The organism is Amycolatopsis sp. H20-H5 (genome assembly GCF_035828755.1).
In the GTDB taxonomy this organism is placed as follows: Bacteria; Actinomycetota; Actinomycetes; order Mycobacteriales; family Pseudonocardiaceae; genus Amycolatopsis.
In genome coordinates this window covers 1-57,671 of record NZ_JAYMZS010000034.1, presented here as the reverse complement: position 1 = coordinate 57,671, position 57,671 = coordinate 1, and the positions used below count along the sequence as shown (strand labels likewise).

Annotated in this window: 49 protein-coding genes and 1 riboswitch (1 of these 50 running past the window's edge); of the genes, 26 read left to right on the top strand and 23 right to left on the bottom strand. The window is 70.0% G+C overall.

Going from position 1 to position 57,671, the window contains the following annotated elements; all coding sequences use genetic code 11:
• Positions 1-1,498, top strand: the 3' portion of a protein-coding gene (locus tag QMK34_RS20290) for a S53 family peptidase (protein WP_326415705.1). Its footprint begins 464 nt before the window's first position; the window shows 1,498 of its 1,962 coding nt (coding positions 465-1,962); its start codon lies beyond the left edge, outside the window; it ends in the stop codon at positions 1,496-1,498.
• Positions 1,499-1,594: 96 nt separating this feature from the next.
• On the opposite strand, the gene QMK34_RS20285 is transcribed toward QMK34_RS20290, so the two are convergent.
• Both QMK34_RS20285 and QMK34_RS20280 read right to left on the bottom strand, forming a co-directional pair.
• Positions 1,595-3,124, bottom strand: a complete 1,530-nt coding sequence (locus tag QMK34_RS20285; protein WP_326415726.1) for a sensor histidine kinase — start codon at positions 3,122-3,124, stop codon at positions 1,595-1,597.
• A 172-nt stretch (positions 3,125-3,296) separates the two neighbouring features.
• A complete protein-coding gene (locus tag QMK34_RS20280; RefSeq protein WP_326415703.1) occupies positions 3,297-3,728 on the bottom strand; it encodes a type II toxin-antitoxin system Rv0910 family toxin in 432 nt (143 codons plus the stop codon).
• Between the two features lie 83 nt (positions 3,729-3,811).
• On the opposite strand from QMK34_RS20280, the gene QMK34_RS20275 reads away from it, so the two are divergent.
• The 5 genes from QMK34_RS20275 to QMK34_RS20255 all read left to right on the top strand — a co-directional run bounded on the left by QMK34_RS20275 (position 3,812) and on the right by QMK34_RS20255 (position 9,448).
• Positions 3,812-5,218: a purine-cytosine permease family protein gene (locus QMK34_RS20275; protein WP_326415702.1), complete on the top strand. Its 1,407-nt coding sequence runs from the start codon at positions 3,812-3,814 to the stop codon at positions 5,216-5,218.
• Between the two features lie 85 nt (positions 5,219-5,303).
• Positions 5,304-6,362 carry an ABC transporter substrate-binding protein gene (locus QMK34_RS20270; RefSeq protein ID WP_326415701.1) on the top strand — a complete coding sequence of 353 codons (1,059 nt, stop codon included), beginning with the start codon at positions 5,304-5,306 and terminating at the stop codon, positions 6,360-6,362.
• 16 nt (positions 6,363-6,378) lie between these two features.
• A complete protein-coding gene (locus tag QMK34_RS20265; protein WP_326415700.1) occupies positions 6,379-7,170 on the top strand; it encodes an ABC transporter ATP-binding protein in 792 nt (263 codons plus the stop codon).
• The gene (locus tag QMK34_RS20260) at positions 7,157-8,062 is read left to right on the top strand and encodes an ABC transporter permease (RefSeq protein WP_326415699.1); all 906 of its coding nucleotides are present in this window, start codon (positions 7,157-7,159) and stop codon (positions 8,060-8,062) included. Before QMK34_RS20265 ends, QMK34_RS20260 begins: the two co-directional genes overlap by 14 nt.
• Positions 8,063-8,506: 444 nt before the next feature.
• Positions 8,507-9,448: an acyl-ACP desaturase gene (locus QMK34_RS20255; protein WP_326415698.1), complete on the top strand. Its 942-nt coding sequence runs from the start codon at positions 8,507-8,509 to the stop codon at positions 9,446-9,448.
• 222 nt (positions 9,449-9,670) lie between these two features.
• On the opposite strand, the gene QMK34_RS20250 is transcribed toward QMK34_RS20255, so the two are convergent.
• Positions 9,671-11,380, bottom strand: coding sequence for a DEAD/DEAH box helicase (locus tag QMK34_RS20250; protein ID WP_326415696.1), 1,710 nt, complete (start codon positions 11,378-11,380; stop codon positions 9,671-9,673).
• A gap of 248 nt (positions 11,381-11,628) precedes the next feature.
• On the opposite strand from QMK34_RS20250, the gene QMK34_RS20245 reads away from it, so the two are divergent.
• The 5 genes from QMK34_RS20245 to trxA all read left to right on the top strand — a co-directional run bounded on the left by QMK34_RS20245 (position 11,629) and on the right by trxA (position 15,558).
• On the top strand, positions 11,629-13,359 hold the full coding sequence (locus QMK34_RS20245) for an acyl-CoA dehydrogenase (RefSeq protein WP_326415694.1): 1,731 nt from the start codon (positions 11,629-11,631) through the stop codon (positions 13,357-13,359).
• 88 nt (positions 13,360-13,447) lie between these two features.
• A complete protein-coding gene (locus QMK34_RS20240; protein ID WP_326415693.1) occupies positions 13,448-14,071 on the top strand; it encodes a hydratase in 624 nt (207 codons plus the stop codon).
• 30 nt (positions 14,072-14,101) lie between these two features.
• The gene (locus tag QMK34_RS20235) at positions 14,102-14,716 is read left to right on the top strand and encodes a VOC family protein (protein WP_326415692.1); all 615 of its coding nucleotides are present in this window, start codon (positions 14,102-14,104) and stop codon (positions 14,714-14,716) included.
• 81 nt (positions 14,717-14,797) lie between these two features.
• Positions 14,798-15,211, top strand: coding sequence for a MerR family transcriptional regulator (locus tag QMK34_RS20230; RefSeq protein ID WP_326415691.1), 414 nt, complete (start codon positions 14,798-14,800; stop codon positions 15,209-15,211).
• Positions 15,211-15,558 carry a thioredoxin gene (gene trxA / locus QMK34_RS20225; protein ID WP_326415690.1) on the top strand — a complete coding sequence of 116 codons (348 nt, stop codon included), beginning with the start codon at positions 15,211-15,213 and terminating at the stop codon, positions 15,556-15,558. Before QMK34_RS20230 ends, trxA begins: the two co-directional genes overlap by 1 nt.
• Before the next feature lie 146 nt (positions 15,559-15,704).
• Here trxA and QMK34_RS20220 read toward each other — a convergent pair whose 3' ends face one another.
• Positions 15,705-18,095 (bottom strand): Tex family protein, encoded by a 2,391-nt coding sequence (locus QMK34_RS20220; protein WP_326415689.1) that lies wholly within the window; start codon positions 18,093-18,095, stop codon positions 15,705-15,707.
• A 160-nt stretch (positions 18,096-18,255) separates the two neighbouring features.
• Between QMK34_RS20220 and QMK34_RS20215 the strand changes: the two genes are divergently transcribed.
• Positions 18,256-19,740 carry a chitinase gene (locus QMK34_RS20215; protein ID WP_326415688.1) on the top strand — a complete coding sequence of 495 codons (1,485 nt, stop codon included), beginning with the start codon at positions 18,256-18,258 and terminating at the stop codon, positions 19,738-19,740.
• 270 nt (positions 19,741-20,010) lie between these two features.
• Complete coding sequence (locus QMK34_RS20210) at positions 20,011-21,765, top strand: BTAD domain-containing putative transcriptional regulator (RefSeq protein WP_326415687.1); 1,755 nt, start codon at positions 20,011-20,013, stop codon at positions 21,763-21,765.
• Between the two features lie 372 nt (positions 21,766-22,137).
• Here the strand turns inward: QMK34_RS20210 and QMK34_RS20205 are convergent, their stop codons facing one another.
• The 3 genes from QMK34_RS20205 to QMK34_RS20195 form a co-directional block, all read right to left on the bottom strand.
• Positions 22,138-23,826, bottom strand: coding sequence for a GMC family oxidoreductase (locus QMK34_RS20205; protein WP_326415685.1), 1,689 nt, complete (start codon positions 23,824-23,826; stop codon positions 22,138-22,140).
• A complete protein-coding gene (locus QMK34_RS20200) occupies positions 23,823-25,295 on the bottom strand; it encodes a flavin-containing monooxygenase (protein WP_326415684.1) in 1,473 nt (490 codons plus the stop codon). The genes QMK34_RS20205 and QMK34_RS20200 overlap by 4 nt, the downstream gene beginning before the upstream one ends.
• A gap of 94 nt (positions 25,296-25,389) precedes the next feature.
• Positions 25,390-26,496, bottom strand: a complete 1,107-nt coding sequence (locus tag QMK34_RS20195) for a winged helix DNA-binding domain-containing protein (protein WP_326415682.1) — start codon at positions 26,494-26,496, stop codon at positions 25,390-25,392.
• Between the two features lie 46 nt (positions 26,497-26,542).
• Here QMK34_RS20195 and QMK34_RS20190 point away from each other — a divergent pair, with 46 nt between their 5' ends.
• Positions 26,543-27,610: an AraC family transcriptional regulator gene (locus tag QMK34_RS20190; RefSeq protein WP_326415681.1), complete on the top strand. Its 1,068-nt coding sequence runs from the start codon at positions 26,543-26,545 to the stop codon at positions 27,608-27,610.
• Between the two features lie 3 nt (positions 27,611-27,613).
• Here QMK34_RS20190 and QMK34_RS20185 read toward each other — a convergent pair whose 3' ends face one another.
• Complete coding sequence (locus QMK34_RS20185) at positions 27,614-28,273, bottom strand: TetR/AcrR family transcriptional regulator (protein ID WP_326415680.1); 660 nt, start codon at positions 28,271-28,273, stop codon at positions 27,614-27,616.
• 167 nt (positions 28,274-28,440) lie between these two features.
• On the opposite strand from QMK34_RS20185, the gene QMK34_RS20180 reads away from it, so the two are divergent.
• Positions 28,441-28,731 carry a hypothetical protein gene (locus QMK34_RS20180; protein WP_326415679.1) on the top strand — a complete coding sequence of 97 codons (291 nt, stop codon included), beginning with the start codon at positions 28,441-28,443 and terminating at the stop codon, positions 28,729-28,731.
• Between the two features lie 20 nt (positions 28,732-28,751).
• Here the strand turns inward: QMK34_RS20180 and QMK34_RS20175 are convergent, their stop codons facing one another.
• From QMK34_RS20175 to paaI, 3 genes are read right to left on the bottom strand one after another with little or no spacing between them, the layout of a single operon-like run.
• On the bottom strand, positions 28,752-29,360 hold the full coding sequence (locus QMK34_RS20175; protein ID WP_326415678.1) for a TetR/AcrR family transcriptional regulator: 609 nt from the start codon (positions 29,358-29,360) through the stop codon (positions 28,752-28,754).
• Positions 29,357-30,631: a phenylacetate--CoA ligase PaaK gene (paaK, locus tag QMK34_RS20170; protein WP_326415677.1), complete on the bottom strand. Its 1,275-nt coding sequence runs from the start codon at positions 30,629-30,631 to the stop codon at positions 29,357-29,359. The genes QMK34_RS20175 and paaK overlap by 4 nt, the downstream gene beginning before the upstream one ends.
• Complete coding sequence (gene paaI, locus QMK34_RS20165; protein WP_326415676.1) at positions 30,628-31,047, bottom strand: hydroxyphenylacetyl-CoA thioesterase PaaI; 420 nt, start codon at positions 31,045-31,047, stop codon at positions 30,628-30,630. The genes paaK and paaI overlap by 4 nt, the downstream gene beginning before the upstream one ends.
• A 193-nt stretch (positions 31,048-31,240) precedes the next feature.
• Between paaI and paaZ the strand changes: the two genes are divergently transcribed.
• Genes paaZ through paaE form a run of 6 tightly spaced genes read left to right on the top strand, consistent with a single transcriptional unit; the run spans position 31,241 to position 36,919 of the window.
• On the top strand, positions 31,241-33,271 hold the full coding sequence (gene paaZ, locus QMK34_RS20160) for a phenylacetic acid degradation bifunctional protein PaaZ (RefSeq protein WP_326415675.1): 2,031 nt from the start codon (positions 31,241-31,243) through the stop codon (positions 33,269-33,271).
• Positions 33,268-34,203 carry a 1,2-phenylacetyl-CoA epoxidase subunit PaaA gene (gene paaA / locus QMK34_RS20155; RefSeq protein ID WP_326415674.1) on the top strand — a complete coding sequence of 312 codons (936 nt, stop codon included), beginning with the start codon at positions 33,268-33,270 and terminating at the stop codon, positions 34,201-34,203. The genes paaZ and paaA overlap by 4 nt, the downstream gene beginning before the upstream one ends.
• Entirely contained in the window at positions 34,200-34,484 is a 285-nt protein-coding gene (gene paaB / locus QMK34_RS20150) for a 1,2-phenylacetyl-CoA epoxidase subunit PaaB (protein WP_326415673.1), read from the top strand. The genes paaA and paaB overlap by 4 nt, the downstream gene beginning before the upstream one ends.
• 12 nt (positions 34,485-34,496) lie before the next feature.
• A complete protein-coding gene (gene paaC, locus QMK34_RS20145) occupies positions 34,497-35,360 on the top strand; it encodes a 1,2-phenylacetyl-CoA epoxidase subunit PaaC (RefSeq protein ID WP_326415672.1) in 864 nt (287 codons plus the stop codon).
• A complete protein-coding gene (paaD, locus tag QMK34_RS20140; RefSeq protein WP_326415671.1) occupies positions 35,354-35,842 on the top strand; it encodes a 1,2-phenylacetyl-CoA epoxidase subunit PaaD in 489 nt (162 codons plus the stop codon). Before paaC ends, paaD begins: the two co-directional genes overlap by 7 nt.
• The gene (gene paaE / locus QMK34_RS20135; RefSeq protein WP_326415670.1) at positions 35,843-36,919 is read left to right on the top strand and encodes a 1,2-phenylacetyl-CoA epoxidase subunit PaaE; all 1,077 of its coding nucleotides are present in this window, start codon (positions 35,843-35,845) and stop codon (positions 36,917-36,919) included.
• A 218-nt stretch (positions 36,920-37,137) separates the two neighbouring features.
• Here the strand turns inward: paaE and QMK34_RS20130 are convergent, their stop codons facing one another.
• On the bottom strand, positions 37,138-37,518 hold the full coding sequence (locus QMK34_RS20130) for an NrtR DNA-binding winged helix domain-containing protein (protein WP_442785181.1): 381 nt from the start codon (positions 37,516-37,518) through the stop codon (positions 37,138-37,140).
• Between the two features lie 395 nt (positions 37,519-37,913).
• Between QMK34_RS20130 and QMK34_RS20125 the strand changes: the two genes are divergently transcribed.
• Positions 37,914-39,026 (top strand): dihydrofolate reductase family protein, encoded by a 1,113-nt coding sequence (locus QMK34_RS20125; protein WP_326415669.1) that lies wholly within the window; start codon positions 37,914-37,916, stop codon positions 39,024-39,026.
• A 7-nt stretch (positions 39,027-39,033) separates the two neighbouring features.
• On the opposite strand, the gene QMK34_RS20120 is transcribed toward QMK34_RS20125, so the two are convergent.
• The 8 genes from QMK34_RS20120 to QMK34_RS20085 all read right to left on the bottom strand — a co-directional run bounded on the left by QMK34_RS20120 (position 39,034) and on the right by QMK34_RS20085 (position 51,072).
• Positions 39,034-39,327, bottom strand: a complete 294-nt coding sequence (locus QMK34_RS20120) for a hypothetical protein (RefSeq protein ID WP_326415668.1) — start codon at positions 39,325-39,327, stop codon at positions 39,034-39,036.
• Positions 39,328-39,991: 664 nt separating this feature from the next.
• Positions 39,992-41,215, bottom strand: coding sequence for a chitinase (locus tag QMK34_RS20115; protein ID WP_326415667.1), 1,224 nt, complete (start codon positions 41,213-41,215; stop codon positions 39,992-39,994).
• Positions 41,216-41,329: 114 nt separating this feature from the next.
• Positions 41,330-44,920 carry a cobaltochelatase subunit CobN gene (gene cobN / locus QMK34_RS20110; protein ID WP_326415666.1) on the bottom strand — a complete coding sequence of 1,197 codons (3,591 nt, stop codon included), beginning with the start codon at positions 44,918-44,920 and terminating at the stop codon, positions 41,330-41,332.
• Positions 44,921-44,971: 51 nt separating this feature from the next.
• Positions 44,972-45,042, bottom strand: a riboswitch (cobalamin riboswitch).
• 53 nt (positions 45,043-45,095) lie between these two features.
• Entirely contained in the window at positions 45,096-45,230 is a 135-nt protein-coding gene (locus QMK34_RS20105; RefSeq protein ID WP_326415665.1) for a hypothetical protein, read from the bottom strand.
• A gap of 360 nt (positions 45,231-45,590) precedes the next feature.
• Complete coding sequence (locus QMK34_RS20100) at positions 45,591-46,619, bottom strand: NlpC/P60 family protein (RefSeq protein WP_326415664.1); 1,029 nt, start codon at positions 46,617-46,619, stop codon at positions 45,591-45,593.
• 10 nt (positions 46,620-46,629) lie between these two features.
• Positions 46,630-47,112, bottom strand: coding sequence for a poly-gamma-glutamate biosynthesis protein PgsC/CapC (locus QMK34_RS20095; RefSeq protein WP_326415663.1), 483 nt, complete (start codon positions 47,110-47,112; stop codon positions 46,630-46,632).
• Positions 47,112-48,293, bottom strand: a complete 1,182-nt coding sequence (gene pgsB, locus QMK34_RS20090) for a poly-gamma-glutamate synthase PgsB (protein ID WP_326415662.1) — start codon at positions 48,291-48,293, stop codon at positions 47,112-47,114. The genes QMK34_RS20095 and pgsB overlap by 1 nt, the downstream gene beginning before the upstream one ends.
• A 1-nt stretch (position 48,294) precedes the next feature.
• Positions 48,295-51,072 (bottom strand): HAMP domain-containing protein, encoded by a 2,778-nt coding sequence (locus tag QMK34_RS20085; RefSeq protein WP_326415661.1) that lies wholly within the window; start codon positions 51,070-51,072, stop codon positions 48,295-48,297.
• A 151-nt stretch (positions 51,073-51,223) separates the two neighbouring features.
• Between QMK34_RS20085 and QMK34_RS20080 the strand changes: the two genes are divergently transcribed.
• Positions 51,224-52,144 carry a hypothetical protein gene (locus QMK34_RS20080; RefSeq protein WP_326415660.1) on the top strand — a complete coding sequence of 307 codons (921 nt, stop codon included), beginning with the start codon at positions 51,224-51,226 and terminating at the stop codon, positions 52,142-52,144.
• Between the two features lie 13 nt (positions 52,145-52,157).
• On the opposite strand, the gene QMK34_RS20075 is transcribed toward QMK34_RS20080, so the two are convergent.
• The 3 genes from QMK34_RS20075 to QMK34_RS20065 are packed head-to-tail and all read right to left on the bottom strand — an operon-like array spanning position 52,158 to position 54,236.
• Positions 52,158-52,397, bottom strand: coding sequence for a helix-turn-helix transcriptional regulator (locus QMK34_RS20075; RefSeq protein ID WP_326415659.1), 240 nt, complete (start codon positions 52,395-52,397; stop codon positions 52,158-52,160).
• A 46-nt stretch (positions 52,398-52,443) separates the two neighbouring features.
• Entirely contained in the window at positions 52,444-53,298 is an 855-nt protein-coding gene (locus QMK34_RS20070; RefSeq protein ID WP_442785180.1) for an ABC transporter permease, read from the bottom strand.
• 8 nt (positions 53,299-53,306) lie between these two features.
• A complete protein-coding gene (locus QMK34_RS20065) occupies positions 53,307-54,236 on the bottom strand; it encodes an ABC transporter ATP-binding protein (RefSeq protein ID WP_326415657.1) in 930 nt (309 codons plus the stop codon).
• A 112-nt stretch (positions 54,237-54,348) separates the two neighbouring features.
• Between QMK34_RS20065 and cobG the strand changes: the two genes are divergently transcribed.
• The 3 genes from cobG to QMK34_RS20050 are packed head-to-tail and all read left to right on the top strand — an operon-like array spanning position 54,349 to position 57,649.
• Entirely contained in the window at positions 54,349-55,509 is a 1,161-nt protein-coding gene (gene cobG, locus QMK34_RS20060) for a precorrin-3B synthase (protein WP_326415656.1), read from the top strand.
• The gene (locus QMK34_RS20055) at positions 55,506-56,129 is read left to right on the top strand and encodes a precorrin-8X methylmutase (protein ID WP_326415655.1); all 624 of its coding nucleotides are present in this window, start codon (positions 55,506-55,508) and stop codon (positions 56,127-56,129) included. Before cobG ends, QMK34_RS20055 begins: the two co-directional genes overlap by 4 nt.
• Complete coding sequence (locus QMK34_RS20050) at positions 56,126-57,649, top strand: precorrin-2 C(20)-methyltransferase (protein WP_326415654.1); 1,524 nt, start codon at positions 56,126-56,128, stop codon at positions 57,647-57,649. Before QMK34_RS20055 ends, QMK34_RS20050 begins: the two co-directional genes overlap by 4 nt.
• Positions 57,650-57,671 lie beyond the last annotated feature (22 nt).

Below are 57,671 nucleotides of genomic sequence, written 5' to 3'. Positions count from 1 at the left end.
GCTGCGTGCCGCGGACAAGAACCTTTCGGTTCCCGCCAACCTGTCCAACGACGTGCTCGGCGTTATCGGCGTCGACCAGGCCACCAGCCTGTTCAAGCCGGACCACACCGACGGCAAGGACGCCGCGGGCGCGCAGCGCAAGTCCGCCGCACAGCCCTCGGACGTCGCGCCCGGCCCCGGCTTCCGCAACGCCCGGCCGTGCAGCGCCTACTACGGCGAGAAGACCGACACGACCGACCCGGCCTTCAACGGCAAGAACTTGCCCTACGCCCCGTGTGGTTACACCCCCGGGCAGCTTCGCTCGGCCTACGGCGTCGACAAGGTCGGTGCCGACGGCAAGGGCACGACGATCGCGATCGTCGACGCCTTCGCTTCGCCGACCATCTACGCCGACGCCAGCCAGTACGCCAGGAAGAACGACCCGGCGCACCCGCTGAAGGCTTCGCAGTTCTCGCAGAAGGTCTTCCCGCCCACCCCGGGCTCCGAGGCTCCTGACCAGTGTGACGCCGCCGGTTGGTACGGCGAAGAGACCCTCGACGTCGAGGCCGCGCACGGCCTCGCGCCGGGCGCGGACATCCTCTTCGTCGGTGGCGCCGACTGCCAGGACCTCTCGCTCGACACGGCCCTGAACTACGTCGTCGCCGGCCACAAGGCCGACATCATCTCGAACTCCTACGGCGACACCGGCGAGGACATCCCCGCCGACGAGGTCAAGGCGTTCAACCAGATCTCCATCCAGGCCGTGCTCGAGGGCATCGGCGTGTACTTCTCCTCCGGCGACAACGGCGACGAGGTGGCGCGCCTCGGCACGCCGTCGGCGGACTACTCCGCTTCGGCGCCGTGGATCACCGCGGTCGGCGGCACCAGCATCGCCATCGGCAAGGACGGCAAGCGCATCTTCGAGACCGGCTGGGAGACCGGCAAGAGCTCGCTGGCCAACGGCGTCTACGGCCCGGTCAACTACACCTCTGGTTCCGGTGGCGGCACCAGCCGCCTGTTCACCCAGCCCTTCTACCAGAAGGGCGTAGTGCCGGACGCGCTGTCGACGAAGAACCAGACCGGCAAGACCAAGGGCCGCGTCGTGCCGGACATCTCGGCGATCGGCGACCCGAACACCGGTTTCCTGGTCGGCCAGACGCAGACCTTCCCGGACGGCGCGTACTACGACCAGTACCGCATCGGCGGCACCAGCCTCGCGTCGCCGGTCTTCGCCGGCATCATGGCGGTCGCGGACAGCTTCGATCACTTCCACCACGGGTTCATCAACCCGGTGATCTACAAGCTGACCTCGCGCACCTCCGCGATCAGCGACATCAAGCACGTCGACGCCGCCGTCGAGCGGGTCGACTACGCCAACAGCGTGGACGCCTCCGCGGGTCTGCTCACCTCGGCCCGGACGCTGGACTACGGCAACCTGACCATCCACACCACCAAGGGCTACGACGACGTGACCGGTCTCGGCGCGCCGAACGGCCTGCTGTTCTTGTTGCTGGTCTAACCAGTAGCCGGTTCCTGCCCCTGAAGGCCACCTTCACAGCGTCTGACGCTGTGAAGGTGGCCTTCAGGGCGTTTTGGAGCGACTCGCGCCGAGCCGCTAGAGCGGGTGGCCGTCCAGCGGGATGACCGCGGCGACCGTCGTGCCCCAGCCCGTCTTGCTCCGCACGCTGAGCTCGCCGCCGAGCGCGCGGACCCTGTCCCGCAGCCCGTTCAGGCCGGATCCGCCGTCGATGTCGGCCGAGCCGACGCCGTCGTCCCCGATCTCGACCCGCAGCCCGGACTCCCGCACGACGATCAGCACCCGGATGTGCTCGGCCCGTGCGTGCTTGAGCGCGTTCGTGATCGCCTCGGACACCACGAAGTACGCCGTCGCCTCGACGGCCGCGTCGACGCGGGGGACCGAAGCCACCGACAGCTCGACGGTGACCGGGATCCGGTCCAACAGCGACCGCACGGCGGCGACCAGCCCCGCCTCGGTGAGGATCACCGGGCGGATCCCCCTGGCGAGCTCGCGCAGCTCGATGATCGCGGCCTGCAGCTCGTGCACCGTGGTGGTCATCAGCGCGGCGACCTCGGGCGGAAGCTCGTCGTGCAGCCGGCGTTCCGCCATGCGCAGCAGCAGGACCACGCTGACCAGCCGCTGCTGCGCGCCGTCGTGCAGGTCCCGTTCGATCCGTCTCCGCTCCTCGTCGCCGGCGGCGACGATCCGGGCCCGTGACGCGCGCACCTCGGCCAGGCGCTGCTCGAGTTCCGCGGTGAGCCGCTGGTTGTCCAGCACCAGCCCGGCGGCCGCGTTGAGCGCGTCGAGCGAACGGGAGTCCTTCCACACGCCGTCGTCCTGGACCAGCTCGGCCAGCCCGGTGCCGTCGCGTTCGAGCAGCAGCCGGGTCATCTCCGCGTTGCCGACCCGCGCGCGCAGCACGCCCACCAGGAAGGCCAGCGGCCACAGGCAGAACGAAAACCGGTAGATCTGCAGCAGTGGCTGCGCGGCCGGGCTGTTGTTGCCCAGCGCGCTGCCCACCGCCGAGGTGACCGCGCCGATCAGCGCGATGGCGACCACCGGGGACAGCAGGCGCCGCTGGGGAAGCCGCTCGCCGAGCCACCGGTAGAGCAGCAGCACCACGACGCCGGTCGAGATGATCGCGCCCGCGACCTCCAGCAGGCGGTTGGCCAGCTGGGTGGTGGCCGGGCTCGGATCGACGCTGAGCAGGTCGCGAGGCTGGACGCTGAACAGCAGGAACAGCAGGGAGGAGCCGAACACCGCGAGGTAGGCCGCCACCACGAGCAGGCGTTCCCAGCGGGAGCGCAGATAGCCGTGCGGGAAGGCGACCACCAGGTGGGCGATCACCGGCGCCGAGGCCGAGGTCACCGCGATGCCGAGGGTGAACACCACCGCGTTCGCCGAGAACTTGAGGTCCTCGGCGAACAGTGCGACCCCGGACAGCGCGATGAGCAGCCCGATCGGGTTCGACGGACGGCGGACGTGCGCGACCGCGCCCGCGACCAGGAACAGGAAGCCGGTGGTGGTGCTCAGCGCCGTGTCGAGCGCGGAGTGGGTGCCGTCGGCGATCTTCAGCGTCATGGCGGCCACGCCCATCGCGAGACCGGCGGTGAGCACGCCGACCATCGCCGTCGCGCGTGGTTGTGTCGCCGCCACGGACCCCTCCGGCGCTAGGCGGTGAATTCAGGCGGTGAATTTCCAGCACGTGCGGCGTCCAGGACGGCCGCGGATAACCATGATTCGTCCGTTCGGCGGTTTCCGTTACATCCGGCGCCGGCCCGGCGTCGCCGGGACCGCGTCAGGCGGCGAGCGCGGCGAAGCGGTCCAGCGAGGTGCGCAGGTCGCCCTTGAGCGCCCGGCCGACCGCGGAGCCGATCGGGCCGAACAGCCCCGGCGCGGAGAACTCGGCGTCGATCGACATCGCCGAGCCGTCGCCCGCGGGGTGGACGGCGAGCGCGAGGGTCACCTTGACCCCGGCCTTGCCCACCCCGGACAGCGTGATCAGCTCCGGTGGCGCGAAGGTGCCCACCGACCAGTCGATGCGGTTACGCATGCCCTTCACCGACACGACCGAGGTGAGCACGGTGCCGACGGTGATCTCGTCGGGCAGCTGCCCGCGCCAGCCGTCGTGCAGGGTCAGCCAGTCGCCGAACCGGCTCAGGTCCGACGCCGTCTCCCAGGCCCGCGCGGGGCTCACCGGCATGTTCGCGGTCACACTCACCTTGGCCACAGCCGCTCCTTCGCCGGTCGATGCTGCGCTGCACCGTAGCGGGCCCTAGGTTCATCCGCGAGACGAGTGAGCGGGAGTGCGGCATGGGCAGCGGGTCGGGACTGGACGCCGACGTTTTCGGCGGGCGGATGCCCTCGGGCACCGGGGACCTCGCGATCGAATCGCACGGCATCGCGCCGATCCCGGAGGACAACCGGTTCGGCGCCCCGTGGCGGCTGTTCACGGTCTGGTTCGCGCCGAACCTCACGATGACGGCGGTGTTCACCGGCACCCTCGGTGCCGGGCTGGGGCTGGGCTTCACCACTGGCCTGATCGTGATGCTCGCGGGGACGCTGCTCGGCTCGCTGCCGGTGGCGTACCTGAGCACCTGGGGTCCGCGGACCGGGATCGGGCAGCTCCCGCTGTCCAGGCTGCCGTTCGGGCGCGGGGTGGTGCTGCCGGGGCTGCTGCAGTGGCTCGGGTCGATCGCCTGGGACGCGCTCGTCGGGCTGTTCGGCGGCGAGGCGCTGGCCGAGCTGACCGGGCTGCCGTTCTGGCTCGCGGTGCTGGTCATCCTGGTCCTGCAGTGCGCGCTCGGGGTGTTCGGTTACGAGGTCATCCACCGGGTGCAGGCGGTGATGAGCGCGGTGCTCGGGGTCGCCTTCGTCGTGCTGGCGGTCAAGGTGGTCAGCGGGCATCCGATCGTGTTCTCCGACAGCGTCGTCGGCGGCGAGCTGGCCGGGGCGATCGTGTTGTTCTCCACGATCACGCTCAGCCTGGCCATCTCGTGGGCGCCCTACGCCTCCGACTTCAGCCGCTACCTGCCGGCGAAGACCTCGTCGGCGCGGGTGTTCTGGTTCACTCTGCTCGGCCTCACCGCGTCTTACACGATCGGGGAGGGCCTCGGGCTGGCTCTGGGCAGCGCGCTGGGCGACCAGACCGCGTCCGGGGTGCGGACGCTGATGGGCGGCGGCGTCCTCGGCGCGCTGGCGCTGCTCGTGATCGCGCTGGCCTCGGTGTCCTCCAACGCGATGAACGACTACAGCGGCTCCCTCGCGCTGCAGACCGTTGGGGTCCGGGTGCGGCGGCCGGTCTCGGCCGTGCTGGTGACCCTGGTCGCGTTCGCGCTGATCCTGTGGATGCACAGTGGCGAGTTGTCCGCGAAATTCGAGAACGTGCTGCTGTTCGTCAGCTACTGGATCCCGCCGTTCCTCGGCGTGGTGGTCCCGGACTGGCTGACCAGGACGCGCGGCGGCGGCCGGTTCGGCCCGGTCGAGCAGACGGCGCGACCGGGCCGGTGGTGGGCTGCGCTGGTGGCGTTCGTGCTGGGTTTCGCGGCCGCGGTGCCGTTCATGAACACGTCGATCTTCACCGGCCCGGTCGCCGCGGCCCTGCACGGTGCCGACCTCGCGTACTACGTCGGTTTCGTGGTCACGCTGCTGATCTACCTGCCTCTTCGTGCCCGGAGCGCCCCTATCCAGAACGAGCGTCCTGTCAAGGGCTCTCACTGATTTTCCCGCCATTCGGATGACGATGCGCTGAACCGGACACGCGTGCGACTCTCGGCGGACACCCCCGTCGAGAGGTTCCGTTCCCGTGCGCACCCACCACAGATCTCGTTCACTGGCCACGGCGTTGGCCGCGCTGACCGTGCTGGCAGGTCTGGCCGGGTGCTCACGCGCGGACAGCAACGCAGCCCCCGCGCAGAACGCTGGCGCCGCCGGTGAGGTGCGTCTCGGCTTCTTCCCGAACGTGACGCACGCGCCCGCGCTGCTCGGCGTGAAGAAGGACTTCTTCTCCAAGGAACTCGGCTCGACCAAGCTGACCACGCAGGTGTTCAACGCGGGCCCCGAGGAGGTCAACGCGCTGCTGGGGAGATCGCTGGACATCGCCTACATCGGCTCGGGACCGGCGATCAACGCCTTCACCAAGTCGAAGGGCGCCATCCAGCTCGTCTCCGGCGCGGTGTCCGGCGGCGCGCAGCTCGTGGTCAAGCCCGACATCACCAGCCCGGAGCAGCTCAAGGGCAAGACGCTGGCCACCCCGCAGCTGGCCAACACCCAGGACGTCGCGCTGAAGAAGTACCTGGCCGGGGCGAAGCTCACCGACCAGGTCAAGATCACGAACCTCGACAACCCGAAGACCCTGGACGCGTTCAAGAAGGGTGACGTCGACGGCGGCTGGCTGCCCGAGCCGTGGGCGTCCCGCCTGGTGAACGATGCCGGTGCGAAGGTCCTCGTCGACGAAAAGACCCTGTGGCCGGGCGGCCGGTTCCCCTCGACCGTCGTGATCGTGCGCAGCGAGTTCCTGCAGCAGCACCCGGACACCGTCCGCGCCGTGCTGAAGGGCGAACTCGCGGCCAACGAATGGGCCAAGGCGAACCCGGCCGACGCCAAAACGGTGATCAACGGCGCGCTCAAGGAGCTCGCGGGCAGCACGCTCACCCCCGCCGTCCTGGACAGGGCATTCTCCGGGATCGAATTGACCACCGACCCGATCGCCGCCGAGTTCCCGCAGCTCGCGCAGGACTCGGTGACCGCGGGCGTGGTCAAGCAGGTCGTGAATCTCAAGGGTTTCGCCGACTTCGGCGCGCTCAACGACGTACTCAAGGCCGCGGGCCAACCGGCCGTCGACGCGCCGGCGCTGACCAAGTAGCAGGAGGGTGATCGCGATGACCATCACACTCGAGGAAGACCCCACGGTCGCGGCCACCAGGGCCGCGGTGCGCCTGGAGGGCGTGCGCAAGGCGTTCGGCCGCACCGGCCGGGCGGTCGTCGCGCTCGACGGCATGGACCTGACCGTCGCACCGGGCGAATTCGTCTGCCTGCTCGGCGCGTCCGGCTGCGGTAAGAGCACGCTGCTCAACCTCGTCGCCGGGCTGGACCAGCCGACCGAGGGCACCATCACGCTCACCACCTCGCGCCCCGCGGTCATGTTCCAGGAGGCCGCGCTGATGCCGTGGCTGACCGCGTCCCGCAACGTGGAGCTCCCGCTCCGCCTCGCCGGCTTCGGCCGCGCCGAACGTCGTGAGAAGGCGGCCGAGCTCCTGGAGCTGGTGCGTCTCGGCGGAGCGGGCGGCAAGCGGCCGCACGAGCTGTCCGGCGGGATGCGGCAGCGGGTCGCGCTGGCCAGGGCGCTCGCCGCGACCCTGCGTGTCGGCGGAGACCAGGACCAGGCGCTGCTGCTGATGGACGAGCCGTTCGCCGCGCTCGACGCCATCACCCGCGACGTCCTGCAGGGCGAGCTCCTGCGGGTGTATCGCAGCACCGGCACGTCCGTGCTCTTCGTGACCCACGACGTCCGTGAGGCCGTCCGGCTCGGCCAGCGCGTGGTGCTGCTGTCCTCCCGTCCCGGCCGGGTGGTCCGCGAATGGACCGACGTCCCGGCCGCCGATGCCGCCGAGCTGGCCGAGGAGATCACCGGTCATCTGCGAGAAGTGATCAGCACCCATGCCGCAGCTTGACCGGATCGAACCAGGGACCAGCCCCGACGAAGACTCCCGCAGTGACGCCGTCGGGGCCGGGCTCGACACCCTCGACACCCCGACCGGGGAGCGCAGGGAAAGCGGCTGGAAGCGGTTCCTATGGGGCGTCCTCCCGCCGGTCGCGGCGCTGGCGCTGCTGATCGTCGTCTGGCAGATCCTGTGGTCCGCCGCCTTCTGGCCGGAGACGACGTTGCCCGCCCCGCTGGCGGTGTGGGACGAGTTCTGGAGCACGGTCGTCGACGGCCGGGTGTTCGGGTTCGTCTGGACCTCGGTGCACCGCGCCGCGCTCGGGTTCCTCGCCGGGGTGCTGATCGGCACGCCGCTGGGGCTCCTGGTGGCCAAGGTCCGCGTGGTGAGGGCGGCCATCGGGCCGCTGCTGTCCGGCCTGCAGAGCCTGCCGTCGGTCGCCTGGGTGCCCGCCGCGGTGATCTGGTTCGGGGTCAACGACGGCGCGATCTACTTCGTCGTGCTGCTCGGCTCCGTGCCGTCGATCGCGAACGGGCTGGTTTCGGGCATCGACCAGATCCCGCCGATCCTGCCCCGTGTCGGCCAGGTGATGGGGGCGAACCGGCTGGCGTCCGCGCGGCACATCCTGCTGCCCGCCGCGTTGCCAGGGTTCCTCGCCGGGTTGAAGCAGGGGTGGGCGTTCTCGTGGCGCTCCCTGATGGCGGCGGAGCTGATCGCGGTGTCTCCGCAGCTCGGGACCGGCCTCGGGACCTATCTGAACCAGGGGTCGTCGTTCAACAGCATGCCGGCCGTGATCGCGGCGATCTTCCTGATCCTGCTGGTCGGCGTCGGGATCGAGCTCGCGATCTTCCGGCCCGCCGAGCGTGCGGTGCTCAGGGCGCGAGGGCTGACCGGCTCGTTCTAGGGGTTGGCCGGGCACTCTCCGACGCATGCCGCCTTTCGACGCGTGTCCGTTTTGCGCTGCTCGCCGACTTGGATGATCACCCTCAGGCTGTCCCACCGGGACGCCGTACTGGCGCCTGTCCGGCGAGTGGCGGGGGACAGCTTTCGCGGTGACGGCTTTTATGGCACGGGTGAGCTATAAAAAGCCGGAGTGGGACTCGCGAAGCCCAGGTAGCACGCCGCTGACGTACCCTCGGAGCGGCTCGATCTGTTCGCCAGTCGCGAGGAGCCGCCGCTCGGCGCGTCGATCTCGGTCGGCATGGCGCAGAGCCTGCCGTAGGCGGTGGAGCGGCTGGTGCCGAAGCTCACTGCGGGAACGAACGGGTCACACCGTTCGTTCTTCAGACCTACGGTTCCGTAGGTTACGGTGCCGTAAGTAAGTCCCGCCCCGGAAGGACGAAAGCGTATGACGGTCCCCGACAGCACCCGGCTGATGTACGAGCTCGAGGGGACGGTCGAGGAGAACCTCAACCGGCACCTCGCGGTGGCCAAGGAATGGATGCCGCACGAGTACGTGCCGTGGAGTGAGGGGAAGAACTTCGCCGAGCTCGGGGGCGAGGAGTGGGACCCGGAGCAGTCGCGCGTGACGCCGATCGCGCGGACCGCGCTGGAGGTCAACCTCCTCACCGAGGACAACCTGCCCAGCTACCACCGCGAGATCGAGCGCGCCTTCGGCCGCGACGGCGCGTGGGGCACCTGGGTGCACCGGTGGACGGCCGAGGAGGGGCGCCACGGCATCTGCATCCGCGACTACCTGCTGGTCACCCGCGCGGTCGACCCGGTGGAGCTCGAGCGGATGCGCATGGAGACCATGCAGGCCGGGTATGACAGCGGTGACAAGCAGCTGCTCAACGTCATGGCGTACGTGTCGTTCCAGGAGCTCGCGACACGGCTTTCGCACCGGAACACGGGCAAGTACACGAAGGACCCGATGGCCGAGAAGCTGCTCACGCGGGTCTCGACCGACGAGAACCTCCACATGGTCTTCTACCGGAACCTGGTGACGGCGTCCCTGGAGATCGAGCCGGACGCGATGATGCGCGCGATCACCGACGAGGTCGTCCAGTTCCAGATGCCCGGCGCGGTCATCCCGAGCTTCGTCCGCAAGGCCGCCGCGATGGCGAAGGCGGGCATCTACGACCTGCGCATCCACCACGACGACGTCATCTGGCCGCTGCTGCGGTACTGGAAGGTCTTCGAGCTGGAAGGTCTCGGCGAGGTCGGCGAGAAGGCCCGCGAGGAGCTCTCGGCGTTCCTGACCAACCTCGACACCCAGGCCTCCCGCTTCGTCGAGCGCCGCGCGGCCTCCGAAGCCCGCGCCGCCGCGAAGGGCGTCCCCGCCTTCTGACGCCCGTCCCCAGCTGTCCCCAGCTTGCGGACACCTGTGCACAACCCGCGGACACGCCCGGACTCCCCACGGAGCCCGGGGCGTGTCCGCGTTTCGCGTACGTGTGCCGGTACGGCGAACTCGGGCCCCTGGAGACAGAACTCAGGCCCGTGAGCGGGGGACTCGCCGGAGGTCGGCGAGTCCCGCATTCACGGGCCTGAGTTCTACGTTCGTGCGTAAGGGCTACCGGCCCGAGCGCCGGCCGCCCGCGCGGGTGCTCGCCGAGAACGCCGCAGCGCCGCCGCTGCGCCGGGCGGGAGCCGCACCGGTCTGCGCTCCGGCACCCGAGCCGCGCTGGCCGCCACCGGAACCCCCGGTGGCACCGCCACGGCGGGGCTGACTCTCGGACGCGCCACGACGCGCCTGGCCACCGGCACCGCGTCCGCCACGGGACTGGTTACCGGCACCGCCACGACGGCCGTCACCCGAGCCGGAGCCCGAGCGGCCGCCGGACTCGGAACCGGACGTGTAGCCCGAGCCCGAGTCGGAAGACGTGTAGCGAACCGGAGCGCCTTCGCCGCGAGAGGTACGGCCGCCGTCCTTCGTGCGGTTCGCGCCGCGCGAGGGACGGGAGTCGTTGCCGCGACCGCGACCGCCGCGGGCACCCGCGCCACCCCGGTTGGCCGGGACGTCGTCGCCGGCGCCACGGGTCGGCCGGGCCTGCCCGTTCGCGGAGACCTTCTTGGGCCGGTTGTCGACGATCGGCTGACGTGGGGACGCGTCGAACGTGCGCTCGCCGGGGGCGAGCTCCGCCAGCAGCGAGTGCGCCGGGCTGACCCGCGTGGTGGTCGGCTTGATGCCGGCCTTGCGGGTCAGGTCGCGGACGTCATGGACCTGCTCATCGGTCATCAGCGTCACCACGGTGCCCGAGGCGCCCGCGCGAGCGGTGCGGCCGGAGCGGTGCAGGTACGCCTTGTGCTCGACCGGCGGGTCGGCGTGGATGACCAGCGTGACGTCGTCGACGTGGATGCCGCGCGCCGCGATGTCAGTCGCGACCAGCGTCTTCGCCGCGCCGGACGAGAACGCCTCGAGGTTGCGGGTCCGGGCGTTCTGCCCGAGGTTCCCGTGCAGCTCGACGGCCGGGACACCGGACGCGATGAGCTTGCGGGTCAGCTGCTTGGCGCGGTGCTTGGTGCGGGTGAACACCAGCGTCCGGCCGGGCGCCGCGGTCAGGTCGACCAGCACCGGCAGGCGGTGGGTCTCCTCAAGGTGCAGCACGTGGTGCGTCATGGTCGAAACCGGCGACTGGGCCGAGTCGACGCTGTGCGTGACCGGGTCGGTCATGAAGCGCTTGACCAGCACGTCGACGCCGCCGTCGAGGGTGGCGGAGAACAGCATCCGCTGGCCGCGCTCGGGGGTCTTGTCCATGATCCGGCGCACGACCGGCAGGAAGCCGAGGTCGGCCATGTGGTCGGCCTCGTCGAGCACGGTGATCTCGATCGCGTCGAGCTTCACGTGGCCGGTCTGCATGTGGTCGGCGAGCCGGCCGGGGCAGGCGACGACGATGTCGACGCCGTCACGCAGCTTGGTGATCTGCGGCTGCGGGCTGACGCCACCGAAGACGGTGATGGTGCGCAGGCCCAGTGCCTGGCCGAGCGGGGCGATGGTGGCCTCGATCTGGGTGGCCAGCTCACGCGTCGGCGCCAGGATCAGCGCGCGCGGGCGGCCGGGCTTGCGGCGCGTCGGGCCGGCGGCGAGCCGCGCGAGCACCGGCAGCACGAAGCCGTAGGTCTTGCCGGAGCCGGTGCGGCCCCGGCCGAGCACGTCGCGGCCCGCGAGTGAGTGCGGCAGCGTGGCCGACTGGATCGGGAACGGCGTGGTGATGCCCTGCGCGGTCAGCGCGGTGACAAGGTTCGCGGGCAGGCCGAGTTCAGCAAAAGTGGGTTCGCTCATCAGTTTTTCGGGCGCTGGGCGCCCTGGATCTCCGTAAGTGAGAAGGGTTGTCCTGCCCGGCGCAGACCTCGACGGCCGCGGCGCGTGGTAGTCGACAACGAAACGCGGCCCGAGGCAGAACTGGGCGGACCGCATCGTCAGTGTACTTGATGGGCGCGTCGTCGATCACGTGACCTTGCCCGCACTCGCGCTTCTGCTAAGTTACCGAACAGTAGCAAGTACGGATGTCAGTGCGAACGGGAGACCTGATGAGCAAGACCGCGACGGAGTTGCTGGTGAACCCGGCCGGCTACGACCCCCGCCAGTTCGACGCGGAGACCCGCCGTCTGCTGCGTGCCACCATCGAGTGGTTCGAACAGCGGGGCAAGCGCAAACTCACCGAGGATTACCACGCCAAGACGTTCTACGCCGACTTCCTGGAGTTCGCCGGCCAGGAGGGGCTCTTCTCGACCTTCCTGACGCCCGCCGCGAACGCCGACGGCGACGCCGACAAGCGCTGGGACACCGCCCGCGTCGCCGCGCTGTCGGAGATCCTCGGCTTCTACGGGCTGAACTACTGGTATCCCTGGCAGGTCACCATCCTCGGGCTTGGCCCGGTGTGGCAGAGCGGGAACGACGTCGCCCGCAAACGCGCCGCGGACGCGCTGGCCGCCGGGGGCGTGGCCGCGTTCGGACTATCCGAAAAGGAGCACGGCGCCGACATCTACTCCTCGGACCTGGTGCTCACCCCGGATGGCAGCGGTGGCTACCGCGCGAACGGCTCGAAGTACTACATCGGCAACGGCAACTGCGCGCAGACCGTCTCGGTGTTCGGCCGCATCGACGGCGTCGAGGGTCCTGACCAGTACGTGTTCTTCTACGCCGACTCGAACCACCCGAACTACCACGTGGTCAAGAACGTCGTGCCTTCGCAGATGTACGTCGCCGAGTTCCGGCTCGAGGACTACCCCGTGCACGCCGAGGACATGCTCCACGTCGGCGCCGACGCTTTCAGTGCCGCGCTCAACACGGTCAACATCGGCAAGTTCAACCTGTGCTTCGGCGGCATCGGTATGGCGACGCATTCGCTGTACGAATCGATCACCCACGCGCACAACCGGATCCTCTACGGCAATCCGGTCACCGGCTTCCCGCACGTGCGCCGCCAGTTCGTCGACGCGTACGCCCGGCTCATCGCGATGAAGCTGTTCTCGGACCGCGCCGTGGACTACTTCCGCTCCGCGAGCCCCGAAGACCGCCGTTACCTGCTGTTCAACCCCATCACCAAGATGAAGGTGACCACCCAGGCCCAGACGGTCATCGGCCTGGTCGCGGATGTGGTGGCGGCCAAGGGATTCGAGACCGACACCTACATCGCGATGGCCAAGACCGATGTGGACGGTCTGCCGAAGCTCGAGGGCACGGTCGCGGTCAACCTCGCGCTGATCGGCAAGTTCATGCCCGCCTACCTCTTCGCGCCGGAGGAGTACGAGGCCGTCGTGACGCGTCAGGACGCGGCCGACGACGACTTCCTGTTCCGCCAGGGCCCCGCGCGCGGGCTGTCGAAGGTGCGGTTCCACGATTGGCGCCAGGCTTACGCGCGCAACGCCGGGATCCCGAACGTCGCTCGGTTCACCGAGCAGGCCGAGGCGCTGATCCAGCTGCTCACCGAGGCCACTCCGGACGAGAAGCAGCAGGCGGACCTCGACTTCGGCCTCGCGCTGACCGAGCTGTTCACCCTCGTGGTGTACGGACAGCTGATCCTGGAGCAGGTGGAGCTGACCGATCTCGAACACGACGTCGTCGACCAGCTCTTCGCCGTGCTGGTGCAGGACTTCAGCGCCGCCGCGGTGGAGCTGCACGGCAAGTCGGGCGCGAACCAGAAGCAGCAGGAGCTGGCGCTGGCCGCCGTACGCCGCCCGGTCGTCGACGCGCAGCGGTTCGAGCGGGTGTGGGAGCAGGTGCGCGGGCTTTCCGGCGCCTACGCCATGAATCCCTGAGCGCGGGCTTCCCGCGTCGAACGCGGTGAGGGCACTTTCCTCGCGTCCCTTCGGAGGAAAGTGCCCCACCACTGACAGGATCGTGCCCATGGACGCCGACGTTCGTGCCCAGGAACTGCTCTGGTGCGCCTGGCAGACCGGCACGCGGCTGACCGCGCTGCCCGAAGACATCCGCCCGCGTGACGACTTCGCCGCGATGGCCGTGCAGGACCGGCTGGCCGAGCTCGCCGGGCCGTCGTACGGCTGGAAGATCGGGGCCACCACCGAAAACGCCAGGGCGTACCTCGGGATCGACACCCTGTTCGCGGGGCGGCTGCTGCTGGCGCTGGAGATGCCGGATTCCCGCTACGCCGACCACGTGGCCGCGGGCAAGGCACAGGTCATGGCCGACGCCGCGTGCAGCGCGCGGTTCGTCATGGGCCGCGAGGTGCTGGGCTGGCGTGAGCTGGACCTGGCCGCGCACCCGGTGATCGCCTACCTCGACGGCGCGGAGTTCGCCAGGGGCTCCGGCGGAGTGGTGTTCGGCGATCCGCGGTTCGCGCTGCGGTGGCTGGCCGGTGAACTGCCCAGGCTGGGCCATCGGCTGCGCGCGGGCGACTTCGTCACCACCGGGACGACCACCACGCCGGTGCCGATCACCACCGGGAGCCACGTGCTGGCCGATTTCGGCGATCTCGGCACCGTCGAGGCGCGGTTCGCTGGGGGAGGGTAATCCCGCGGTTCCGGGGCTAACCTCACGTCCGTGAGCGTGCGCGGCCGCCCGCGGCATCCCGACCAGCTGACCCCCGCCGAGTGGCGGGTGGTCGACGGGGTGCGCCACGGGATGTCCAACCGCGTCATCGCCGAGCGCCGGGGCATCAGCCGGGACGCGGTCAAGTTCCACGTCGCCAACGCCCTGCGCAAGCTCGGCCTGTCGAGTCGCGCGGAGCTGCGTACCTGGCGAGGCGTCCCCGTGGACAGCGCGTTGGCGCGGGCCGGACCGAGCGAAGGAGGAGGACCGATGCTGGGAGCACTCGGGCAGGTGTCGCGGACGGTCAGCGACCTCGGGCGCGCGGTCGCGTTCTACGGCGGAGTCCTCGGCCTCGATCACCTGTATACGTTCGGCGACCTCGCCTTCTTCGACTGCGACGGGACGAGGCTGTTCCTCAGCGCGGTCGAGGAGGTCGGCGTCGAATCGGTGCTGTACTTCAGGGTCGCGGACATCACCGCGGCGTACGAAGGCCTTTCGGCCAAGGGAGTCGTCTTCGCGGGTGCGCCGCACCGGATCTTCCGGCACGAGTCGGGGGTCGAGGAGTGGATGGCCTTCTTCGAAGATCCGGACGGGCACACCACCGCGCTCATGGCGCGGCTCGGCTGACGGTCGCCGTCCGCCGGGCTCCTCCGGAGCGTGGTTTCGGCGTTTGCCTTGACGCTCACGTCAACGTTTACGCTCGGGACCATGCTGATCGGCGAGCTCGCGCGGCGCACCGGGACGACCACCCGTGCCCTGCGTTTCTACGAGGCACAGGGCCTGCTGCGGGCACAGCGCTCGGCCAACGGTTACCGGGAATACGACGAGGACGACCTCCGGCTCGTCACCGAGATCCAGGCCCTGCAGACGGTCGGCTTCACCCTCGACGACACCCGGCCGTTCGTCGCCTGCCTGCGCGCCGGGCACGAGTCGGGTGACTCCTGCGTCGACTCGATCGAGGTCTACCGGCGCAAGCTCGCCGAGGTCGACGCCTTCCTTGGCCGGTTGGGGGCTGTGCGGGCCGAGTTGCACGGCAAACTCGCCGAGGCGCTGACCCGGCAGGACGAATCAGGCCACGCCGACCCGTGCGTCGTGGCGCCGTCCCCAAGTGAGGAGCATTGATGTCCACTCTCGTTTCCGGCGCGCTCGCCGAGGTCACCGACAACACCTTCACCGCCGAGGTTCTGCGGCGGGCCGAACCCGCGCTGGTGGAGTTCTGGGCCAAGTGGTGCGGCCCGTGCCGGATGATCGCCCCCGTGCTCGCCGAGATCGCGGGCGAACGCGAAGGGTCGCTCACCGTCCGCAAACTGGACGCGGACGCCAACCCGGAGACCATGCGGGCCTACCAGGTCATGTCCTTGCCGACGATGGTGCTGTTCCGCGACGGCAAGCCGTTGCGGGTTTTCGTCGGCACGCGGACGAAGGCCCGGTTGCTCGCCGAACTGGACGAGGCGCTCGCCGGGGAGTGAGGCGCTACGGGCTCTCCACTCGGAGCCGGGCAGCAACGACGTCAGGCCCACCGCGGAAGCCGCGGTGGGCCTCACGTCGTTGCTGTGTGAGCGACTCGAGCGCCGTTATAGCAGGAGTGCGCTATTTCCGATTTAGCAGGAGCGTGCTACTTCCCGAATCCCGCCCGCTTCAGCGCGTCGGCCATCGAACCGCTCGCCGAGCTGGAACCGCCCTTGTCGCGCGAGCTGCCGCGGCCCTGCTGGCCACCACGGCCCTGGCCGCCACCCTGCTGCCGGTTGCCCTGGCCGCCCTGCTGGCGACCGCCACCGCCACCGCCGCCACGGCGATCCTGCTGATCGCCGCCCGCGGCCGGGGGCTCGTCGTCCAGGCGCAGCGTCAGCGAGATCCGCTTGCGCGGGATGTCGACCTCGAGGACCTTCACCTTGACGATGTCACCCGGCTTGACGACCTCACGCGGGTCCTTGACGAAGTTCTTCGACAGCGCCGAGACGTGCGCGAGCCCATCCTGGTGCACGCCGACGTCGATGAAGGCGCCGAACGCCGCCACGTTGGTGACCACGCCCTCCAGTCGCATTCCCGGCTTCAGATCGGACAGTTTGTCGACGCCCTCGGCGAAGGTCGCGGTCTTGAACGCCGGACGCGGGTCACGGCCCGGCTTCTCGAGTTCCGCGAGGATGTCGGTGATCGTCGGCAGCCCGAAGGTCTCGTCGACGAACTGTTCCGGCCGCACCTGCTGCAGCGTCCGGCTGTTGCCGATCACGCCCCGCAGGTCCGTGCCCACCGTCGTGAGGATCCGGCGGACCACCGGGTACGCCTCGGGGTGCACGCTCGACGAGTCGAGCGGATCGTCGCCGTCCGGGATCCGCAGGAAGCCCGCGCACTGCTCGAACGCCTTCGGGCCCAGCCGCGCGACCTCCTTCAGCGCGCTGCGCGAGCGGAACGGGCCGTGCTGGTCGCGGTGGCCGACGATGTTCTCCGCCAGCCCGGTGGTGATGCCCGAAACGCGGGTCAGCAGGGGTGTGGACGCGGTGTTGACGTCCACGCCGACGGCGTTCACGCAGTCTTCGACCACCGCGTCGAGCGACCGCGACAGCGAAGACTCGGAAAGGTCGTGCTGGTACTGCCCGACGCCGATCGACTTCGGGTCGATCTTCACCAGCTCGGCCAGCGGGTCCTGCAGACGCCGCGCGATCGACACCGCGCCGCGCAGCGACACGTCCATGCCGGGCAGCTCCTGCGAGGCGAACGCGGACGCGGAGTACACCGACGCGCCGGCCTCGGAGACGACGGCCTTGGTCAGGTTCAGCTCGGGGTGCTTCTTGATCAGCTCGGCGGCGAGCTTGTCGGTCTCGCGCGACGCGGTGCCGTTGCCGATCGCGATCAGGTCGACCTTGTGCCGCGCCGCGAGCGCGGCCAGTTCGGCGATCGAGTTGTCCCACTTGTTGACCGGCTGGTGCGGGTAGATCACGTGCGTCGCGACGGCTTTGCCGGTCGCGTCGACGATCGCCACCTTGACGCCCGTGCGGAACCCGGGGTCGAGGCCCATCGTCGCGCGGGTGCCCGCCGGGGCGGCCAGCAGCAGATCGCGCAGGTTCGAGGCGAACACGCGCACGGCATCGTCCTCGGCCGACTGGCGCAGCCGCATCCGCAGGTCGATGCCCAGGTGCAGCAGGATCTTGGTGCGCCAGGCCCAGCGGACGGTGTCGGTGAGCCACTTGTCGCCGGGGCGGCCGTTCGCGGCGATGCCGAAGCGCTGCGCGATGCGCCTCTCGTACTCGGTCGGGCCGACCCGCGGCTCGTCCGAGGGTTCCTCGGGCTCCATCGTGAGGTCGAGGACGTCCTCCTTCTCCCCGCGGAACATCGCGAGGATCCGGTGCGACGGCATCTTCGTGTACGGCTCGGAGAACTCGAAGTAGTCGGAGAACTTCGCGCCCTCTTCGGCCTTGCCCTCGCGCATTTTCGACGCCAGGCGGCCCTGTGACCACATCTTTTCGCGCAGCTCGCCGATCAGGTCGGCGTCCTCGGCGAAGCGCTCGACCAGGATCGACCGCGCGCCGTCGAGCGCGGCCTGTGCGTCCGCGACGCCCTTTTCGGCGTCCACGAACACGGCCGCCGCCGCGTGCGGGTCGGTGTTCGGGTCGTTGAGCAGGCCGTCGGCGAGCGGCTCCAGGCCTGCTTCGCGGGCGATCATCGCCTTGGTGCGCCGCTTCGGCTTGAACGGCAGGTAGATGTCCTCGAGGCGGGACTTGGTGTCCGCCGCCAGGATCTGCGCTTCCAGCGCCTCGTCGAGCTTGCCCTGGCTGCGGATCGACTCCAGCACCGAGGTCCGCCGCTCCTCGAGTTCACGCAGGTAGCGCAGCCGTTCCTCGAGGTTGCGGAGCTGCTCGTCGTCGAGCATCCCGGTGACTTCCTTGCGGTAACGCGCGATGAACGGCACCGTCGAGCCGCCGTCCAGCAGGTCTACCGCCGCCTTGACCTGCCCTTCGCGCACGCCGAGTTCTTCGGCGATCTTCTGCTCGACCGATAACAAGCTCACTGCCACGCTCCTGATCCGCCCTCTGAGGTCCTCCGGGCAAGCATTCTGCCGCTGACGTCCACCCGACTTTCGTATGGCCCCTCCCCAACGGTTTCTTGACATCCTGGATTGGTCTAGTCCATTTTGATGTGGCCCACATCACCCTTTAGTGGAGGCCGCCGTGGTCGTCAAGACAAAACACGCGCTTATCGCCCTGTTCTCCGCGCTGGCGCTCTGCCTGGGGGTCACCCTGGTGTTCGCCGGCGACGCGGCCGCGGCCAACCTGCTGGCCAACCCCGGGTTCGAGGCCGGGAACCTGAGCGGCTGGACCTGCAGCGGCTCGGCGAGTGTCGTGACGAGCCCGGTCCACTCCGGTTCGCGCGCGGTCACCGCCACGCCCGCCGGTCAGGACAACGCCCAGTGCACCCAGGTCGTGCAGGTCAAGCCGAGTACCGCGTACAAACTCAGCGCCTGGGTGCAGGGCAGCTACGTCTACCTCGGCGCCTCGGGCACCGGCACCCCGGACGTCAACACGTGGACGCCCGCGGCCACCGGCTGGTCGCAGCTGTCGGTCAACTTCACCACCGGCGCAGCCACGAGCAGCGTGACGATCTACCTGCACGGCTGGTACGGCCAGCCCGCCTTCTTCGCCGACGACGTCAACCTCGACGGGCCGGGCACACCGCCGACCACGACGCCCACCACCCCGACGACGCCCACCACGACTCCCACCACGCCGACGACTACCACCACCACCCCGCCGAACACCGGATCGCTGCCCAAGCACGTGCTGACCGGCTATTGGCAGAACTTCTACAACGGCGCCAAGGCGTTGAAGCTCGCCGACGTCCCCACCAGCTACAACATCATCGCCGTCTCGTTCGCCGACGCGGACGCGAGCCGTCCTGGCGCGGTCACCTTCACCCTCGACGCTGGCCTGTCCAGCCAGCTCGGCGGTTACACCGACGCGCAGTTCAAGGCCGACATCAAGACGGTGCAGGCGCGCGGGCAGAAGGTCATCATCTCCGTCGGCGGCCAGAACGGCACCATCAGCGTCAGTGACTCGACGTCCTCGGCCAACTTCGCGAACAGCGTGAAGACGCTGATCCAGCAGTACGGCTTCGACGGCGTCGACATCGACCTGGAGAACGGGATCAACGCGACGTACATGGGTTCGGCGCTGCGCAGCATCAACGCCGGCGGCGGCTCGGTCATCACGATGGCGCCGCAGACGATCGACATGCAGTCGACCTCGGGCGGCTACTTCCAGCTCGCGCTGACCATCAAGGACATCCTGACCATCGTCAACATGCAGTACTACAACTCGGGTTCGATGAACGCCTGCAACGGGCAGGTCTACAGCCAGGGCACGGTCGACTTCCTCACCGGGCTCGCCTGCATCCAGCTCCAGGGCGGTTTACGCGCCGATCAGGTCGGTCTGGGGCTGCCTGCCTCCAGCCAGGCGGCCGGGGGCGGCTACCAGTCGCCGTCGAACGTCGTCGCGGGGCTGAACTGCCTGGCCAAGGGCACCAGCTGCGGAAGCTACAAGCCGGCCGCGACCTACCCGGCGATCCGCGGGGCGATGACCTGGTCGATCAACTGGGACGCCACCAACGGCTACGGATTCGCCAACACCGTCAGCGCGGGGCTCACGACCCTGCCGTAGCGGGTGCTGGGCATGAAGGGGCCTGTGACGACGTCAAAGAAGATCGTCGCGGGCCCCTTCATGGCACCCCCGGAGTTGCGTGGCCCGGATCGTCGCGGCTGTGCCAGCTCCACCTCCCCGGGAAGCGAACTGAGGAAGGCCGTCCGGTCCTGCCACGATGGGCTCGTCCGGCCGGAGCCGTCCCACCTGTCTTACACTGCAGGATCAGGGATGGAGAAATGATGTGTACTCGTTGAATCCGCTGGTGAGACCGATCCCGGGGCGCAGTGGATGACGGTGTCGTTCGGCGCGCTGGGCGCTCTGGAGGCCGTGATCGACGGCCACCCGGTCGACCTGGGACACGCCCGGCAGCGTTACGTCCTCGCGGTCCTGCTCGCCGAGGCGAACCGGCCGATCTCGCTGGACAGCCTGGCCCAACGGGTGTGGGGAGACCGGCCGCCCCACCGGGCCGCCGGCACGTTGCGCAGCTACCTGTCCCGCCTGCGGACCACGCTGGCGGGAGCGCCTGATTGTACGATCGAACGCGGTTATGGCACATACGTGCTACGTGTCGATTCCCGTGCAGTGGACCTGCACCGGTTCCGCTCGTCGGTGGCTGCCGCGCGATCCGCGGACGACGACGCCGAAGCTGCCGCGTTGTTCGGAAAAGCGCTCGCACTGTGGCGCGGCGAGGCGTTCTCCGGTCTCGACTCGCCGTGGCTGTCCGGCATCCGAGGGGTGCTGGAGGCCGAACGCCACGCCGCCCGGCTCGACAGTCACGACATCCGGCTCCGGCTCGGACAGCACGCCGAACTGCTGAGCGTGCTGCTCCCGCAGGCCGACGAACACCCCTTCGACGAGCGGCTGGCCGCGCAGCTGATCCTCGCGCTCTACCGCTGCGGACGGCAGGCCGACGCGCTCGACCGGTACGAACGGGTGCGGCGCAGCCTCGCGGAGTCGCTGGGCACCGACCCCGGGGCGTCGCTGCGAGACCTCCATCAGCGCATCCTGCGCTCCGACCCCGCGCTCGGCCACCTGGTCGCGACGCGAACCCGCCCACCGATCGAGACCGTGGCCCCCGCCCGCCGCGAGCACGAGGACTCGGTGGCCGAGCTGACCGCGATCCGGGCTGTCGCGAGCATGATCATCGTCGCCCGCGAAGGCGACTACGACCGGGCCGCGCGCCGGATGCGCACCACCACACCCGCCCTGGTGCGGGAGATCGGCGAACTCCAGGACGAGGTCGGCGGGGCACTGCTGGCCCAGAGCGAGCACGGAGTCCGGCTCACCGAACTCGGCGAACGGCTGCGGACCGGCGCCAGGCAGGGCGTCGCTGAACTGGCCACCGTCTTCACCGAATGCCGGTCGTCTCGCCTGGGGATCACCGGACGGCTGCAGGTCGGCTACGTCGCCAGCATCGGTGGCGACGTCGTCGCGAGGCTGACCGCGAGATTCGAGAAGCTGCATCCGCAGTGCCGGGTCACCCTGACGCCCACCCGGATCGGGCACCAATGGAACAGCGGCGACCTGATGGCCGAGGGCGATCCCGACGTCGTACTCCACTGGTCGCCCGGCGGCGACACCCGGTCACTGCGGCTCCCCGGGCGGAGCGTCGGGCCGGTGATCGCCCACCAACCTCGCGGCGTGCTGGTGCCGGACGGCCATCCGCTCGCCCGCCGGTCGTCTGTTGTCCTCGAGGACCTGGCCGACTTCGAGCTGATCGACCCCGGAGAGGCGTTGCATCCCGTCGCGCGGGACCTCTGGGTCCCGCCCGTGACCCCGTCCGGCAGGCCGATTCGGCGGACTGGAGAGACGGTCACCGACCTGATCGGGCGGACCCGGATCAGCGCCGAGGACATGCTTTCGCTGGTGCTTCGCGGATACGGACTGCACATCACCGTGGTTTCGCTGCTGGAGCGGTACCCGTTCCCCGGGCTGACCGTTGTGCCCGTTGTTGATCTGCCGCCCATGGTCGTGGCCGCCGTCTGGCGCACCGACGGGGAGAGTGCGGCCATTCGGGCTTTTGTGGGGGCTCTGCAGGGGTAGCTCGCGCCGCTAGGTCGCTGCTGTGTTTTTTGGCCAGCGCGCTCACAAACTCGCGCCGCCAGGTCGCCCCTGACTTCCAGCGTAAGTGCGGCTTTTGTTTGTAGGGGGGCGACCTGCCGTCGCGAGTTGGGGCGGCCTGGCGGCCGCGAAAGAGGGCGCGCGGCGGTGAAGTCTCCGCTCGCAGGGCTCGCGGAGACGCTGTGGTTCCGGACTACAGCGGTGGTTGGTTTTTGTGGTGTGTGTCGGGGGCGGGTCTGGGTGAACCGGTGACTGGTTTGGCTGGGTCTTGGTGGTTCCGCTTGCCCTTAAGTTTGGGTGCTGGTTTTGGGTGGGGCGGGGTGGTGTTTTGGTTTTTTTCTTTTTAGGGGTTTTTTAGGTTTTTGGGGTTAGGGGGAGTTTTAGGGCTGCGGGGGCGGTTTGGGGGACTGCTGGGGTTCTTGGGGGTGTGGGGGTTATGCGCTGGTAGGTGATGCCTGGTTGGGGGCGGGGGTCGGGGTCGCCTTTGTTGGGCCAGAGGGCCATTGCTCGCTCGGACTGGGCCGTTATGGTGAGGGATGGGTTGACGCCCAGGTTCGCCGAGATCGCCGAGCCGTCCGACACGTGGAGTCCCGGGTGACCGTGGAGGCGCTGGTAAGGGTCGATTACGCCCGTTGCCGGGGTGGTGCCTATTGCGCAGCCGCCGATGAAATGGCCGGTTACCGGGATGTTCGCCAGATCCGTCCAGGCGCCTTGGGGGAGGCCGCCGATCTTGTCCGCTACCCGGCGGGTGACCTCGTGGCCCGCCGGGATCCAGTCCGGGTTAGGGGCGCCGTCGCCTTGCTTTGTGGTCATTCGGCGGCCGAAGGGGCCGCGCTTTGTGTAGGTCGTCACCGAATTGTCGAGCGTTTGCATCACCAGAAGTCCGATCATGCGCTCTGACCAGTGTCGCGGATTGTGCAACTTCGGGAGGTTCCGCCACTGACGCCGCAGCTCTCGCAGGCCGAGCGCCCAGCGACGTTTGCCGGGTTCGGCGTCGACCAGGACTGTGGTGAGCAAGCCCATGAAATTGCTGCCCTTGCCGTAGCGGACCGGCTCGACGTGCGTGACCGCGTCAGGGTGGATCGACGACGTGATCGCCACGCCGCGAGTGAAGTCCGTGTCCGTCCGGAGCGATCGGGCAGCCAGTACCGCTTCGGAGTTCGTTCGCGCCAGCATGCCGAGTCGCGGCGATATGTTCGGCAGGGCGCCCGAGTCCTTGAGCCGGTGGAGGAGCCGTTGGGTGCCCAGTGACGCGGCGGCGAACACGACCTGTTCGGCGGTGAACGTCCGGCGGGCCTTGCGCACCCAGCGGCCCGTTCGCACCGTGTCCACGGCGTAGCCGCCGGACTTCGGCCGCACCGAGACCGCGGTGGTCAGGGGGTGGACTCGCGCGCCTGCCTGCTCCGCCAGGTAGAGGTAGTTCTTCACCATGGTGTTCTTCGCGCCCACACGGCAGCCGGTCATGCACTCGCCGCAGTGGGTGCAGGGGGTGCGGGCCGGGCCGGCGCCGCCGAAGAACGGGTCCTCGCCGCGTTTCGCGCCGCCGCCGCCGAAGTAGACGCCGACCGGGGTGCGGCGGTAGGTGTGCCCGACGCCCATGTCCTCGGCGACCTCGCGCAACACCCGGTCCGCTGGCGTGGTCAGCGGGTTCTCGACCACGCCGAGCATCCGCTTGGCCTGGTCATAGTACGGCGCGAGCTCCTCCTTCCAGTCGGTGATGTGCGCCCACTGCGAATCGGTGTAGAACGCGTCCGGCGGCTCGTACAGCGTGTTCGCGTACACGAGCGAGCCGCCGCCGACACCGGAACCGCTCATCACGAAGGTGTTGTTCAGCAGGGTCAGCCGCTGGATGCCGTAGCAGCCCAGTTTCGGCGCCCACAGGTACTTCCGCAGCCGCCACGACGTCTTCGCGAACTCGTCGTCGGCGAACCGGCGGCCCGTTTCCAGCACGCCGACGCGGTACCCCTTCTCGGTCAGGCGCAACGCCGCGACGCTGCCGCCGAAGCCGGAGCCGATCACCAGCACGTCGTAGTCAAAGCTCATGCGCCCACCGTCCGGTACTCGGTCAGGTCCAACGTCCTGGTCCGGCGGTCGTACTCACTGACCAGGCCCGGCCAGTTCGTCGACACGCGCCCGTCGTCCTGGCGGTACCAGCTCGCGCAGGTCGTCCACACGCTCTTCGCCAGCCGCCGCTGCACCTCGGCGTCGTAGCGTTCCTCGACCTCCGGTCGGACATCCACATAGGACACATCGGGCCGGGTGAGCTGCTCCACGGCCTGGCGGATGTAGCGGGCCTGCCGCTCGATCATGTACACGATGGAGCCCGCGCCGAGGTTGGTGTTCGGTCCGTACACGCAGAACAGGTTGGGGAACCCCGGCACGGTCATGCCGAGGTACGCCCGCGCGCCGCGCGCCCAGGCGTCGGACAGCGACCGGCCGTCGAGTCCGTGCACCTCGAGCTTGCCGAGGAACTCCGTCGCGGCGAAACCGGTGCCGTAGACGACGATGTCGGCCTGGTGCTCGGTGCCGTCCTCGGTGCGCACGCCGCGCGGGGTGATCGCGGTGATCCGCCCGGTCTCGACCTCGACGTTCGGCTGCGCGAGCGCGGGCAGGTAGTCGTTGGTGAACAGGATCCGCTTGCAGCCCAGCGGATAGTCCGGCTTCAGCTTCGCCCGCAGCGCCGGGTCCTTGAGGTGCCGGCGGCGCAGCTGCCCGGTGCGCAGCTCGAAGACCTTCGTCAGGAACTGGTGTTTGGTCATCCCGTAGGTGGCGTACTCGGCCAGCAGGAAGATCCGCAGCCTGCCGAGCAGCTGCGTCGCCGGGAGCCTGCGGAACAGCCGCTGCTGCCAGCGCCGATAGCGGGTGTCCTTCTTGTTCATGATGTACGGCGCGGTGCGCTGGAACAGCGTCACCCGCCCCGCCTCGCGCCGGATCTCGGGGACGAACTGGATCGCGCTCGCGCCGGTGCCGATCACCGCGACCCGCTTGCCGCGCAGGTCGACGTCGTGGTCCCACTCGGCCGAGTGAAAACTGGGCCCGGCGAAGGTCTCGCGGCCCGGGATGTCCGGCAACACCGGGCGTGAGAGCTGCCCGACGGCCGGGACGAACACGTTCGCCTCGTACGTCTCGCCGGTGCTGGTTTCGACCGTCCACAGCCCCCGGCGGGAGTCGAACGTCGCGCTGGTGACCTCGGTACCGAAGCGGATGTGCGGCCCGAGGCCGTACTTCGCGGCGACGCGCTTGAGGTAGGCGTGGATGTCGGGCTGCAGCGAGTACCGCTTCGGCCAGTCGGGATTCGGCTCGAACGAGAAGGAGTAGAGCGGCGAAGGGATGTCGCAGCCCGCACCCGGATAGGTGTTTTCGCGCCACACCCCGCCGACCTCGTGCGCGCGCTCGAGCAGCGTGAACTCGGTGAAGCCCGCGCGCTGGAGCTCGATCGCGGTGCCGATCCCGCCGAACCCGGTGCCGACGATCAGGACGGACGGGCCCGTCCCCGGTGGCGTAGTACCCATCTGCAGGAAGCTACCCACCGCCCGTCCCGGCCGGAAGGACACGAACGGTCAGCGAATCGACATTTTCGGCCACCAGCTGCCCTTGCGGAGGCTGTCAGGGCAGGAAACGGACCTCGCGGACTTCGGCGTCGGCTTCCGCCCAGCGCAGCAGCCGCCGCCCCGCGCTCTCCACTGACGCCATGTCGCGTTTCGTGAACCGCTCGAACGGGGTGACCCGCAGCGTCGCCACTTTTCGGCGGACCTGCGATTCCCAGCTTCCCCGCACATACCCGTCGAGCAGGACCGTGCCCTTGACCAGCCCGTTCTGGGTGATCACGCGCTTGCGGTGGTCGTCTGAGATGACCCGGGTGCGGTCCGCGTAGGACAGCAGCGTCTGGTCGAACGGGCCCAGCAGCCGCGGTGGCGCCGGGGTGTCGGCGCCCGGACGGGGCGCGCCGGGCAGGTCGAACAGCTCACGCCCGCTCTCGTCACGAAACGTCCGCAGCTCGGGACGCAGCCGCTCGGCGACCTCGCCGAGCCGCGTGAGACCGGACCAGGCCTGCGCATCCCGTACAGTCGCCGGGCCGAACGCGGCGAGGTATCGGCGCATCAGGTTCCCGGGGGACGGCCGGGGGTCCAGCGGCGCGTCGAGCCAGTCTTCGGCGGTCACGTACGTCGCCTGACCGGACCTGCCCCAGACCCCGCGCGGCGGGATCTGCACAAGGGGCAGCAGGCCCCTGGCGACGTGCGTGAGCGAGTTCGCCGCCCGGTCCGGCCAGCGCCGTCCGAGCTCCTCGCCGAGCCCGGCGCCGGTGTGCGGACGCCCTGCCAGCAGGTCCCGGGCGGCTTGGGCGACCTCGGTGTGGTCGAGCCCGGCGATCTCCCGCGAGTGCTGGGCGTTGGTGGCCAGGTCCCGGTCCATGAGCACTTGCACCAGCGGCCGCCACGCCAGCGCGTCGGCCGCGGTGACCAGGTGGACGGTGCCGCGCATCAGCACGATCCGCACCACCTCGCGGCCGAGCAGCAGCCGGGCCAGGTCGTCCTGCCGGAAGCCGTCCAGCCGTGCGTGCAGCGCGTAGTACGGCGGGAACGGTGCCTGGGCTTGGAGTCCGGCGAGGTGCTTGATCGCCTCCAGCGCCGTCAGGTTCGCCCTGCGCAGGAGGAGTTGGCGGTCCAGGGTCGCTCGATTGAGCGCTCGGAGGCTCAGCAGGGGCGCGGGCACCGGCTCACAGTAGCCACCGGGTCGAGTCTGATCCATAATTCCGGCCATGGCCGAGCTCGCCGTGCCCGCGATCCGTGACTGGGACTTCCCCCGCTCCACGGCGAGCATCCAGCTGATCAGCCAGTTCGCCGCGGAACGCGGTCTCCCGGCCGCGCGGCTGCTCGCGGGGACCTCGCTCGAACCGGCCGCACTGCGCGACCCGGCACTGCAGGTCGACGCGCGCCAGGAACTGGCCGTGATCCGCGCGCTGGTCGCCGCACTCTGTGCAGGGGGCGAGGACGGGGACGAACTCGCGCTGGCACTGGGCAAGCGCTACCACGTCAGCACGTTCGGCATCTTCGGGTTCGCCTGCATCAGCAGCCCGACCCTGCGCGACGCGATGTTGTTCGCCCTGCGGTACCTGGACCTCAGTTTCACCTTCTGTATCCCGCACGTGGTCGTCGACGGGCCGCGGATCGTGCTGCGGATGGACGACGCGCGGGTCCCCGGCGACGTCGCGCGGTTCCTCGTGCTGCGTGACCTCGGCGCGATCTACACGGTGATGCGGGACCTGCTGCCGTCCATCTGCCTGAGTTCGCTGGAGTTCGCCCACGAAGCGCCCGCCGCGACAAAGTCCTATGTGGACGCCTTCGGCAGGCTCCCGGTGTTCGGCGCGCCCGCGCACGCGGCCGGTCTCGACCCGGCGTACCTGGAGCAGCCGCTGCCACAGGCCAACGAGCAGACCGTCGCCATCTGCGCCGCCCAGTGCCACACGCTGGTGGCGCGCAAACGGGAGCGAACGGGCATCTCGCACCTCGTGCGCGAGCGGCTCGTGCGGTTCGGCGGGGTCGACGCGGGGATGGACGAGATCGCCCGCCAGCTCAGCCTCAGCCCCCGCACGCTGCGCCGCCGGCTGGCCGAAGCCGGGACCGGCTACCGCGGGCTCGTCGACGAGGTCCGCCAAGCGCTGGCCGAGGAGATGCTCGACACCGGCGCGCTTTCGGTCGAAGACGTCGCGCTGCGCCTCGGGTACGCGGAGGCGTCGAGCTTCATCTACGCGTTCAAACGCTGGAAGGGCATGACCCCGGCCGCCTACGCGCGCAGATCGTCGTCGCGGGCGAGGCCCGGTCGCTGAGCCTCAGACCGGCGGGCGGCTGTCCCCGTCGCCCGCGGCCAGCTTACCGGCGAGCAGCTCCGGGTAGGTGACTTTCAGCAGATGCAGAATCGAACCGGTGAGAAAGATTCGCAATTCCTCCCGGTCGAGAGAGCCGCGGACCAGCCATTCGCGCGACGCCGCCCGCAGCATTCCGCCGTACGACCGGATCATCGCGCGCAGCTGTTCGCGGCCTTCGGTGACGCCGGTCATCAGCGCGGCCTCCAGCACCCGGTCGGCGGCGACCTCGTCTGCCTCGCGCAGGATCCGGTCGACCTCGGGGTCGCGCCCGACCGCCTCGTGGCCGATCGCGGTCAGCCAAGCCCGCCGGTTGCGTTCCACCACATCGAGCCAGTGCCCGACGCCGATCGTGAGCCGGTGTTCCATGGTGGTGTCGGGCAGGTTCTCCACGACCGGCGCGGGCACGATCACCATCTGCCGCACGACCTCGAGATAGAGCTCCCTCTTGTCACCGAAGTAGTGGTTGATCAGCGGCCGCGCCACGCCCGCCGCCTTCGCGATGTCCGAAGTGGACACTGAGGCGTAGCTGCCGTCGCCGAACAGCCGCCGGGCCGCGGCCAGGATCTCCGCGCGTCTTTCCTCGGGTTCCAGCCTGCGCCGCTTCGTGCGGGACCCGCTGCTCATGGTCCCAGCGTCACAACTCGTGGACGAGCTGTCAACACGCTATTGACATCACGTCAGGAATGCCGGTCGCCCTGGTCCCCCGTTATCGAACCGGAACGACTCCCCGGTAACTTCCGGGCCGTCCACCGCGACGAGACAACAGAGACCGGCGCCTTGGGGTAGGACACATGAGCAGTGCAGAGGGCGATCCGGCCCGCCGGGCCGGTCGGTGGGTGAGTGTCCGCCTCCAGCACCGGGAGGTGTGCTTTTCCGAGTCCGCCCTCGTGGAGGACGAGCTCGCCAGCGTCTCCTACGCCGGTATCCTGATCACCAGTTTCGAGCGCGGGACCAAGGTCGGCGAACGCTGGGTGCCGCTCGGCGTCGACCCCTCGGAGGCCGACGACGAACAGCTCATCGAGCAGCTGCGCGACGCCTTGCTGTGGCAGTCCCGGCGACCGCCTCAGGCCGCGGGGGAGTAGGTCCGTTCACTGCCGTGCCTTCACAGTCGTGGCGCGCGCAGCCCGTCGAAGGCGATCTTGCAGACGGCGTCGGCGATGTCCGTGCCGCTCGAGCCCCGGCGCGGCCGGTACCACTCGATCAGCGAATTCACCATGCCGTAGAGCAGGCGCCCGGTCACCGCGGGATCGATGTCCGGCCGGACGTCCCCGTCGGCCTCGGCCTGTTTGACCAGCTCGGTCACCAGCCGGTCGAATTCGCGGCGACGGGTGAGCGCGGCGCGTTCGACCTTGGTGTTGCCGCGCACACGCAGCAGCAGGGTGACGAACGGCAGCTGCTCGACCAGCACCAGCACGCTGCCCCGGACGAGGTGCTCCAGCTGGTCGATCGCGCGGCCGTCGACGGCGCCCGCTTCGTCCAGTGCCGCGAAAAGTCCGTTCAACGCCCTGTCGACGGCGAGGCGCAGCAGCTCTTCCTTGCTCGGGACATGGTGGTAGATGGCGGATTTCGTGATCCCCAGCTTGCGGGAGAGGTCCTCCATGCTCGTGCCGTCGTAGCCGCGTTCGTTGAACAGCCTGACCGCGACCTGCAGCAGCGATTCGAGGTCGTAGCCTGGCCTGCCGCGCCGGGCCGGCGCGGCGTCCGCGTTCACGTGGGGTCCCGCTGGTCGAGCACGCGGCGCATCTTTCCCGCCGAGCGCTCCAAGGTGTCCGGGTCGGCGACGGTGACCTCCACGGTGACGCCGACACCGTCCTTGATCCCGGACACCAGCTCGCGGGCGGCGGCGACCCGGCGCTCGGCGGGCGTGCCCGGCCTGGCCTCGACGTGCACGGTGAGGTGGTCCATCCGGCCGCGCGTGGAGCGGATCAGCTGGAAGTGCGGGCTGAGCCCGCCGACGCGCAGCACGACCTCTTCGATCTGGGTCGGGAACACGTTGACCCCGCGCAGGATGATCATGTCGTCGGTGCGGCCGGTGACCTTCTCCATCCGGCGGAACGACGGGCGCGCGGTGCCCGGCAGCAGCCGGGTCAGGTCGCGGGTGCGGTACCGGATGATCGGCAGCGCCTCCTTGGTCAGCGAGGTGAACAGCATTTCGCCGCTTTCGCTGCCGGGCAGGACCTGCTCGGTGAACGGGTCGATCACCTCCGGGAAGAAATGGTCCTCCCAGATGTGGAGCCCGTCCTTGGTCTCCGCGCACTCCTGCGCCACCCCCGGGCCCATCACCTCGGACAGCCCGTAGATGTCGACGGCGTCGATGTCGAGGCGCTGCTCGATCTCGGTGCGCATCTGCTCCGTCCACGGCTCGGCGCCGAAGATGCCGACCTTGAGCGAGCTCTTGCGCGGGTCGACGCCCTGGCGCTCGAACTCGTCGAGCAGCGTCAGCATGTACGACGGGGTGACCATGATGACCTCGGGCGCGAAGTCGGTGATGATCTGCACCTGACGTGCGGTCATCCCGCCGGACGCGGGGATCACCGTGCAGCCCAGCTTCTCGACGCCGTAGTGCGCGCCGAGCCCGCCGGTGAACAGGCCGTAGCCGTAGGCGACGTGGACCTTGTGGCCGGGCCGGCCGCCCGCGGCGTGGATCGAGCGGGCCATCACGGTCGCCCAGGTGTCGATGTCGCGCTCGGTGTAGCCGACGACGGTCGGCTTGCCGGTCGTGCCGCTGGAGGCGTGAATGCGGCGGACCTGCTCCTGGGGGACGGCGAACATGCCGAACGGGTAGTTGTCCCGCAGGTCCTGCTTCGTCGTGAACGGGAACTTCGCGAGGTCTTCGAGCGTGCGGCAGTCGTCCGGGTGGACGCCGGCGGCGTCGAATTTCGCCCGGTAGAAGGGCACCTGGGCGTAGGCGTGGCGCAGCGTCCACCGCAGCCTGTCCAGCTGGAGGGCGCGGAGTTCGTCGGGGCTCGGGTCTTGGTTCACTGCTGGTCCTTCTGCGGGCCGATGATGCGGCTGCGGCCGCGGAACTCGGCGACGATCTCCGCGCCGTCGGGGGTCTCCCGGTGCACGGTGACGTCGTAGATGCCGTTGCGGCCGTAGCGGGTGCGCTCAGTGGCGGTGGCGATGAGGACGTCACCCAGCTTGCCTGCCGCGACGAAGGAGATCTCCGCGCCGGCGGCCACGGTCACCGGGCCGTGGCTGTTGCAGGCGCAGGCGAACGCGGTGTCGGCGAGCAGGAACACGTACCCGCCGTGGGCGATGTCGTGCCCGTTCACCATGGTGGCGGTGACGCGCATGCTGGCCACGGCGTGGCCGTCGGCGGCCTGGGCCAGTGTGATGCCCAGCGCGCGCGATGCCTCGTCCACCTCGAACATGGCGTGGGCGGCGTTGTCCGTCATGACCTCTCACCACCTCGTTGTGACTGACCGAACGGACGGTCGTTAAGTGTGTCGTCAGTAAAGGCAGACACCGGTGGTGATGTCAAGGTGGCCGGGCCCTTTGCAACGAGCGGGACAACGGCTACAGTGAATTACTGAACGTACGGTTGGTAATTCAGTGGACTCACTTCAGTGGACTCGAGAGGTCGGCCCCATGGCTTTGCTGCGCAGCTACGTCTCCGGCGGATGGCACACGGCGACCGGTGACGGCGTCCCGCTGCACGACGCCACGACGGGTGAAGAGGTCGCCCGCGTCTCGTCGGCCGGGGTCGACATGGCCGCCGCGCTGGACCACGGGCGCCGCGTCGGCGGCCCGGCACTGCGTGAGCTGACCTTTCACCAGCGCGCGGCGCTGCTCAAGGCGCTCGCCTCGCACCTGCGTGAGCACCGCGACGAGCTGTACGCGCTGTCCGCGCGCACCGGTGCCACGCTGGGCGATTCCAAGTTCGACATCGATGGTGGCATAGGTGTGCTATTTACCTACGCCAGCAAAGGCAAGCGCGAGCTGCCGAACTCGACGGTCTACGTCGACGGCGCTGTCGAGCCGCTGAGCAAGGGCGGCACCTTCGTCGGTCAGCACATCGCCACCCCGTTGCGCGGCGTCGCGGTCCAGATCAACGCCTTCAACTTCCCGGTCTGGGGTCCGCTGGAGAAGTTCGCGCCCGCGTTCCTCGCCGGGGTCCCGAGCCTGGTCAAGCCCGCCAGCCAGACCGCGTACCTGACCGCGCGGCTGGTCGAGCTGATCATCGAGTCCGGCATCCTGCCCGAGGGCTCGCTGCAGTTCGTCGCGGGCAGCGTCGGCGACCTCCTCGACCACGTCACCGGCCAGGACCTCGTGTCGTTCACCGGCTCCGCGTCGACGGCGGCGAAGCTGCGTGCGCACCCGGTCGTCATCCGCAACGCCGTCCGCTTCAACGCCGAAGCCGACTCGCTGAACTGCTCGATCCTCGGTCCGGACGCCAAGCCGGGCACGGTCGAGTTCGACCTGTTCGTCAAGCAGCTGACCAGCGAGATGACGGTCAAGGCCGGGCAGAAATGCACCGCCATCCGGCGCGCGTTCGTCCCCGCGGAGCTGCTCGACGACGTCGCCCAGGCCGCGAGCGCGCGGCTCGCGAAGGTGACCGTCGGGAACCCGACGACCGAGGGCGTCCGGATGGGCGCGCTGGCGAGCCTCGAGCAGCGTGAAGAGGTCCGCCGCTCGCTGAAGGCCCTGCTCGACGCCGGTTCCGTCGTTTTCGGTGACCCCGAGCAGGTGGAGGTCGTGGACGCCGACGCCGAGCGCGGCGCGTTCATGTCCCCGGTGCTGCTCAAGGCCGACCCCGAGCGCGCCGAGCCGCACGAGGTCGAGGCGTTCGGACCGGTGTCGACGCTCATGCCGTACACCTCGACCGAGCAGGTCATCGCCTACGCCGCCCGCGGCGAGGGCAGCCTCGCCGGGTCGATCGTCACCGGCGACCCTGAGTTCGCTCGCGACGTCGTCCTCGGGGTCGCGCCGTGGCACGGCCGCCTGCTGGTGCTCGACGCGGACGACGCCAAGGAGTCGACGGGCCACGGCTCGCCGATGCCGCAGCTGGTGCACGGCGGTCCCGGTCGCGCCGGTGGCGGTGAGGAGATGGGCGGGATCCGCGGCGTGATGCACCATCTGCAGCGCACCGCGGTCCAGGGCAGCCCCAAGGTGCTCACCGCGGTCACCGGCCAGTGGGTCGCGGGCGCCGACCGGACCTTCGGCGACGTCCACCCGTTCCGCAAGTCGCTGGCCGAGCTCAAGATCGGCGACGCGGTCGTCGCCGGTCCCCGCGCGGTCACGCTGGCGGACATCGACCACTTCGCCGAGTTCACCGGCGACACCTTCTACGCCCACACCAACGAGGAAGCCGCCAAGCAGAACGAGCTGTTCGGCGGCATCGTCGCGCACGGCTACCTCGTGCTGTCGTTCGCGGCCGGCTTGTTCGTCTCGCCGGAGCCCGGCCCGGTGCTGGCGAACTACGGCCTGGAGAACCTGCGGTTCCTGACCCCGGTCAAGCCGGGCGACGAGCTGACCGTGACCCTGACCGCCAAGCAGATCACCCCGCGCGACACCGCCGAGTACGGCGAGGTCCGCTGGGACGCCGACGTCACCAACGCCGACGGCGAGTCGGTGGCCAAGTACGACGTGCTGACGCTCGTGGCGAAGGAGAAGTCATGACCACCACCGAGGTCGACCTCGAAAAGCATTTCGAGCACACCCTCGAGCGTGACCAGCGGATCGAGCCGCGCGACTGGATGCCCGAGGGCTACCGCAAGACGATGATCCGGCAGATCGCGCAGCACGCGCACTCCGAGATCATCGGCATGCAGCCTGAGGGTAAGTGGATCACCAAGGCGCCGTCGCTGCGGCGCAAGGCGATCCTGCTCGCGAAGGTCCAGGACGAGGCCGGTCATGGGCTGTACCTGTACTCGGCGTCGACGACGCTGGGCGCGGATCGTGCCGACCTGACGGACAAGCTGATCAGCGGCCGCCAGAAGTACTCGTCGATCTTCAACTACCCGACACCGACCTTCGCCGACGTCGGCGTGATCGGCTGGCTGGTGGACGGCGCGGCGATCTGCAACCAGGTCCCATTGTGCCGTAGTTCCTACGGTCCTTACGCGCGAGGCATGATCCGGATCTGCAAGGAGGAGTCCTTCCACCAGCGGCAGGGCTACGAACTGCTGATGACGATGATGCGCGGCACCCAGGCCCAGCGGGACATGGTGCAGGAGTCGGTGAACCGCTGGTGGTGGCCGTCGCTGATGATGTTCGGCCCGCCCGACGGCGATTCGCCGAACACCGCGCAGTCGATGGCCTGGAAGATCAAGCGCCACACCAACGACGAGCTGCGGCAGCGCTACGTCGACATGTCGGTTCCGCAGGCCGAGGCACTGGGTGTCACGTTCCCGGACCCGGACCTGAAGTGGAACGAAGAGCGCGGCAGCTACGACTACGGCCCCATCGACTGGTCCGAGCTCAAGCGCGTGATCAGCGGCGACGGGCCTTGCAACGCGGAGCGGATCGAGCGCCGTCGCAAGGCACAGGAAGACGGCGCGTGGGTGCGGGAAGCCGCGACGGCGCACGCGGAGAAGAGGAAAGTCTCATGAAGCACGACTGGCCGTTGTACGAGGTGTTCGTCCGGGGCAAGCGCGGGCTGAACCACGTCCACGTCGGTTCGCTGCACGCGGCCGACGACGAGATGGCGCTGCACCACGCCCGCGACGTCTACACCCGCCGTAACGAGGGTGTGAGCATCTGGGTCGTGAAGGCCGCCGACATCACCGCGTCGAGCCCGGACGAGAAGGACCCGTTCTTCGCGCCCAGCGGCGACAAGGTGTACCGGCACCCGACCTTCTACGACATCCCCGACAACGTTCCCCATATGTAGGGATGAGCTCCTGTGTCTTTCGACAACGCCTACGAGGCGCTCGGTGAGAGCGCTGACGACGAATCACATTGGGCCTTCGGCACCGGCTTCGACGACCCACTGTCCGGAGTGGACACGACAGTCCCCGCCGGACTCGACGCCCGGGCGCTCGCCGCGTACTGCCTGATGCTGGGTGACGACGCGCTGATCATGTCGCACCGGCTGCAGGAGTGGTGCACGTCCGCTCCGGAGCTCGAGGACGAGGTGGCGATCGCCAACATCGGCCTCGACCTGCTGGGGCAGGCGCGTTTCCTGCTCGCCCGGGCGGGCAAGGCCGACGGGACCGGTCGTGACGAGGACGCGCTCGCGTACTTCCGCGGCACCCCGGAGTTCCGCAACGTCCGGCTGGCCGAGGCCGGCGGCGGTCATTTCGGGCACCTGATCGCGCGGCTGCTGGTGTTCTCGACCTGGCGGCTGGCCGTGATGCAGCGGCTCGTGTCTTCGGCGGACCCGGTGCTCGCGGCGATCGCGGCGAAGGGCGTCAAGGAGCTCGCCTACCACCGTGACTACGCCGCCCAGTGGGCCGTCCGCCTGGGCGACGGCACCGAGCTCTCGCACGGGCGCATGCAGGGGGGACTCGACGCGACCTGGCCGCTCATCGGGGAGCTTTTCGCGACACACCAGGTCGAAACGCTTGCCGGCGTCGATCCGGCACTGGTGCGGGACGAGTTCGACAGCGTGCTGGAGCAGGTGCTCTCCGCGGCGACTCTGACCCGTCCGTCCTCTGAGGGCGAGGCCGCGGTTCTCGGCCGCGACGGCCTTCACACCGAAGAGCTGTCCCCGCTGCTGGACGAGCTGCAGAGCGTCGCCCGCGCACATCCGGACGCGAAATGGTGAGCGCGGTGGCCGTCGCCGGTTCGGTGACCGATCCCGAGCTGCCGATGATCACGCTCGCCGACCTCGGCGTGCTGCGCGAGGTGTCCGAAGTGGACGGCCGGGTGATCGTGTCGATCACGCCGACGTACACCGGCTGCCCGGCGATGGGCACGATGCGTGACGACCTCGAACACGCGCTGCTCGGCGCGGGGTTCCGCGAGGTCGAGGTGCGCACGGTGCTGCAGCCTGCCTGGTCGACCGACTGGATCAGCCAGGACGGTCGCCGCAAACTGGCCGAAGCCGGGATCGCCCCGCCGGCTGCCGCCCCGCGCCACACCGGTCCCGTCCCGCTGACGCTGAGCGCGCCGGTTTCGGCGGTCCGGTGCCCCCGGTGCGATTCCGCCGACACCGAAGAGCTGTCCCGGTTCAGCGCGACGGCGTGCAAGGCCCTGCGCAGGTGCCGCGCGTGCTTGGAACCGTTCGAACACGTCAAGGAGATCTGAGTGACCACGGCTACTTCGCGGCGGACCGGATTTCACTCCCTTGCCGTCGCCGGCGTCCAGCGCCTCACCGACGACTCGGTCGCGGTGACCTTCGACGTGCCTCCGGAGCTCGTCGAGCTCTACGCCTTCCTGCCGGGGCAGTCGCTGACGCTGCGCCGCCTGGTGGACGGCCGCGACGAGCGGCGGTCCTACTCGATCTGCGCGGCGGTGGGCGAGCTGCCCAGGGTCGGCGTGCGCGAGGTGCCGGGCGGGCTTTTTTCGTCCTGGCTGGTGAACGACGTCCGGCCGGGCGATCTCGTGGACGTCGCCGCGCCGACCGGGAATTTCACGCCCGACCTGGCCGCAGGCGGGCACCACGTGCTGGTCGCCGCGGGGTCCGGGATCACACCGGTGCTGTCCATCGCCGCGTCGCTGCTGAAGAACCCCGAAGTCTCGGTCACCGTGTTGTACGGAAATCGGCGGACCGGCACGGTCATGTTCGCCGACGACCTGGCGGACCTCAAGGACCGCTACCCGGCGCGGCTGGAACTCGTGCACGTCCTTTCGCGGGAGCCGCGCGAGGCCGAACTGTTCACCGGCCGTCTTGACGCCGAAAAGCTCGAGAAGCTCTTTTCTGTGCTGCTGCCCGTGCCCGAGGTCGCGCACTGGTGGCTGTGCGGGCCGTTCGGCATGGTGACCGGCGCGCAGGAGGTACTCGCGGGCTTGGGCGTACCTGATGAGCGCGTGCACCAGGAGCTCTTCTACGTCGATGACTTGCCGCCCGAACCTGTGCGGCACGAGGAGCCGGGTGTGGTCGGCGCGTCGAGCGAGGTCACCCTGGTGCTCGACGGCCGGTCGACCACGATGACCCTGTCCCGCTCGCTGTCCGTGCTCGACGGCGCCCAGCGGTTCCGCCCGGACCTGCCGTTCGCGTGCAAGGGCGGTGTCTGCGGCACCTGCCGCGCCAAGGTGTGCGGCGGCGAGGTCGACATGCGGCGCAACTTCGCCCTGGAGAAGTCCGAAGTGGAGGCCGGTTTCGTGCTGACCTGTCAGTCGATGCCGGTCTCGGACGCGGTCACGGTCGACTTCGACGCTTGAGCGGGCAGCGTCCTCTTCGCGGGTCAATCTTTATAGCACAATCATGCTATAAAGATTGACCCTGTCATTCTTCGTGGGTCGCACACTATCCGGCCCGCCGGTCGGCCCCGTCGCGGGTGATCCGTCCGGCGAACATGGCTTCGATCTCGTCGAGGCCCGGCCTCACGCCGTTGGTCACCCTGTGCCCGAAGCCGCTCGCATCGCCGCCGGGCCGCGTGTCACGAGGCGGGCCGCAACATCGGCGGGTGCAGCTGCGTCGCGCGGCCCCGCCGGTAGACCTGCGCGGGGCGGCCGCCGTCGCCGCCGCTCGTGTGCCCGGTCGGCTCCAGCAGGTCGGTCACCCCGGTGACCTTGCGGTGGAAGTTGCGCGGATCCAGCCGCACCCCCCAGACCTGTTCGTACACCTTGCGGATGTCGGTGACCGTGAACTCCTCGCGGCAGAACGCCGCGGCCAGCGGTGTGTATTCAAGGCCACCTTCACAGCGCCTGAGGCTGTGAAGGTGGCCTTCACGGCACTGACTCGCGCTGGGGCACGGGCGGCGTGCTCTCCACGATGGTGGCGTATCCCGCTCCGGGGCTGATTCATGCGTGGTGGTCATGTCGCCAGGGGCGAGCTGGCGGCACTGGCCGGGACTGACAGCACCGGCGCGAGCGCCGGTGCTCTCCAAGAGTCGAAGCCTGCCGGGAGGGCCGTGCCGGTTGACAGGCAGAGCTCGGCACGGACGATCCTGTCGCGCGTTTCTCGAGCCCGCCCAGCGCATCAGCGGGCGAGACCGTCGAGTCCTGGTTGCCGAACCCGCTAGCGGCGACCAACCGCCCTCGGGCAGAGCGAGCCGCTCGAACACGAGCGACGTGTCCTCGCGCAGCTGGTGGCTCCGGACCTTTCGCGCCCTGGTGTCTTCGGGTATCAGCTCGACTGCCCGTGCAGGGAGGGTGACCGCGTTGAGGTGCCTGTCTTCGCCGGTGAAGGTGGCTCGCGGGCATACTGGGCGACGTGATCACCCGCCCCCATGTCCTCCTGTCGGCCGCGACCTCGCTCGACGGCTATCTCGACGACACGACCGGTGAGCGGCTCGTGTTGTCCACCGAGGAGGACTTCGCCGAGGTCGACCGGATCCGCGCCGGATCCGACGCGATCCTGGTCGGGGCGAACACGATCCGGGCCGACAACCCCCGGTTGCTCGTGCGGTCCCCCGAGCTCCGGCGGGCTCGCGTCGAAGCGGGCAAGCCCGAGCAGCCGGTCAAGGTGACGATCACGGCCACCGGCGAGCTCGACCCGGACTCCCGCTTCTTCACCACGGGCGAGAGCGAGAAGCTCGTTTACGTCCCGGCAGGTGTCGTCGTGCCGGACGGGGTGCGTGCGGTGGCCACCGTCGTCGAGGCCGGATCGCCGGTGGACCTGCGCGAGGTCCTCCGTGATCTGGCCGAGCGGGGGATCGGGCGGCTCATGGTCGAGGGCGGCGGGCGGATCCACACCTGGTTCCTCGGCGAGGGGCTCGTGGACGAGCTCCGGCTCGCGATCGCCCCGGTGTTCGTCGGTGACAGTCGCGCGCCCCGGTTCGTCGGCCCCGGTTCCTTCCCGCGAAACCTCACCGTGGCCGGGACCCGGCAGTTCGGTGACCTGGTCGTGCTCAGCTACCACACGACACCGGAACCGTCCGAGGCCGACGTGCGAAGGTTGCGCCAGGCCGTGGCGCTGGCCGACCTGTGCCCGCCCAGCGCGACGTTTCGGGTCGGTGCGGTCATCACCGACGCGGACGACGTCGTCCTGGCCACCGGGCATTCGGGCGAGGGCGACCCGAAGAACCACGCCGAAGAAGCCGCGCTCGCGAAGCTCGACCCCGCTGACCCACGCCTGGCCACGGCCACCATCTACAGCTCGCTGGAACCGTGCAGCACCCGGTCGTCCCGGCGGCGGACCTGCACCAAGCTCATCCTGGACGCGGCCATCCCGCGGATCGTGTTCGCCTGGCGTGAACCGGAGCAGTTCGTCGACTGCATCGGGGCCGAGCTGCTCGAAAAGGCCGGCCGCCGGGTGATCGAGATCCCCGCGCTCGCCGCCGGTGTGCGACGCGCGAATACCCACCTCTCCGGCGTCCGGCCCTGATCCCGGCTCAGATCGGCAGCCCGGCCACGCAGGGGATCGGCGGGGTCGCGTCTGCGGGGTCGAGCGCGTTCTCCACCAGTTGCCCGACGTTCGCGTCGTAAGGTTCGCCGAGGTGGCCCACTGGGTCCCGCGGGCAGGTGTCCTGCACGTACTCGTTGCGCACTCCCGGTTCGTGCACGAAGGAGGCTGCGGGCGGGGTGGCGATCTCGTCGTGGTGGACGTCGTGATCGTGTAAGCGATGCCCGGCCGCGCGATCGGCCCGGTGGACAGCCTGGTCTGCGCGGCGCTGAGCCCGGTGCACGCCTGGCAGCCGACGAGGCCGAGCGCCGTGGCGAGCAGTTCCTTCGACAGGTGGCCCAGTGCGCTGCCCAGGGTGACCACAGTGGACGGATCGAGTCGTGGGTCGGCGGGGCGATCGCCGCGATCCGGCCGATGTCGCCGGTCACCGCGGGACGGAACTTGGCTACGTAGAGCGCTTCGAACGCGCCCTCGGAGCGGCCGACGAGATCGATCTTGCCGCCGGTGACCACCGCGACGTGACCGAGGAACGCGGCGATCTGGTCGGCGGACGAGTCCAGCGACGCCAGGCCGCCGATGGCGGGAAACGCCGGGTACGCGCCATAAGTCAGGCTGAACGTGCAGTACCCCCGCGCGGCCAGCCGGTCCTGTCGCGCGTTGATGTCCTCGTGCTTGTTGGCCGCGAGGCCATGCAGCGGCACGACCGCGTGGGGGTGCGCCACGCTGGGGACGCACTGCCCGTCGTTGTTCCCGCCCGTCGCCGACGCGGCGGCCGTGACACTGCTGAGCAGGAGAAGCGCCGCGCTGGCGAGGGAGGTGAGTCCGCCGAAACGTCTGGTCCGCATCCGGTGAGGGTAGGACCGCCCGGACCCGGGGCCGCCTCTCCTTCGGGCGGCCCCGGGGGACGCCGGATGAGCGTCCGGCGTCCCCGTGCGACTACGGCGACGTCAGCAGGGGCCGCTGTCCTTCCAGACTCCCGAGCCGCCGGTCTGCGGTGTTTCGTTCTGGGTCCACCACTGCGCTGTCCACTTGTGCCCGTTGTACGACACGACATTGCCGTTCGTGTAGACAGCGGTCGCGGTCCACGCTGTGGCGGTGCACGAACCGCCCGGCGGGGTCGAGGTCGGCGGGGTGGTGGGCGGGCTGGTCACGGGCGGTGTCGCCCCGGCGAACCGGGTGCTGAACTTCGTGAACTCCCAGTCGCTCTGCGGTACGTTGCTGCAGACGCCGTTGTCGGTGGTACCCGAACATTGCCGGTCGCGGTTGACCGACCAGAAGGTGAAGCGGCCGAGCTTATGGCTCGTCGCGTAGTCGTACACCGTCTGGAAGTCCGCAGGGTAGAACATCTCGGACGCGTCGGACTTTCCGTTCATCCCGGAGAAGCCCTCGTGTGTGTAGGCGGTCGCGCTGTCCCAGCCCAGGTGGCTCATCAGCAGGCCGTGCAGGCCCTCCAGTGCGGACACCTGCGAGGAGCCGCCGGTGAACCCGCCGTCGAACGGCATGATCGAGAAGTTGTCCGGCGTGAAGCCGATCGACTTCGCCTGGTCCAGCAGCTGGGTGCCGAACCAGCCGGTGCCGGCGGCGGTGCCGGGCATAGTCACCGAAACGAACAGCCCGGGGTTGTCGGCCTGCAACGTCTTCGCCGCGCCGAGCTCGTTCGCGATCGCGGCGGTGTTCTCGTACTCCGGTTCCTCGAGGTCGAAGTCGATCGCCTTGAGTCCGTACTTCGTGATGACCTGCTGGTAGGCCCCGGCGGTCGCCGAGACGTTTCCACAGGTCTGGCCGAGCTTGGTGCCGCCGTACCCGCCGACGGACACCGAGACGTCACCGCCGTTCCCGCGGATCCTGCCGATCACCCCGGCGACGGCCGTGTCGGACGAGACCGCGGACGTGCCGTCCCAGGTCGGGGTACAGCCGCCGCCGTTGGGCGCCAGGATGAACGCGAGCTGGAACGCCTTCTGCCCGGTCGCGTTCATCACGGTGACCGGGTCGGGTGGGTTGTTGCTCTGGGGCATCAGGTACGGCGCGGACGCGTACCAGTTGCTGCTCAGCGCCGTGGTGGCCGCGGGCACGGCGTCCGATTGGGCTTGTGCGGTGGCGGCGAGCGTCGCCGCCGCCCCCGTGATGACGGTGGCGGCGATCCCGATGGCGGCCAGTCTGCTGTGACGCATCTGTCCTCCTGGTGAGGGGCGAGGTGCGCACAGCATTGGACTAGACCAATGATTTAGTCAAGGTTCTTGTCCCGTACGACAAACGTTCGTCGGGACTTCGGGGACGTTCCGGGACTATTCGGACTCCAGATCGCCCTCGAGCCGGAGGTAGACCTCCCGCATCCGCGCCAGCAGTTCCGGGTCCGGCTCGGCCCACAGGCCGCGATCGGCGGCCTCGTTGAGCCGCTCGATGATCCCGCGCAGCGCCCACGGATTCGCCTTCGACAGGAACTCCTGGTTCTCCGCGTCCAGCACGTACGACTCGGTCAGCTTTTCGTACATCCAGTCGCCGACCACCCCCGCCGTGGCGTCGAAGCCGAACAGGTAGTCGACCGTGGCGGCCAGCTCGAACGCGCCCTTGTAGCCGTGCTTGCGCATCGCCGAGATCCACCGAGGGTTGATCACGCGGGCGCGGAACACCCGCGCCGTCTCCTCTCCGAGTGTCCGCGTGCGGACGGCGTCCGGGGTCGTACTGTCGCCGACGTACGACGCCGGCGCGGTGCCGGTGAGCGCGCGAACGGTGGCGATCATCCCGCCGTGGTACTGGAAGTAGTCGTCGGAGTCGGCGATGTCGTGCTCGCGGGTGTCGGTGTTCTTCGCCGCGACCACGATCCGCTTGTACGAGTTCTCCATGTCTTCGCGAGCGGGCTTGCCGTCGAGGTCGCGGCCGTAGGCGAACCCGCCCCACACCGCGTACACCTCGGCGAGGTCGGCGTCGTCGCGCCAGTTGCCGGAGTCCATCAGTGGCAGCAGCCCCGCGCCGTACGCACCCGGCTTGGAGCCGAAGATCCTGGTGGTCGCCCGGCGTTCGTCGCCGTGTGCGGCGAGGTCCGCGTGGGTGTGGGCTCGCACGAAATTCTGCTCTTCGGGCTCGTCGAGCCCGGCGACCAGGCGTACCGCGTCGTCGAGCAGGTCGATGACGTGGGGGAACGCGTCACGGAAGAACCCGCTGATGCGCACGGTGACGTCGATGCGCGGCCTGCCCAGCTCAGCCAGCGAGATCGCCTCGATGCCGGTGACCCGGCGCGACGCCTCATCCCAGACCGGCTGGACACCGAGCAATGCGAGCACCTCCGCGGCGTCGTCGCCGGAGGTGCGCATCGCCGAGGTGCCCCAGACCGACAGGCCGACCGAGCGCGGCCAGTCCCCGGTGTCCTCGCGATAGCGGCGCAGGAGTGAGTCGGCCAGTGCCTGCCCGGTTTCCCAGGCCAGCCTGCTGGGGATGGCCTTCGGGTCGACCGTGTAGAAGTTGCGCCCGGTCGGGAGCACATTGATCAGCCCGCGCAGCGGCGAACCACTCGGACCGGCGGCGATGTAGCCGCCGTCGAGCGCGTGCAGGATCGCGTCGATCTCGCCGGTCGTGCCTGCCAGGCGCGGCACGACCTCGTTGGCGGCGAACGAAAGTACGTGCGCGACCTGCTCGTCCGGATGCCCGAGGACCTCCTCGACGACGCCCGCGACCGCGCCGGGGGACCAGTCGCGCGCCTCCATCTTCAGCACGAGCGACCGAGCGGTCTGTTCGATCGCGTCCACTTCGGACAGCGGGGTGTCGCTGTTCTCCTTGAGCCCCAGTGCGGACCGCAGGCCGGGGACGGCGCCCTGCTTGCCGCCCCACATCTGCTGCGCGCGCAGCATCGCCAGCACCAGGTTGACCCGCGCTTCGCCGGTCGGCGCCTCGCCGAGGATGTGCAGGCCGTCGCGGATCTGCGCGTCCTTGACCTCGCACAGCCAGCCGTCGATGTGCAGCAGGAAGTCGTCGAACTCGACGTCGTGCGGCCGCTCGTCGACACCGAGGTCGTGGTCGAGCTTCGCGGCCTGGATGAGCGTCCAGATCTGCGCGCGGATCGCGGGCAGCTTCGCCGGGTCCATCGCCGCGATGTTGGCGTGCTCGTCGAGCAACTGCTCGAGCCTGGCCATGTCGCCGTAGGTCTCGGCGCGGGCCATCGGCGGGATCAGGTGGTCGATGATGGTGGCGTGCGCGCGGCGCTTGGCCTGCGCGCCCTCGCCGGGGTCGTTGATGAGGAACGGGTAGATCAGCGGCAGGTTCCCGAGCACCGCGTCCGGCGCGCAGGACGCCGACAGCCCGGCCGTCTTGCCGGGCAGCCATTCCAGCGACCCGTGCTTGCCCAGGTGGACGACCGCGTGCGCGCCGAACTCCTCTTCCAGCCAGCGGTACGCGGCCAGGTAGTGGTGGCTCGGCGGCAGGTCCGGGTTGTGGTAGATCGCGACCGGGTTCTCGCCGAACCCGCGGGGCGGCTGGATCATCAGGATGACGTTGCCCGACTGCAGTGACGCCAGCACGATGTCGCCGTTGTCGACATAGAGCTCGCCGGGCGCGGGCCCCCAGTGCTCCTCCATGCCCGCGCGCAGATCCGCGGGCAGCTTGGCGAACCACTCGCGGTAGCGCTTGGCGGGGACGCGGATCGGATTGCCCGCGAGCTGCTCCTCGGTGAGCCACTCGGGGTCTTGGCCGCCCGCGGCGATCAGCGCGTGGATCAGGGCGTCGCCGTCGGGCTGCTCGGTGCCAGTCGGCTCGACGCCGGGGAACGGCTCGTCGCCGAGCTCGTAGCCGAGTTCCCGCATCCGGCGAAGCAGCTTGATGGCCGAAGCGGGGGTGTCCAGGCCGACGGCATTGCCAACGCGAGAGTGCTTCGTCGGGTACGCCGAGAGCATCAGCGCGATCTTCCGCTCGGCTGGCGGGGTGTAGCGCAGCCGCGCGTGGGCCAGCGCGATGCCCGCGACTCTCGCCGCGCGCTCGGTGTCCGGCACGTAGCGGGGAAGGCCGTCGCCGTCGATCTCCTTGAACGAGAACGGCACGGTGATCAGGCGGCCGTCGAACTCCGGCACCGCCATCTGGTTGCCCGCGTCCAGCGGCGACAGGCCCTCGTCGCTGCCTTCCCAGGTCTCGTGGTCGCTGGTCAGGCACAGGGCCTGCAGGATCGGAATGTCCAGCGCGGCCATTTCGGCGACGTCCCACGCCTCGTCGTCACCCCCGGCGCCGACCTCGGACGGTTTCGTCCCACCCGCGGCGAGCACGGTGACCAGCAGCGCGTCGGCCTTGCCGAGCTCGGCCATCATCTCCGGCTCGCGGGTGCGCAGCGACGCGCAGTGGATCGGCAGCGCACGGCCGCCCGCGTCCTCGATGGCGTCGGAAAGACTGTGGACGAACGCGGTGTTCCCGGACAGGTGGTGCGCGCGGTAGTAGAGGATCGCGACGACCGGACCGGTCACGTTCTTCGGTCTCCGCTCCAGCACGCCCCACAGCGGCTGTGTCGCGGGCGGCTCGAAGCCGTCGCCGGTCAGCAGCAGGGTGTCCGACAGAAAACGGCCGAGCTGGGTGAGGTTCTCCGGGCCGCCCTGGGCGAGGTACGCGTGGGCTTCGGCAGCGATGCCCGCCGGGACCGTCGAGAGCTTCATGAGCTGCGCGTCCGGGGACTGCTCCCCGCCGAGGACCACCACGTGCGCGCCGCTCGCGCGGACCGTGTCCAGGCCCTCCTGCCAGGCCTGCTCGGAGCCGAGGATGCGGACGACGACGATCTTCACGCCGTCGAGCAGACCGGGCAGTTCGCCCACGTCGAGCCGTGACGGGTTCGCGAGGCGGTAGTCCGCTTCGCTGGATCGGGCGCTGAGCAGGTCCGTGTCCGAAGTGGACAGCAGCAGGATCACGAGGCTCCTCCTCGGGGTGTCCGCGCCCCGGGTAGCAGTGCGCGCCGATGGGAGTTCCTGGCTGCCGGAGCTGGCTCCGGATCACAGTGGCGGGACCGCCCCGGACTCACACCGGGTTCCTCCACCTGCCGACGCTTGGGTTCGCCGCTTACTCTCCGGGGCTGCCGGTCCGCCGTCAAGGTGACGTAGTCGGTTCTCCGCCCAGCGCGTCCTCTTTGGCGAGGCGGAGCAGCAGTCGGTCGTCGCCGACGCCTTCGCCGGGGTCGGGTGGGAGGTACACAGTCTGCTGGACGCGATGGCGGACACCCATGACTTCTACTTCGACTCAAGCTCTCAGGTCCATCCCGACAGCTGGTCGCGAGGGCGTTCCGCGCTGGTTGGAGTCGCAACCTCCTGCGGTTCGCCGCTTTCCGGCCAGGGCACCCGTCTCGCTCTGACGGGAGCGTATGTGCTGGCGGGCGGGCTCGGCGCCGCGGACGGCGACCACGTTTTAGCATATGCGTGCTACGAAAACCGGTTGCGTGACTTCGCCGAGCGGAACCAGCGGATCGCGCTGGGCATGGTCAAGCGGATCGCCCCGCAGACCCGGCGGGCGGTCTGGTTCCAGAACCAGGGCATGTGCTCTCGAGACGTAACCAGCGCTGAGGAACCACGCCGTCCGAGCCGACGGTCAGAGCCGCTTCGCTGCTCGGAACGCCTTCGAGTAGGTGCCGTCCTGGTCGATCAGGGAGACGCCGCCCGCGTCACCGAAGGTCGGGCCGTTGGCCACCTTGCGGCTCGACAGCACCCGGTGGTGGCCGTCGCTGTCGATGCCCAGGTAGATCCCGGTGTGGGACACCTGGGTGCCGATTTGCGGCTCGAGGTTGAAGAACAGCACGTCGCCGGGCTGCAGTGCGGCGTAGTCGGTCGCCCGCTTGCCGGTGTCGGGGATGACCTGGGTGCCGGGGCCGAGCTCGGACATCGCCCACGCGCGGCGCGGCAGCCCGGCGCCCTTGGTGTTCGAGCCGAGCAGCGGGTACCCGCCCCGGTAGCCGTAGACCATGCGGACGAAACCCGAGCAGTCCAGCGAGCCGTACCGCTCCTTGGCGGAGTCCTCGTGGACCCCGTCCGGGAAGTCCCAGCTGACGCCGAGGTAGTCGTAGAAGTCCGAGCGCTCCAGCCTGCCCTCGCTGCTGTCGGGGCCGAAGGTCGCGTCGCCGCCGAACCGGACTTTCTTCGAGTTCTTCTCATCCGCTGAGCCGTCGGTGTACTGCAGCGCGATCGCCAGGATGTCCGGGTCGCTGTCGGCGAGAGCCTTCGGCAGCCAGTCCCGGAACCACGGTGCCCGCTCGGCGCCCTCGCTCCACGGCTGTGGCGCCAGGCGGATCCACGCCGTCGAGGTGATCGACACGGTGGTGAACTTCGGTTCGGAGAAGGTCCGCGTCCGCCCGGTGAGCAGGGCCGTCCGCGAGCCGTCGGTCAGCGAGGCGAGCTGGGTCCCGGCGCCGTTGCGCACCAGGGTGCGGCCGGGCTTCGTAAGCCGTTCGTAGGTGTACCCGCCCAGCACCGCGCCCGCTGAGGTGGGCCCGGATGCCGACACCGCGGTCACGCGCGCGTCGTCTCGGTCCTGGATCGCGACGTACACCGCCGCCGTGCCGGACACGCCGATGACCACGGCCAGCACCCCGGCGCGGACCAGGCGTTTCGATCGCAGGTTCATCGCATCCCCGTCATACCGTCGGGACCAGGCCGACCAGCACCCCGCTGATCAGGATCGCGTAGCTCGCCAGGCTGACCCCGCCGGTGGCGAGCATCGTCGCCACCGGGCGCTGGCGGACCAGCTGGTAGGCGACCAGGCCCGGCACCACGAACCCGAGTGTCTGGTGCACGAACAGTAAGGGGAAGTCCGCCTGCAGGAACAGCAGCAGCGAGGTCTGGAGCACCACCCCGAGCAGCACCACGGCCGCGAACAACCGCTTCCCGTACAGGATGACGGCTTTTTGTAGCACGCGTGTGCCACCATAGGTCAGGGCGGTCATCAGGACGATGATCGCCGCGCGCCGGTAGTCCTCGACCAGGGTGAGCGCGATCCAGCCCGGGGTGATCATGCCGCCGGGGGACAGGTTCGTGGTCAGGTAGCAGATCAGCGACAGCAGCAGGCCGATGGCGAGCCCGACGGTCGCGACCTCGGGGGCGAGTTCGGTGGTGAGCATCAGAGGGCAGCCGGTTCCAGTTTCGCGAGTTCTTCGATGAGCAGTTCGCCCTGGCCGTGGATGTTGCCGATGGCCACCAGCGACGCCTCGCGATCGATGCCTTCGACGATCCCGCGCAGCAGGTCCTTCGCCGGGCGGTGCCCGCCGAGGTCGACCACCCGGTCGTGCCAGTCGGACGGGATCGCGGCCCGCGCGCTGCGGGTCGGTTCGCCGATCAGCACCACGCGCTCGGGGGCGATCTTGGGGATCAGCGCGCCCATCTGGCCATTGCGCTCGACACGGTCGGGACGGCAGTTGATGATCACGTGCAGCGGATCGGCGATCGCGCCCTGCTGGCGGAGCTGGTCGATGTTCATCAAGGTCGATTCGGGGTCGTTGGCGGCGAAGACATTGGCGAACCGGAGCTGCCTTCGCCCGGCGCGGTAGTGGTGCACGCGCAGGACGCCGGGGTCCGGCGGCGCGTCCCACATGCCCTGCAGCGCAGACGCTCGGTTGACGTTGAGCAGCTCGGCCACGGCCAGTGCGATCGCGACGTTCTCCTTGAAGGTGATCCAGCTGAACCCGCGCATCTCCTCGTCGCTGATCGCCTCGGGGTCGACCGAGATGAGCTCGCAGTTCCGCTTGGCGGCCTCTTCCCGCAGGATCGCCAGCCGGTCGCGTTCCGCGGTCAGGCAGATCCCGCCGATCGGCATGGACCTGCTCAGCGACCGGGCGACGTCGTCCAGCGTCGGGCCCATTTCGGCGAGGTGGTCCTCGCGGACGTTGCACAGCACGCCGATGGTGGACTGGATCAGCTTGCTCTGGTTGATCTCCTGCAGGTCCGGCATCACCGCCATGCACTCGATGACCAGCGCGTCCGGCCGGTAGGCCGCCGCTCGGCGCACGATGCCGATCTGCTCGACGACGTTGGCGATCTCGAACTTGCGGTACACCGGCTCCTCGGTGCCGTCCGGGTGGATGAACCGCGCCGCGGTGCCGGTGGTCTTGGCCGTGGTGACCAGCCCGCCGCCGCGCAGCGCGCCCGCGCAGAGCCGGGTGATCGAGCTCTTGCCGCGGATGCCGTTGACCAGCACCCGCGTCGGGATGCTGTGCAGTTTCGCGTAGTGGCGCCGTTGTTCGGAGATCCCGGCACCGAGCAGCGCCAGGGAAGCGACCAGCAGGACGCTGTAGAGGAACAGCACGTCAGACCCCGGCCCCGTCCAGCCAGCCCAGGTAGTCCGCCTTCGGGTCCGGTTCGGCGGCGCGCCGAACCGGCCGCCTCGCCGTGTCGGCGGCGGTCTCGGCGGCACGCCTGGACGCCGTCGCTTCGGCGGTGACTGTTCCCTTGACCGGCTGGCGCTGAGTACCGGACGCCGGGGCGCCGACCCGGTTGTGCGGCTGCCGGGCTCCGGCGGACTTCGGCGTCGCGGGGCGGGCGCCCGGCTGGCGTGAGGCGTCAGGTTCCGGTGAGGCCCGCCGGTTGTGCGGCTGTCGTTGTGCTTCGGTCATCCGCTTGGCGTCGCGCTGTACCGGCTGACGGGCGGGGCCCGGCTGTGCCGTGATGGCGGTTCTTTCGACCGACCGGCGGGAGGTGGCGGGCGCCGCATCGCGTCCCGAAGCTTCCCGCCGGGGCTGCCTGACCGGCGGCTCGGGGACGTCCACGTCGGGAACCGTGGCCTGCGGGTTAGGACGGCGGGGTGAGTCGGCGGAGCTGACGTCCGCGAGTCCCGCTTTGGATTCGAGCGGCTCGTCGGTGTCGTCTTCGATGCGCTGCAGCAGCTCGGTCGGGTCGGTCGCGGCGCCCGCCGGACGGCGGGCCTGGCCGAGCCGCCCGGTGCCCTCGGCCAGTGCCTGGCGGCAGATCTCCACGCACGAGGCGATGGTGCCGATCTCGTCCTGGCGCTGCGGGTAGACCACCGAAGTGGTGTCGCCCTCGGCCAGACCGACGGCCGCGTCGGCCACCCGGCGCAGCGGCCGCAGGACCGTCAGCAGGTGCCAGCCGAACAGCATCAGCGCGACCACCGCGGTGAGCAGGGCGGCTACCCGAGCGCCGTCGCGCACGGTGTTGTCCGAGACGCCCAGCGAGCCGACCGGCTGTTCCGCGACGACCACCCAGTGCAGGGTCGACGCGCTGCCCTTCGTCGCCAGCCCCTGCGCGGCGACAAGCGCCGAATCAGTGGTCTCGCGGGCGCCCTGGCTGGTGCGCGCGGCCGAGACGTTCTTGCGCAGCGTGGCGTCGGTCAGCTCTTCGAACGCGAGGTAGCCCTCAGTGTCGGCGATGGTGCGCGAACCCTCGTCCACTACCCGCATGCGCCCCCCCGCGGGCTGCAGCAGCGCGGCCATCCTCGGCACGTCGAACTCGCCGACCAGCACCTTGCCGGTGTCGCCGAGGTGGGTGTAGGCGTAGACGACCGGGACACGGCCACTGGTGTTGTGCTGGTGCAGGCCTTCGCCCTCCGGCAGCGCGCCGCCGTCGCGCAGTGCCTCCCGGCCGCTGATCAGCACGACCTGGCCACCGGCGTCCGCGAGGTAGACGCTGCGGAACCGGCTCTCGCTGGACGCGAGCTCGTCGAGCATCGGCCGGACCTGATCGGTCGTCTTCCCGGCGCCGAGGCGCGCGATGGCCTGGAGGTCGGACAAGCCCTCGGTGAGGCTGCGGCGCAGGGTGTCCGCCGAGCGGCTGACCCGCAGGCCGTGCTCACTGACCATGGTCGGCGAGACCTCGGCGTGCTGACGGCCGATCGTCGCGGCGACCGCGGCGGACCACCCGAGCAGGCACAGCGCCACCAACGTGACTACGAGCTGGGCGGAGATCACGGCCTTGGCCGACTTCGCCGGGTGCTTGGCGCGACGCAGCCGCGTCCGGTAGAGCTCTACGGCGTTGGTGAGCCTGTTCACCTCACGGACCCGGGACTGGTGCACGGGACGCGTCAGATCGCCGGACGCCACCGCGAGCGCGTCCGACCGCAGCCGGCGGATCGGTGCGACCACGACCCGGCGGAGCACGAAGAATCCGCCGAACGCGAGGACGAGCAGCGCGCCTGCCGGGATCAGGCCCGGCCACCGCGCCGGGATCGGCTGGACAGGGACCCGGCTGGCCGACACCACGGAGAGGCCGAGCGAGCCGTCGATTCCGTCCGTCGACACCGGGGCGTACGAGACCACCGGGGCGAGCTGTTGCGCCGGTTTGCCGGGGTCGGCCTGGGTGGCGGCCGCGCCGGTGAGCACGCCGCTCTGCCCGGCTGCCGCGGCGGTCGCGGCCTGGTCGATCAGGCCGTTGGTGACGTTGTCGTTCTTGGGGACGTCGGGGCCGTGCTCGTCGACGACGGTGCCGTCGGCGGCGACCAGCCGGATGCTCTGGTGGGCGTCCTTGTCGAGCTCGGCCGACGAGTCGCGCAGCGTGCTCGAGACCACCAGCAGTTGTCCCGTCCGAGTGCCCGGCAGGGGGATCGTGGTGAGGATCAGCGCGGTGCCGCCGCTGCGCACGACCGGCCGCACCGTGACGCCGCTGACGGGGACGCCTCGCAGGCTCTCGGTCGGCACAGGTTCGCCGTGCGTGCCGAGCGCCTTCTGCGAGCCCGCGTCGAGGACGGTGATGCCGCGCCAGCCGGGGTAGGTCTGGCTCAGCCGGGTGAGCACGGTGTTCGTGTCCGGCTCGTCGAAGACCCCGGAGCTCACGGCGACGCGGAGGTCGTCCGCCGCACTGGTGGCGGAGGTGCCGAGGGCCACGGCCAGCGAGGCGGTGGCGTGCTGCTGCCCGTCCGTCACTTCGTTGGGCACGGTGGCGCCCGAGGCGGGCCTGATCATCGACAGCGGTCCGGCCGTCGCCAGATAGAGCGCCGTGAACGCGGCGATGCACAGCAGCAGTATCAAGCTGATCACTGAGGCGACGCCGGTGCCGCGCGGGAAACCGGCTTCGGTGAGCTGGTGGCGCAGTTGAGCTGTCGGGTCGGGGTCGGGACGCTTGTTCAGCCTCTTCACCTGGCCCCCGGGCCTTCCTGTACTCGGTCGGCGACCCGTTCGGGTCACATGTAGCTATCAAATGCGGGCACAGTGACGTTACAAGTACCTACATTGGGCGACAAGTGGCGGGTGCGGCTACCCAATCGGGTGAAACGGTACACTCCCAGTGGTGATCGGCCGCTCCCGTGCTCTCCTCAGCGGCATCGGTGTACTTCTCGCACTGGGCTTGGCTGCGCTCCTGATCGTGATCCTGGGGAACGACCCGGCGTCACGGCCCCCTCAGCCCCCTACGGAGGCATCCCTGAGCTCCCTCGTCACCCGGTTCACCGCGCCGCTCAACGCAGGCCAGGACTACCGGCCGCCGAAGGCCGACGAGCGCAAGGCCGGGGCGCAGGGGTTCGGTTCGCTGCTCGACGCGGGCCACGCCGTTCCGAGCGCACTCGACACCCTGGGTTTCTCTGTCCGCGACGGCGTCGACGAACAGACCGGACGGCCTTACACGATGGCGGTCAACGAGCCGGACACCGACCGGTCCTGGGGGATGTACCTGATCGACCGCTCGGCGCCGCCGTCGATCGTGGTGGAGGTGCCGCATCCGGCGTTCGACCTGCGCACGGAGCTGTTCGGGCTGGCCTACTTCCGGCAGGTGCCCGGGGCCGTGCTGATCATCGCGGGCGCCCATCGCAAGGCCGACGACAGCAAGGCCGACGTCGCCCACGAGGAGAACTCGCTGTTCCACGTGGTCGCCACCACCCTCGCCGCCCGCGGCCTGCCCCAGGTGCAGCTGCACGGCTTCCACGACCCGAACATGCCCGACACCGACATCGTGCTGTCCGCGGGCGCCACCCAGGCCGGCGATCCGGCCCGCCGCGCGGCCGACCGTCTCACCGCGGACGGCTTCTCCGTCTGCCGGGCCTGGTCACAGTCGTGCAAGGGCCTCGAGGGCCTCACCAACGTGCAGGGCAGGGCCGCCGCCCAGGACGGCACTATGTTCCTGCACGTAGAGATGAGCCGCACCGTCCGCGAGGACGAACAGCGCCGGGCCGACGTCGTTCGCGCCCTCACCGAGGCCAAGCTCACCGAGCACTAGCGCCCCACCCGGATCAGGCCGAGCGCTCGCCGTCCCCGATACGCGGGAAGGTGGCGGTGGAGAACAAGACCTCCACCGCCACCTCGAAGAACTCCGCGATCCTCAGTGCGACGTACAGGCTGGGGCTGTATTCGCCCCGTTCCAGGTAGCCGATCGTCTGGTAGTGCACCCCGAGCGCGTCGGCCAGCTGCCGGCGCGAGATCCCCCGCTCGGCGCGCAGCATCGCGATCCGGTTGTAGACGATCTCACTCACTTTTCCGCCTCCGCGCGGGAACGTCGTTTCGCTGGGCCCGGCCTGCTCACCCGACTCGCTGCATCGCCTTGTCGCGCCGCGCGGCCACCGACGAGCCCGACTCGCGCCGAGCCATCCGGCGCAGCAGCACGGGCGCCAGCGTCAATCCGATCACGGCCCACCCGGCCAGCACTCCCAGGGTCTCCAGATGACGCCACGATTGCCCGATCTCCACCAGCATCGCGCTGTCGGGCAGCAAGGCCGAGCGCATGCCCAGCCCCAGCCAGTACATCGGGAAGACCTGGGCGACCCACTGCAGCCACTCCGGCATCGCGGTGATCGGGTAGAAGATCCCCGAGATCGCGCCCAGCCCGAAGATCGGCAGCATGATCAGCCCGACGTTGCGCGAGTTCGCGCTCAGCGAGCCGAGCACCGCGCCGAGCGGCATGGTCGCCACCAGGCCGATCGTCACCACCCCGAGCAGGCCGAGCCACGACAGCGGCCCGTCCTGCGCGAGGCCCTCGAAGAGGAACAGACTGGGGATCAGGACCACCAGCATGCCCAGCACCGTCGTGCCGGAGACCTGGAGGACCTTCCCGATGAGGTACCCGGTCATCCCGTTCGGCGTCGCCTTCGCGCGCAGCAGCGTGCCGTCCTCGCGTTCGACCGCCAGCGCTCCCGCCATCCCGGTCAGTCCGTTGAGGGTGATCCCGGCGCCCAGCACGCCGGGCACGGTCGCGGCGCCGAGGGAGAAGTTCGTACCCGGCAGTGACGCGTCCCGCATGAAGATCATCACTACCAGGAAGATCGTCGCGGGCAGCACGAGGTTCAGCAGGTCCTCCCGGTTGGTCAGCTGCTGCCGGATCTCGATCCGGCCGCGGGTCACCCCCGCTCGCGCCGCCGCGAGAACGTGCTTCGACACCGTGACCATCACACACCTGCTTCCAGCAAACCGAGGGTCGTCACCGGCGTTGGCCCGGTTTCGGCCTGCCGCACCAGCGTCATGTAGGTGTCCTCCAGTGAGGCCCGGCTCACCTCGAGGTCGCCGATCGCGTCGCCGTGCTGCTTGAACAGTTCGTGGACGAATTTCGTCGACTCCGTGGTCAGGTGCACGAACCGCTGGCCGCCGAGCGTCCAGCGGATCTCGCCCTCGCCCGCGATCTGCAGGCTCAGCGCGTCGGCCGAGCCGTTCGCGACGATCCGCCCGGCGGCCAGGATGAGGATCCGGTCGGCGAGCTTCTCGGCCTCGTCGAGGTCGTGGGTGGTGAGGACGATCGTGGTGTCCTCGTCGTCGGTGAGCCGGTGGACCAGGTCGTGGAACTCGCGCCGGGCCTCCGGGTCGAAACCGGCCGTCGGTTCGTCGAGGAACAGCAGCTCCGGTCTGCCGACGATGCCGATCGCGACGTCCAGCCGACGGCGCTGCCCGCCCGAGAGGGTCTTGATCTTCTTGTTCGCGTGCTGGGTCAGGCCCACCGCGTCGACCAGCTCGTCCGGGTCCCATGGCCGCCGGATGTGTTCGGTGGAGTAACTGCGGTAGAAGGACCCCAGGTGTGCCAAGAGCTCGCGGACCCGCCACTTCCCGTGGTCTCGCCAGGACTGGAGCACAACCCCCAGCCGCGCCCGCCACGCCTCGCTGCCTTGCTCCGGGTCGGTGCCGAGCACCGACACTTCCCCCGCGGAGCGCCGCCGGAACCCTTCCAGGATCTCGATCGTGGTCGTCTTGCCCGCGCCGTTCGGCCCGAGCAGGCAGAGCACTTCCCCCTGGTGCGCCTGGAAGGTGACGTCGCGCAGGACGTCGTGGGTGCCGTAGCGCATGCGCAGGCCCCGGATGTCGATCACCGGCTCGCCGGTTCTCGCCATGGTGCTCACCCCCATCTCACTGATACTGCCAAATGTAGCACACCTACTACATTTGATCCTAGCTGTGCTCAGGGTCGACGAGGGCGTCCCGGCCGCCATCTACAGTGAGCCCATGTCTGTCCGCGCGCGTGCACGAGCTGACGCGTGCCCCGGGGTCTTCGCCACCCATGAGGCCGCGGACGGGCCGCTCGCCCGTGTCCGGCTGCCTGGCGGGGCGATCACGGCGGCCGCCCTCCGCGTGCTCGCGGACTGCGCCGAAGAGCTGGGTGACGGCGAGATCCACCTGACCTCGCGGGGCAACGTCCAGCTTCGCGCGGTGACCGTCGACGGTCTCGTGCCCAGGCTGTCCGAGGGCGGTTTCCTGCCGTCGCCGAGCCATGAGCGCGTTCGCAACATCCTCGCCTCGCCGCTGAGCGGGGTCGCCGGAGGCCTGGTCGACGTCAGTCCGCTGGCGCGACGGCTCGACGCGGCGTTGTGCGCGCGGCCGTCCTTGGCCGCTCTGCCAGGTCGCTTCCTCTTCGCCATCGACGACGGCAGGGGAGACGTCTCCGGCGAGGGCGCGGACTTGTGCTGGCGCGCGGTCGACGGAACCGGTGGCGCGCTGCTGCTCGACGGCGTCGACACGGGACTCAGGGTCGCTCTTTCCGATGCCGTGACGGCGCTGATCACGCTGGCGGAGGCGTTCCGGGCCGCCAGGGGCACCGCCTGGCGGGTACGCGAACTACCCGATGCGGCCGTGCTGCTGGACGCGGTCCGCCCGGTGGCCGCCGAGGTCGAGCCGGTCGCCATGCCCCTCACTTCCGGGCTGCCGATCGGGATTCTCGACCGGGACGACGGCGGTCTCGCGCTGGGCGCCGCGCCGTTGTTCGGGCGGTTGACGTCGGCTCAGTCGCGTGTTGTCGCCGAGGTCGCCGAGCGCGTGGTGGTGACCCCGTGGCGGTCGATCCTGCTGCCCGAGACCGCGCCCGCCGCCGCACTGGCCGAGGCGGGGATCGTCGTCGATCCGGCCGACCCGTCCATCGGGGTGAGCGCCTGCGTCGGCCGTCCCGGCTGCGCGAAGTCGCGCGCCGACGTCCGGGGCGACGCCGCCAGGGCCCTGCCGTCACTGCCCCGCGGCCTGCGCGCCCATTTCTCCGGCTGCGAACGCCGGTGCGGCAAACCGGCCGAACCGCATCTCGACGTGCTCGCCGAACCGGGCGGGTATCGCGTGGACGCCTTGGTGGTCTCGGTCCACGAACTGGCCGAGACGCTGGTACAGAAGGGAAAATTGTGACCGACTACCTGCGCGACGGGGCCGAGATCTACCGGCATTCGTTCGCCACGATCCGCGAGGAGGCCGATCTGGCGATCCTGCCGGACGACGTCGCCGGTGTGGCCGTGCGGATGATCCACGCCTGCGGGATGGTAGATCTGGTCGACGACCTGCGCTACACCCTCGACGTGGTCGAATCCGGCCGTGCCGCGCTCGAGGCGGGCGCACCGGTGCTGTGCGACGCGAACATGATCGCCAGCGGGGTGACTCGCAAACGGCTCCCCGCCGGCAACGAGGTCCTCTGCACCCTGTCCGACCCGAGCGTGCCGGGGCTCGCCGAGAGGATGGGGACCACCCGGTCCGCGGCGGCGCTGGAGTTGTGGCGCGACAAGCTGCCCGGCTCGGTCGTCGCGATCGGCAACGCGCCGACCGCCCTGTTCCGGCTGCTGGAGCTGCTGGCCGAAGGCGTCGGCGCCCCGGCCGCGATCATCGGTGTGCCGGTCGGCTTCGTGGGCGCCGTGGAGTCCAAAGTGGAGCTGGCCCGGCGTTCGCCCGCCCCGTACCTGGTGGTGCACGGCCGCCGGGGCGGCAGCGCGATGGCCGTCGCCGCGATCAACGCGCTGGCGAGTGAGGTCGAATGAGCACGGGCAGGCTGTTCGGTGTCGGGCTCGGACCCGGCGACCCGGAACTGATGACGGTCAAGGCTGCCCGGCTGATCGGCGAGGCGGACGTGATCGCGTACCACAGCGCGCGGCACGGGCGCAGCATCGCGCGTTCGGTCGCCGAGCCCTACCTGCGGGAAGGTCAGCTCGAGGAGGCGCTGGTCTACCCGGTGACCACCCAGACGACCGACCACCCCGGCGGCTACGAGGGCGCGATCGCGGACTTCTACGAGCTGAGTGCGAAACGCCTTGCCGCGCATCTCGACGCCGGGCGCGACGTCGTCGTGCTGTGTGAGGGCGATCCGTTCTTCTACGGCTCCTACATGTACATGCACGAGCGGCTCGCCGATCGCTACGAGGCTGTCGTCGTGCCGGGGGTGACGTCGGTGAGCGCGGCGTCGGCGGTGCTCGGGCGGCCGCTCGTGCAGCGCGACGAGGTGCTCACCGTGCTGCCCGGCACGCTGCCGGCACCGGAACTGGCCCGCCGCCTGGCCGACACCGACTCGGCCGCGATCCTCAAACTCGGCCGGACGTTCGGCTCCGTGCGGGAGGCGCTGGCCGAGGCCGGGAAACTCGACGACGCCTTCTACATCGAGCGCGCGACCTGGGACACCCAGCGCGTCGAACCGTTCGCCGGCGTCGACCCGGAGTCGGTGCCGTACTTCTCGCTCGCGCTCGTCCCGAGCCCGGCCCACGCCGCCCGCCTTTCCGGTGACGAGCCCGCGGCGGGTTCCGTGGACAGCCAGGACACGACCTGCGGCGAGGTCGTCGTGGTCGGGCTCGGGCCGGCGGGCCCGGAGTGGCTCACCGCCGAGGCGGAGGCCGAACTGGCCGTGGCCGAACACGTCGTCGGCTACGGCCCTTATGTCGCACGCGTGCCGCAGCGCGCCGGCCAGCAGCGGCACTCGTCGGGTAACCGTGTCGAGGCCGACCGGGCCGCCGACGCGCTGATACTCGCCGCCGGGGGAGCCAGGGTCGCCGTGGTGTCCTCGGGCGATCCCGGGGTGTTCGCGATGGCCTCGGCGGTGCTCGAGCAAGCCGCGGCCGGGCATGGCGCCGGGGTGCGGGTGCGGATCGTCCCCGGGGTGACCGCCGCACAGGCCGCGGCGTCCCGTGTCGGCGCGCCGCTGGGACATGACTACTGCGTACTTTCGCTGTCCGACCGGCTCAAGCCATGGGAGATCATCGAGCGCCGCCTCGAGGCCGCGGGTGCCGCCGACCTTGTGCTCGCGCTGTACAACCCGGCGTCCCGCACCCGGACAACGCAGCTCGCGCAGGCCCGCGACGTCCTGCTGCGCCACCGGGCGCCCGAGACGCCGGTGGTCGTCGCCCGCGACGTCGGCGGCCCCGAGGAGGACGTCCGCGTGGTCACCCTGGCGACCTTGGACCCGGCGACGGTGGACATGCGCTGCCTGCTGATCGTCGGCTCGTCGAAGACGGTGGCCGAGCGCCGGCCGGACGGGACCTCCGTCGTCTGGACACCCCGCTCGTACGACTGACGCCGTGACGAAGGGGCTCTTC

Excerpts from the sequence above, each read along its gene's own strand:
- QMK34_RS20105 (WP_326415665.1), bottom strand. The coding sequence starts at position 45,230 with ATGGGTGTCCGCCATCGCGTCCAGCAGACTGTGTACCTCCCACCCGAC.
- QMK34_RS20180 (WP_326415679.1), top strand. The coding sequence starts at position 28,441 with ATGAGCAGTGCAGAGGGCGATCCGGCCCGCCGGGCCGGTCGGTGGGTG.
- QMK34_RS20095 (WP_326415663.1), bottom strand. The coding sequence starts at position 47,112 with ATGCTCACCACCGAACTCGCCCCCGAGGTCGCGACCGTCGGGCTCGCC.
- paaI (WP_326415676.1), bottom strand. The coding sequence starts at position 31,047 with ATGACGGACAACGCCGCCCACGCCATGTTCGAGGTGGACGAGGCATCG.
- QMK34_RS20265 (WP_326415700.1), top strand. The coding sequence starts at position 6,379 with ATGACCATCACACTCGAGGAAGACCCCACGGTCGCGGCCACCAGGGCC.
- QMK34_RS20210 (WP_326415687.1), top strand. The coding sequence starts at position 20,011 with ATGACGGTGTCGTTCGGCGCGCTGGGCGCTCTGGAGGCCGTGATCGAC.
- trxA (WP_326415690.1), top strand. The coding sequence starts at position 15,211 with ATGTCCACTCTCGTTTCCGGCGCGCTCGCCGAGGTCACCGACAACACC.
- cobG (WP_326415656.1), top strand. The coding sequence starts at position 54,349 with ATGTCTGTCCGCGCGCGTGCACGAGCTGACGCGTGCCCCGGGGTCTTC.
- paaD (WP_326415671.1), top strand. The coding sequence starts at position 35,354 with ATGGTGAGCGCGGTGGCCGTCGCCGGTTCGGTGACCGATCCCGAGCTG.
- paaA (WP_326415674.1), top strand. The coding sequence starts at position 33,268 with ATGACCACCACCGAGGTCGACCTCGAAAAGCATTTCGAGCACACCCTC.
- QMK34_RS20185 (WP_326415680.1), bottom strand. The coding sequence starts at position 28,273 with ATGAGCAGCGGGTCCCGCACGAAGCGGCGCAGGCTGGAACCCGAGGAA.
- QMK34_RS20230 (WP_326415691.1), top strand. The coding sequence starts at position 14,798 with ATGCTGATCGGCGAGCTCGCGCGGCGCACCGGGACGACCACCCGTGCC.
- QMK34_RS20205 (WP_326415685.1), bottom strand. The coding sequence starts at position 23,826 with ATGAGCTTTGACTACGACGTGCTGGTGATCGGCTCCGGCTTCGGCGGC.
- QMK34_RS20050 (WP_326415654.1), top strand. The coding sequence starts at position 56,126 with ATGAGCACGGGCAGGCTGTTCGGTGTCGGGCTCGGACCCGGCGACCCG.
- QMK34_RS20250 (WP_326415696.1), bottom strand. The coding sequence starts at position 11,380 with ATGAGCGAACCCACTTTTGCTGAACTCGGCCTGCCCGCGAACCTTGTC.
- QMK34_RS20065 (WP_326415657.1), bottom strand. The coding sequence starts at position 54,236 with ATGGCGAGAACCGGCGAGCCGGTGATCGACATCCGGGGCCTGCGCATG.
- QMK34_RS20255 (WP_326415698.1), top strand. The coding sequence starts at position 8,507 with ATGACGGTCCCCGACAGCACCCGGCTGATGTACGAGCTCGAGGGGACG.
- QMK34_RS20285 (WP_326415726.1), bottom strand. The coding sequence starts at position 3,124 with ATGGTCGGCGTGCTCACCGCCGGTCTCGCGATGGGCGTGGCCGCCATG.
- QMK34_RS20240 (WP_326415693.1), top strand. The coding sequence starts at position 13,448 with ATGGACGCCGACGTTCGTGCCCAGGAACTGCTCTGGTGCGCCTGGCAG.
- QMK34_RS20100 (WP_326415664.1), bottom strand. The coding sequence starts at position 46,619 with ATGAACCTGCGATCGAAACGCCTGGTCCGCGCCGGGGTGCTGGCCGTG.
- QMK34_RS20130 (WP_442785181.1), bottom strand. The coding sequence starts at position 37,518 with ATGACCACCACGCATGAATCAGCCCCGGAGCGGGATACGCCACCATCG.
- QMK34_RS20245 (WP_326415694.1), top strand. The coding sequence starts at position 11,629 with ATGAGCAAGACCGCGACGGAGTTGCTGGTGAACCCGGCCGGCTACGAC.
- QMK34_RS20190 (WP_326415681.1), top strand. The coding sequence starts at position 26,543 with ATGGCCGAGCTCGCCGTGCCCGCGATCCGTGACTGGGACTTCCCCCGC.
- QMK34_RS20115 (WP_326415667.1), bottom strand. The coding sequence starts at position 41,215 with ATGCGTCACAGCAGACTGGCCGCCATCGGGATCGCCGCCACCGTCATC.
- paaZ (WP_326415675.1), top strand. The coding sequence starts at position 31,241 with ATGGCTTTGCTGCGCAGCTACGTCTCCGGCGGATGGCACACGGCGACC.
- paaB (WP_326415673.1), top strand. The coding sequence starts at position 34,200 with ATGAAGCACGACTGGCCGTTGTACGAGGTGTTCGTCCGGGGCAAGCGC.
- QMK34_RS20275 (WP_326415702.1), top strand. The coding sequence starts at position 3,812 with ATGGGCAGCGGGTCGGGACTGGACGCCGACGTTTTCGGCGGGCGGATG.
- QMK34_RS20260 (WP_326415699.1), top strand. The coding sequence starts at position 7,157 with ATGCCGCAGCTTGACCGGATCGAACCAGGGACCAGCCCCGACGAAGAC.
- QMK34_RS20200 (WP_326415684.1), bottom strand. The coding sequence starts at position 25,295 with ATGGGTACTACGCCACCGGGGACGGGCCCGTCCGTCCTGATCGTCGGC.